53 protein-coding genes and 1 tRNA gene (2 of these 54 only partly in view) are annotated in these 55617 nt (G+C 62.7%); 17 read left to right on the top strand and 37 right to left on the bottom strand.

The window, feature by feature from the left end:
* Positions 1-54, top strand: the 3' end of a protein-coding gene (gene cadR / locus LOY34_RS01055) for a Cd(II)/Pb(II)-responsive transcriptional regulator (RefSeq protein ID WP_038997693.1). The gene continues 390 nt to the left of window position 1, outside the view; the window shows 54 of its 444 coding nt (coding positions 391-444); its start codon lies beyond the left edge, outside the window; it ends in the stop codon at positions 52-54.
* A 99-nt stretch (positions 55-153) separates the two neighbouring features.
* On the opposite strand, the gene LOY34_RS01050 is transcribed toward cadR, so the two are convergent.
* From LOY34_RS01050 to LOY34_RS01040, 3 genes are read right to left on the bottom strand one after another with little or no spacing between them, the layout of a single operon-like run.
* The gene (locus LOY34_RS01050) at positions 154-1125 is read right to left on the bottom strand and encodes a thymidylate synthase (RefSeq protein WP_045201834.1); all 972 of its coding nucleotides are present in this window, start codon (positions 1123-1125) and stop codon (positions 154-156) included.
* 47 nt (positions 1126-1172) lie between these two features.
* Complete coding sequence (lgt, locus tag LOY34_RS01045) at positions 1173-1982, bottom strand: prolipoprotein diacylglyceryl transferase (protein ID WP_045201832.1); 810 nt, start codon at positions 1980-1982, stop codon at positions 1173-1175.
* Between the two features lie 14 nt (positions 1983-1996).
* The gene (locus LOY34_RS01040) at positions 1997-2779 is read right to left on the bottom strand and encodes a sulfite exporter TauE/SafE family protein (protein WP_045201826.1); all 783 of its coding nucleotides are present in this window, start codon (positions 2777-2779) and stop codon (positions 1997-1999) included.
* Between the two features lie 129 nt (positions 2780-2908).
* Between LOY34_RS01040 and LOY34_RS01035 the strand changes: the two genes are divergently transcribed.
* Positions 2909-3655, top strand: a complete 747-nt coding sequence (locus LOY34_RS01035) for an NRDE family protein (RefSeq protein WP_195885436.1) — start codon at positions 2909-2911, stop codon at positions 3653-3655.
* Between the two features lie 48 nt (positions 3656-3703).
* On the opposite strand, the gene ptsP is transcribed toward LOY34_RS01035, so the two are convergent.
* Positions 3704-5983: a phosphoenolpyruvate--protein phosphotransferase gene (gene ptsP / locus LOY34_RS01030; protein WP_045201822.1), complete on the bottom strand. Its 2280-nt coding sequence runs from the start codon at positions 5981-5983 to the stop codon at positions 3704-3706.
* 22 nt (positions 5984-6005) lie between these two features.
* Entirely contained in the window at positions 6006-6485 is a 480-nt protein-coding gene (locus LOY34_RS01025) for an RNA pyrophosphohydrolase (RefSeq protein ID WP_010222140.1), read from the bottom strand.
* A gap of 140 nt (positions 6486-6625) precedes the next feature.
* Here LOY34_RS01025 and LOY34_RS01020 point away from each other — a divergent pair, with 140 nt between their 5' ends.
* Entirely contained in the window at positions 6626-7282 is a 657-nt protein-coding gene (locus LOY34_RS01020) for an HAD family phosphatase (RefSeq protein WP_195885435.1), read from the top strand.
* 46 nt (positions 7283-7328) lie between these two features.
* Here LOY34_RS01020 and LOY34_RS01015 read toward each other — a convergent pair whose 3' ends face one another.
* Both LOY34_RS01015 and ilvA read right to left on the bottom strand, forming a co-directional pair.
* The gene (locus LOY34_RS01015; protein ID WP_195885434.1) at positions 7329-7757 is read right to left on the bottom strand and encodes a DUF2269 family protein; all 429 of its coding nucleotides are present in this window, start codon (positions 7755-7757) and stop codon (positions 7329-7331) included.
* A gap of 41 nt (positions 7758-7798) precedes the next feature.
* The gene (ilvA, locus tag LOY34_RS01010) at positions 7799-9313 is read right to left on the bottom strand and encodes a threonine ammonia-lyase, biosynthetic (RefSeq protein ID WP_195885433.1); all 1515 of its coding nucleotides are present in this window, start codon (positions 9311-9313) and stop codon (positions 7799-7801) included.
* Positions 9314-9449: 136 nt separating this feature from the next.
* Between ilvA and rpiA the strand changes: the two genes are divergently transcribed.
* Positions 9450-10121, top strand: a complete 672-nt coding sequence (rpiA, locus tag LOY34_RS01005; RefSeq protein WP_010222132.1) for a ribose-5-phosphate isomerase RpiA — start codon at positions 9450-9452, stop codon at positions 10119-10121.
* Between the two features lie 60 nt (positions 10122-10181).
* Here the strand turns inward: rpiA and LOY34_RS01000 are convergent, their stop codons facing one another.
* From LOY34_RS01000 to LOY34_RS00985, 4 genes are all read right to left on the bottom strand, one after another.
* The gene (locus tag LOY34_RS01000) at positions 10182-11093 is read right to left on the bottom strand and encodes an SdiA-regulated domain-containing protein (protein WP_195885432.1); all 912 of its coding nucleotides are present in this window, start codon (positions 11091-11093) and stop codon (positions 10182-10184) included.
* Between the two features lie 86 nt (positions 11094-11179).
* Positions 11180-12112, bottom strand: a complete 933-nt coding sequence (locus LOY34_RS00995) for an SdiA-regulated domain-containing protein (RefSeq protein ID WP_093377345.1) — start codon at positions 12110-12112, stop codon at positions 11180-11182.
* Positions 12113-12263: 151 nt separating this feature from the next.
* Positions 12264-12929 carry a fumarylacetoacetate hydrolase family protein gene (locus tag LOY34_RS00990; RefSeq protein ID WP_045201812.1) on the bottom strand — a complete coding sequence of 222 codons (666 nt, stop codon included), beginning with the start codon at positions 12927-12929 and terminating at the stop codon, positions 12264-12266.
* Between the two features lie 41 nt (positions 12930-12970).
* On the bottom strand, positions 12971-14368 hold the full coding sequence (locus LOY34_RS00985) for an FAD-binding oxidoreductase (RefSeq protein WP_258664178.1): 1398 nt from the start codon (positions 14366-14368) through the stop codon (positions 12971-12973).
* Between the two features lie 172 nt (positions 14369-14540).
* On the opposite strand from LOY34_RS00985, the gene serA reads away from it, so the two are divergent.
* On the top strand, positions 14541-15770 hold the full coding sequence (gene serA, locus LOY34_RS00980) for a phosphoglycerate dehydrogenase (RefSeq protein WP_045201808.1): 1230 nt from the start codon (positions 14541-14543) through the stop codon (positions 15768-15770).
* A 56-nt stretch (positions 15771-15826) separates the two neighbouring features.
* Here the strand turns inward: serA and LOY34_RS00975 are convergent, their stop codons facing one another.
* The gene (locus LOY34_RS00975) at positions 15827-16303 is read right to left on the bottom strand and encodes a DUF4399 domain-containing protein (RefSeq protein WP_195885431.1); all 477 of its coding nucleotides are present in this window, start codon (positions 16301-16303) and stop codon (positions 15827-15829) included.
* Between the two features lie 225 nt (positions 16304-16528).
* Between LOY34_RS00975 and LOY34_RS00970 the strand changes: the two genes are divergently transcribed.
* Positions 16529-17299: a transporter substrate-binding domain-containing protein gene (locus LOY34_RS00970; protein ID WP_195885430.1), complete on the top strand. Its 771-nt coding sequence runs from the start codon at positions 16529-16531 to the stop codon at positions 17297-17299.
* A gap of 48 nt (positions 17300-17347) precedes the next feature.
* On the opposite strand, the gene LOY34_RS00965 is transcribed toward LOY34_RS00970, so the two are convergent.
* Entirely contained in the window at positions 17348-17830 is a 483-nt protein-coding gene (locus LOY34_RS00965) for a DUF523 domain-containing protein (protein ID WP_195885429.1), read from the bottom strand.
* Position 17831: 1 nt separating this feature from the next.
* The gene (locus LOY34_RS00960) at positions 17832-18464 is read right to left on the bottom strand and encodes a 2OG-Fe(II) oxygenase (RefSeq protein WP_045201793.1); all 633 of its coding nucleotides are present in this window, start codon (positions 18462-18464) and stop codon (positions 17832-17834) included.
* A 114-nt stretch (positions 18465-18578) separates the two neighbouring features.
* Between LOY34_RS00960 and LOY34_RS00955 the strand changes: the two genes are divergently transcribed.
* A complete protein-coding gene (locus LOY34_RS00955; RefSeq protein ID WP_045201792.1) occupies positions 18579-19328 on the top strand; it encodes a DUF2059 domain-containing protein in 750 nt (249 codons plus the stop codon).
* Here the strand turns inward: LOY34_RS00955 and LOY34_RS00950 are convergent, their stop codons facing one another.
* The gene (locus LOY34_RS00950; RefSeq protein WP_258664177.1) at positions 19329-20270 is read right to left on the bottom strand and encodes an alpha/beta hydrolase; all 942 of its coding nucleotides are present in this window, start codon (positions 20268-20270) and stop codon (positions 19329-19331) included.
* 98 nt (positions 20271-20368) lie between these two features.
* Between LOY34_RS00950 and LOY34_RS00945 the strand changes: the two genes are divergently transcribed.
* Positions 20369-20938, top strand: a complete 570-nt coding sequence (locus LOY34_RS00945; RefSeq protein ID WP_045201789.1) for a DUF6436 domain-containing protein — start codon at positions 20369-20371, stop codon at positions 20936-20938.
* Here the strand turns inward: LOY34_RS00945 and LOY34_RS00940 are convergent.
* Positions 20935-21483 carry a sugar O-acetyltransferase gene (locus LOY34_RS00940; protein ID WP_045201787.1) on the bottom strand — a complete coding sequence of 183 codons (549 nt, stop codon included), beginning with the start codon at positions 21481-21483 and terminating at the stop codon, positions 20935-20937. The two genes, LOY34_RS00945 and LOY34_RS00940, sit on opposite strands and share 4 nt — an antisense overlap.
* A gap of 84 nt (positions 21484-21567) precedes the next feature.
* On the opposite strand from LOY34_RS00940, the gene LOY34_RS00935 reads away from it, so the two are divergent.
* Positions 21568-23937: a penicillin acylase family protein gene (locus LOY34_RS00935; protein ID WP_258664176.1), complete on the top strand. Its 2370-nt coding sequence runs from the start codon at positions 21568-21570 to the stop codon at positions 23935-23937.
* Between the two features lie 113 nt (positions 23938-24050).
* Here LOY34_RS00935 and LOY34_RS00930 read toward each other — a convergent pair whose 3' ends face one another.
* The 11 genes from LOY34_RS00930 to LOY34_RS00880 all read right to left on the bottom strand — a co-directional run bounded on the left by LOY34_RS00930 (position 24051) and on the right by LOY34_RS00880 (position 34731).
* Positions 24051-24929: a transporter substrate-binding domain-containing protein gene (locus tag LOY34_RS00930; RefSeq protein ID WP_123564754.1), complete on the bottom strand. Its 879-nt coding sequence runs from the start codon at positions 24927-24929 to the stop codon at positions 24051-24053.
* A complete protein-coding gene (locus LOY34_RS00925; RefSeq protein WP_195885426.1) occupies positions 24926-25699 on the bottom strand; it encodes an amino acid ABC transporter ATP-binding protein in 774 nt (257 codons plus the stop codon). The genes LOY34_RS00930 and LOY34_RS00925 overlap by 4 nt, the downstream gene beginning before the upstream one ends.
* Positions 25696-26355: an amino acid ABC transporter permease gene (locus tag LOY34_RS00920; protein ID WP_195885425.1), complete on the bottom strand. Its 660-nt coding sequence runs from the start codon at positions 26353-26355 to the stop codon at positions 25696-25698. Before LOY34_RS00920 ends, LOY34_RS00925 begins: the two co-directional genes overlap by 4 nt.
* Positions 26336-27001 (bottom strand): amino acid ABC transporter permease, encoded by a 666-nt coding sequence (locus LOY34_RS00915; protein WP_038997719.1) that lies wholly within the window; start codon positions 26999-27001, stop codon positions 26336-26338. The genes LOY34_RS00920 and LOY34_RS00915 overlap by 20 nt, the downstream gene beginning before the upstream one ends.
* Before the next feature lie 453 nt (positions 27002-27454).
* A complete protein-coding gene (locus LOY34_RS00910) occupies positions 27455-28240 on the bottom strand; it encodes a MetQ/NlpA family ABC transporter substrate-binding protein (RefSeq protein ID WP_045201774.1) in 786 nt (261 codons plus the stop codon).
* 176 nt (positions 28241-28416) lie between these two features.
* Positions 28417-29358, bottom strand: coding sequence for a sigma 54-interacting transcriptional regulator (locus LOY34_RS00905; RefSeq protein ID WP_195885424.1), 942 nt, complete (start codon positions 29356-29358; stop codon positions 28417-28419).
* A gap of 69 nt (positions 29359-29427) precedes the next feature.
* Entirely contained in the window at positions 29428-30009 is a 582-nt protein-coding gene (locus tag LOY34_RS00900; protein WP_045201770.1) for an alpha/beta hydrolase, read from the bottom strand.
* A gap of 171 nt (positions 30010-30180) precedes the next feature.
* Positions 30181-30582: a biopolymer transporter ExbD gene (locus LOY34_RS00895; protein WP_038997725.1), complete on the bottom strand. Its 402-nt coding sequence runs from the start codon at positions 30580-30582 to the stop codon at positions 30181-30183.
* A gap of 1 nt (position 30583) precedes the next feature.
* Positions 30584-31312, bottom strand: coding sequence for a MotA/TolQ/ExbB proton channel family protein (locus tag LOY34_RS00890; RefSeq protein WP_038997727.1), 729 nt, complete (start codon positions 31310-31312; stop codon positions 30584-30586).
* Positions 31313-31340: 28 nt separating this feature from the next.
* Positions 31341-32141: an energy transducer TonB gene (locus LOY34_RS00885; RefSeq protein WP_093377395.1), complete on the bottom strand. Its 801-nt coding sequence runs from the start codon at positions 32139-32141 to the stop codon at positions 31341-31343.
* A gap of 247 nt (positions 32142-32388) precedes the next feature.
* Positions 32389-34731 carry a TonB-dependent receptor gene (locus LOY34_RS00880; RefSeq protein ID WP_258664172.1) on the bottom strand — a complete coding sequence of 781 codons (2343 nt, stop codon included), beginning with the start codon at positions 34729-34731 and terminating at the stop codon, positions 32389-32391.
* A 144-nt stretch (positions 34732-34875) separates the two neighbouring features.
* Between LOY34_RS00880 and LOY34_RS00875 the strand changes: the two genes are divergently transcribed.
* Together LOY34_RS00875 and LOY34_RS00870 are read left to right on the top strand one after the other, a co-directional pair.
* Entirely contained in the window at positions 34876-35826 is a 951-nt protein-coding gene (locus tag LOY34_RS00875) for a LysR family transcriptional regulator (RefSeq protein WP_258664170.1), read from the top strand.
* 100 nt (positions 35827-35926) lie between these two features.
* Positions 35927-37528, top strand: a complete 1602-nt coding sequence (locus tag LOY34_RS00870) for an alkaline phosphatase family protein (protein ID WP_195885421.1) — start codon at positions 35927-35929, stop codon at positions 37526-37528.
* 94 nt (positions 37529-37622) lie between these two features.
* Here the strand turns inward: LOY34_RS00870 and LOY34_RS00865 are convergent, their stop codons facing one another.
* The 6 genes from LOY34_RS00865 to dibA all read right to left on the bottom strand — a co-directional run bounded on the left by LOY34_RS00865 (position 37623) and on the right by dibA (position 43711).
* Positions 37623-38612: a sulfate/molybdate ABC transporter ATP-binding protein gene (locus tag LOY34_RS00865; RefSeq protein WP_195885420.1), complete on the bottom strand. Its 990-nt coding sequence runs from the start codon at positions 38610-38612 to the stop codon at positions 37623-37625.
* Between the two features lie 3 nt (positions 38613-38615).
* Positions 38616-39488 (bottom strand): sulfate ABC transporter permease subunit CysW, encoded by an 873-nt coding sequence (cysW, locus tag LOY34_RS00860; protein ID WP_045201758.1) that lies wholly within the window; start codon positions 39486-39488, stop codon positions 38616-38618.
* 14 nt (positions 39489-39502) lie between these two features.
* Positions 39503-40321: a sulfate ABC transporter permease subunit CysT gene (gene cysT, locus LOY34_RS00855; RefSeq protein WP_010222098.1), complete on the bottom strand. Its 819-nt coding sequence runs from the start codon at positions 40319-40321 to the stop codon at positions 39503-39505.
* Between the two features lie 83 nt (positions 40322-40404).
* Positions 40405-41412, bottom strand: coding sequence for a sulfate ABC transporter substrate-binding protein (locus LOY34_RS00850; RefSeq protein ID WP_093377409.1), 1008 nt, complete (start codon positions 41410-41412; stop codon positions 40405-40407).
* Between the two features lie 47 nt (positions 41413-41459).
* Entirely contained in the window at positions 41460-41642 is a 183-nt protein-coding gene (gene oscA, locus LOY34_RS00845) for a sulfur starvation response protein OscA (RefSeq protein WP_007941032.1), read from the bottom strand.
* Positions 41643-41815: 173 nt separating this feature from the next.
* Entirely contained in the window at positions 41816-43711 is a 1896-nt protein-coding gene (dibA, locus tag LOY34_RS00840) for a phosphodiesterase DibA (RefSeq protein WP_195885419.1), read from the bottom strand.
* A 150-nt stretch (positions 43712-43861) separates the two neighbouring features.
* On the opposite strand from dibA, the gene desA reads away from it, so the two are divergent.
* Both desA and LOY34_RS00830 read left to right on the top strand, forming a co-directional pair.
* A complete protein-coding gene (desA, locus tag LOY34_RS00835) occupies positions 43862-45046 on the top strand; it encodes a delta-9 fatty acid desaturase DesA (protein ID WP_195885418.1) in 1185 nt (394 codons plus the stop codon).
* Between the two features lie 135 nt (positions 45047-45181).
* Positions 45182-46171 (top strand): sensor domain-containing diguanylate cyclase, encoded by a 990-nt coding sequence (locus tag LOY34_RS00830; protein ID WP_195885417.1) that lies wholly within the window; start codon positions 45182-45184, stop codon positions 46169-46171.
* A 51-nt stretch (positions 46172-46222) separates the two neighbouring features.
* Here LOY34_RS00830 and LOY34_RS00825 read toward each other — a convergent pair whose 3' ends face one another.
* The 3 genes from LOY34_RS00825 to gabD form a co-directional block, all read right to left on the bottom strand.
* The gene (locus tag LOY34_RS00825) at positions 46223-47431 is read right to left on the bottom strand and encodes a response regulator (RefSeq protein WP_195885416.1); all 1209 of its coding nucleotides are present in this window, start codon (positions 47429-47431) and stop codon (positions 46223-46225) included.
* 141 nt (positions 47432-47572) lie between these two features.
* Complete coding sequence (gabT, locus tag LOY34_RS00820) at positions 47573-48853, bottom strand: 4-aminobutyrate--2-oxoglutarate transaminase (protein WP_038997739.1); 1281 nt, start codon at positions 48851-48853, stop codon at positions 47573-47575.
* A gap of 184 nt (positions 48854-49037) precedes the next feature.
* Positions 49038-50480, bottom strand: a complete 1443-nt coding sequence (gabD, locus tag LOY34_RS00815; protein ID WP_258664169.1) for an NADP-dependent succinate-semialdehyde dehydrogenase — start codon at positions 50478-50480, stop codon at positions 49038-49040.
* A 261-nt stretch (positions 50481-50741) separates the two neighbouring features.
* Here gabD and LOY34_RS00810 point away from each other — a divergent pair.
* Positions 50742-50818: transfer RNA gene (locus tag LOY34_RS00810), tRNA-Arg, on the top strand.
* Positions 50819-50966: 148 nt separating this feature from the next.
* On the opposite strand, the gene LOY34_RS00805 is transcribed toward LOY34_RS00810, so the two are convergent.
* The gene (locus tag LOY34_RS00805) at positions 50967-52940 is read right to left on the bottom strand and encodes a TonB-dependent receptor (protein ID WP_258664167.1); all 1974 of its coding nucleotides are present in this window, start codon (positions 52938-52940) and stop codon (positions 50967-50969) included.
* Between the two features lie 179 nt (positions 52941-53119).
* Here LOY34_RS00805 and LOY34_RS00800 point away from each other — a divergent pair, with 179 nt between their 5' ends.
* The 3 genes from LOY34_RS00800 to LOY34_RS00790 form a co-directional block, all read left to right on the top strand.
* Complete coding sequence (locus LOY34_RS00800) at positions 53120-54976, top strand: DUF3857 and transglutaminase domain-containing protein (protein WP_195885414.1); 1857 nt, start codon at positions 53120-53122, stop codon at positions 54974-54976.
* Positions 54977-55109: 133 nt separating this feature from the next.
* Positions 55110-55460: a hypothetical protein gene (locus LOY34_RS00795; RefSeq protein ID WP_093377428.1), complete on the top strand. Its 351-nt coding sequence runs from the start codon at positions 55110-55112 to the stop codon at positions 55458-55460.
* A 10-nt stretch (positions 55461-55470) separates the two neighbouring features.
* A protein-coding gene (locus LOY34_RS00790) for a DUF805 domain-containing protein (protein WP_408980899.1) crosses the window boundary here: on the top strand, positions 55471-55617 show its start. It continues 297 nt past the right edge of the window; only the first 147 of its 444 coding nucleotides appear in the window; its start codon is at positions 55471-55473; its stop codon lies beyond the right edge, outside the window.

Raw genomic sequence — 55617 nt, 5'->3', positions numbered from 1 at the left:
GTAACGGCGCCAGAGGCGGAGCATTCACATGTGGGCAGAAGCCACGGGCACTGATTAAGGTACCTGTAGGGGCAGCGGTGCGGCGACCCGACTTGCCCCGCGATGCGATGTGACTGACAGACCGCATCGCGGGTCAAGCCCGCTCCTACAGGATCAGACCGCCATCGGCGCCGTCATCGGTGCGTGGTGCTCGTAGCCTTCGAGGCTGAAGTCGCTCGGTTCGATCTTCTCCAGCCACTCTGGCTCGTACACGCCAGTCTTGGCGAATTCCGGCACGCGATCACTGATCACCAGCTTCGGCGCAGCCAGCGGCTCGCGCTTGAGCTGTTCGCCCAGCATGTCCAGGTGGTTTTCGTAGACATGCGCATCACCGATGAAATAGGTGAACCAGCGCGGCGTGTAGCCGGTCAGGCGGCCCATCAGCGACAGCAGTGCGGCGCCTTCGGTGAGGTTGAACGGCGTGCCCAGGCCCAGGTCGTTGGAGCGGATGTAGAGGGTCAGGGAAATTTCCCTGGTCTCGACATTCGGGTGGAACTGGTACAGCAGGTGGCACGGCGGCAGGGCCATCTCGTCGAGCTGGGCGCAGTTCCAGCCGTGGAACAGGATGCGCCGGCTGCCCGGGTCGTTGTGGATGGTGTCGATGCACTGGCGGATCTGGTCGATGGCCTTGTACAGCACCACGAAGGCTTCGCCGTCTTCCTCGGCCTGGGCGATCTGCTGGAAGCCCTGGCTCTTGGCCAGTTCGATGGCCGCCGGGTTGCTCAGCGGGATGCGCTTGTAGGCCGGCCACTGGCGCCATTGCACGCCGTAGATCTCGCCGAGGTCGTCATGGCCCTGGCGAAACGGGTTGGCCAGCCACTGGGCGTTTTCGTTGGCGTTCTGATCCCAGACCTTGCAGCCCAGCTCACGGAACTCGCCGGCGTTCTTTACGCCACGCAGGAAGCCGACCATCTCGCCGATAGCCGACTTGAACGCCAGCTTGCGGGTGGTGATGGCCGGGAAGCCCTTCTGCAGGTCGAAGCGCAGCATGGCGCCAGGCAGGCTGATGGTGCGGATACCGGTACGGTTACCTTGAAGGGTGCCGTTTTCGATGACGTCGCGGACCAGATCTAGATACTGTTTCATGGCTTACCTGTAGCAAAGACGGCAGGGGATCGCCCTGCCGTGGAAATTCAAACGGCGGCCTTGACCGTGGGTTTGCGGTTGTAGGCCCACCAGATCAGGAAGATGCCACCGACAATCATCGGCACGCAGAGCAACTGACCCATGGTCAACCAGCCGAAGGCGATGTAGCCAAGCTGGGCATCGGGTACCCGCACGAACTCTACGATGAAACGGAAAATACCGTAGAACAGCGCGAACATGCCGGAAACGGCCATGGTCGGGCGCGGTTTGCGCGAGTACAGCCAAAGGATCAGGAATAATGCCACACCTTCCAGGGCGAACTGGTACAGCTGCGACGGGTGACGCGGCAACTGCGCCGGGTCGCTGAACGGCGGGAAGACCATCGCCCACGGCACATCAGTGGCCTTGCCCCACAACTCGGCGTTGATGAAGTTGCCGATACGCCCCGCACCGAGGCCGATCGGTACCAGTGGCGCAACGAAGTCCATCAGCTCGAAGAACGACTTGTTGTTGCGCTTGCCGAACCACAAGGCGGCGAGCATCACGCCGATAAAGCCGCCGTGGAACGACATGCCGCCCTTCCACACTTCGAGGATCAAGGTCGGGTTGGCCAGGTAGGCGTGCAGGTCATAAAACAGCACGTAGCCCAACCGCCCGCCGACAATTACGCCCATGGACAGCCAGAACACCAGGTCCGAGAGTTTTTCGCGGCTCCAGGTCGGGTCGAAGCGGTTCAGGCGACGCGAGGCCAGCAGCCAGGCGCCGCCGATGCCGACCAGGTACATCAGACCGTACCAATGGATTTTGATCCATTTCAGGTCAAGGGCTACTGGATCTATCTGCGGATAAGGCAGCATGGTGACTCCTCTCGTTAAAGCAAAAAGCTAAGGCCGACGCAAAACAGCAGCGCGGCGAACAGCCGCTTGAGCAGGCGTGGCGACAGTTTATGTGCCAGGCGCGCGCCGAAGCGGGCGAAAAACATGCTGGTCAGGGCAATCCCCAGCAGCGCCGGCAGGTACACAAAACCCAGGCTATGGGCGGGCAGGTGCGGGTCGTGCCAGCCGAGCCAGATGAAACTCAGGGCGCTGGCCACCGCAATCGGAAAGCCGCAGGCCGACGAGGTTGCCACCGCCTGCTGCATCGGCAGGCTGCGCCAGGTCAGGAACGGCACGGTCAACGAGCCGCCGCCAATGCCGAAGATCGCCGAGGCCCAGCCGATCACGCTGCCGGCGAGGGTCAGCCCGGGCTTGCCAGGGATGCCGCGGCTGGCCTTGGGCTTGAGGTCGAGGGCCATCTGCGCGGCGATCACCAGAGCGAACACGCCGATGATCTTTTGCAGCATTGGCCCCTGAATGGCCGAGGCAGTCTTGGCACCGATACCCGCACCGACCAGGATCCCCAGGGTCATCCAGACAAAGATCGGCCACTGCACCGCGCCCTTGCGGTGGTGCTCGCGGATGGCATTGACCGAGGTGAAGACAATGGTCGCCAGCGAGGTGCCCACCGCCAGGTGGGTCAGCACCGACGCGTCGAAGCCTTGCAGGGTGAAACTGAACACCAGCACCGGCACGATGATAATGCCGCCACCAACCCCAAACAGCCCGGCCAGCACGCCTGCGCAGGCGCCCAGCGCCAGATAGAGCACGAATTCCATTGTCGCCCCCGTAAATTCAGTCCGGCATGGTAACGGAAGGTAGGCCTGCGGCTCTAGTGAAGACACATTAAGTCGATGGATCGCGTCGGACGCTATCGGTAGAGTGGGCAAAAACACAGAGGTCCACCTATGTGTCTGATCGTCTTTGCCTGGCGGCCTGGGCATGCCCAGCCGCTGATCGTCGCGGCCAACCGTGATGAGTTCTACGCCCGCCCCAGCCGCGTACTGGGGGCCTGGGAAGATGCGCCCGGGGTTTACGCCGGGCGCGACCTGGAAGCCGGCGGCACCTGGCTGGGGGTCGGCCCCAACGGCCGCTTCGCCGCGCTGACCAATATCCGCGACCCGCAGCAACCCCAGGGCGCGCGCTCGCGCGGCGAGCTGGTGGCGGCGTTTTTGCGCGGGGAGCTTGGGGTTGAGGCTTACCTGGATCAGGTGGCCAGCCGCAGCCAGCAATATTCGGGGTTCAACCTGCTGGTCGCCGACAGCACGCAACTGGGTTACCTGAATGCCCGGCAAGCCACGCCGCAGCTGCTGGGCGCCGGGGTTTACGGGTTGTCCAACGCCGGCCTGGATACGCCCTGGCCAAAGCTGGTCAAGGCGCGGGCGGGCTTGCAATTGCAACTGGCCGATCCACAGCCGAAGCGCTTGCTGGAGTTACTTGGGGATAACCTGCCGGCGGCAGACAGCGAGCTGCCAGAGACCGGCGTCGGCCTGGGTACCGAGCGGTTATTGTCGAGCGTGTTCATTGCCAGCCAGAACTACGGGACCCGAGCCAGTACCGTGCTGATTGTCGAGGCCGATGGCCGGCGACATTTAGTGGAGCGCAGTTTTGGACCGCTTGGCGGGCATCTGGGGGAGGTGTGTTTGCAGGTCTGACGCTATCGCTGGCAAGCCAGCGATGGGCTGCAAAGCAGCCCCCAAACCTCACAAAGGCTTGCCCACTCCTGGCCCGATCATCCGCGCCAGGCCCAGGTTCTTCAGGGCCAGCTGCAGCGAGCTGTGGATAACTTGCGGGTTGTCGATGCCCATGGCCTGGGCCAGCAGTTCCTTGGACTTGCTCATGCTGACCTGACGCAACATCCACTTCACCTTGGGCAGGTTGGTAGCGTTCATCGACAGGCTGTCGAAACCCATGGCCATCAGCAGCACCGCCGCCGCCGGGTCACCGGCCATCTCGCCGCAGATGCTCACCGGCTTACCTTCGGCGTGGGCATCGCGCACCACGTTCTGCAGGGCCTGGAGCACCGCCGGGTGCAGGTAGTCATAGAGGTCGGCGACGCGCGGGTTGTTGCGGTCGACCGCTAGCAAATACTGGGTCAGGTCGTTTGAGCCGACCGAGAGGAAGTCCACCTGGCGCGCCAGCTCGCGGGTCTGGTACACCGCCGCAGGGATTTCGATCATCACCCCCACCGGCGGCATCGGCACGTCGGTGCCTTCGTCGCGCACTTCGCCCCAGGCCCGGTGGATCAGGTGCAGGGCTTCTTCGAGTTCGTGAATACCGGAAATCATCGGCAGCAGAATGCGCAGGTTGTTCAGGCCTTCACTGGCCTTGAGCATGGCGCGGGTCTGCACCAGGAAGATTTCCGGGTGGTCGAGGGTGACGCGAATACCGCGCCAGCCGAGGAACGGGTTGTCTTCCTTGATCGGGAAGTACGACAGCGCCTTGTCGCCGCCGATATCCAGGCTGCGCATGGTCACCGGCAGCGGGTGGAAGGCCGCCAGTTGCTCGCGATAGATCGCCAGCTGCTCCTTCTCACTGGGGAAGCGCTGGTTGATCATGAACGGCACTTCGGTGCGGTACAGGCCGACGCCTTCGGCGCCACGCTGCTGGGCGCGAGCGACATCGGCAAGCAGCCCGGTGTTGACCCACAACGGCATGCGGTGGCCATCGAGGGTCACGCAAGGCAGTTCGCGCAGGGCGTCAAGGCCCTGGGCCAGCTGGCGTTCTTCTTCGACGACTTCGGCGTACTGCTTGCGCAGCACTTCGCTGGGGTTGGTGTAGACCTCGCCCTTGTAGCCATCGACGATCATGTCGATGCCGTCGACCTTGGAATACGGCAGGTCGACCAGGCCCATGACGGTCGGAATGCCCATGGCCCGGGCCAGGATGGCAACGTGGGAGTTGCCCGAGCCCAGTACCGAGACCAGGCCGACGAGTTTGCCTTCCGGCACTTCGCCGAGCATCGCCGGGGTGAGTTCTTCGCTGATGAGAATGGTGTTGTCGGGATAGACCAACGACAGCTGACGGGCCTCCTGCAGGTAGGCCAGCAGTCGCCGGCCCAGATCCTTCACGTCCGAAGCCCTCTCGCGCAGGTAGGCGTCGTCCATCAGTTCGAAGCGATTGACGTGCTCGCCGACCACCTGGCGCAGCGCGCCCTGGGCCCACTGGCCGGTCTTGATCACCTGCACCACTTCACCGCCCAGGGCCGCGTCTTCGAGCATCATCAGGTAGACGTCGAACAGCGCGCGCTCTTCCGGGCGCAACTGGGTGGCGAGTTTGGCGGAGAGGTTGCGCATGTCTTCGCGCACCCCTTCCAGGGCGTTGTTGAACAGTTTCAGTTCGGCGTCGATGTCATCAACGGTCTTGTCCGGCACCACATCGAGGTCGGCCGGTGGCAACATGACCACCGCCTTGCCCACCGCAGCGCCGGGTGAACCGGGCACACCGACGAACTTGGCCTCCTGGATACCCTTGCCCTGACGGCCCAGGCCACGGATCGAACCGGTGGCCTCGGCATGGGCGATAACCCCGGCCAGCTGCGCGCTCATGGTCACCAGGAAGGCTTCTTCGCCCTCGTCGAACTGGCGCCGCTCCTTTTGCTGGATGACCAACACCCCGACCACCCGACGGTGGTGGATGATCGGCGCACCGAGAAAGGAAGCAAAGCGCTCCTCGCCGGTTTCAGCAAAGTAGCGATAACGCGGGTGGTCGGCGGCGTTTTCCAGGTTCAGCGGCTCTTCGCGGGTGCCGACCAGGCCCACCAGGCCCTCGTTGGGGGCCATGCTGACCTTGCCGATCGAGCGCTTGTTCAGGCCCTCGGTGGCCATCAGCACGAAGCGGTTGGTCTCGGGGTCGAGCAGGTAGACGGAGCAGACCTGACTGCCCATGGCCTCTTTTACGCGCAACACAATGATCCCCAACGCCGTCTTGAGATCCTTGGCGGAGTTAACTTCCTGGACGATCTTGCGCAGCGTATTGAGCATGGCTCGGGGTCGAACTCCGTCGTCAGTCGCGCGCCAGCAGGCGCGGGGCAAGCTCTTTGAGAGCGCGGCGGTAAACCTCGCGCTTGAATGTCACCACCTGGCCCAGCGGATACCAATAGCTGACCCAGCGCCAGCCGTCGAACTCCGGTTTACCGGTCAAGTCCATTCGCACCCGTTGCTCGTTGGAGACCAGGCGCAGCAGGAACCATTTCTGTTTCTGGCCGATGCACAGCGGTTGGCTGTGGGTACGGACCAGGCGTTGGGGTAAACGATAACGCAACCAGCCGCGGGTGCAGGCAAGAATTTCAACATCATCTCGCTCCAGCCCCACTTCTTCGTTCAGCTCGCGGTACAGGGCATCTTCCGGCGTTTCCTCGGGGTTGATACCTCCCTGGGGAAACTGCCAGGCATCCTGGTTGATCCGTCGAGCCCATAGCACCTGCCCAAGATCATTCGTCAGAATGATCCCGACATTGGGGCGAAAACCATCGGGGTCGATCACGGCAGCAACCTCGCAAACGCATGTCACGGCATTGTTCCACAAAGGTCACAAGGCCAGCAACGCGCCTGTTTACCTTATGTGCACCGATGTGAAAAGTCCGTATTCTGTGGGACTTTTCAGATGTTATGCGAGTGACTTAAATGCGCCTGGCTTTATTCGATCTGGACAACACGCTCCTTTGTGGCGACAGCGACCACGCTTGGGGTGACTACCTGTGCGAACGCGGCATTCTCGACCCGGTCGAGTACCAGAACCGCAACGACGCCTTCTATCAGGACTATCTGGCCGGCAAGCTGGACCTGAACGCCTACCTGAACTTCAGCCTGGAAATCCTCGCGACCACGGAAATGGCGCAACTCGACGAATGGCATCGCGACTTCATGCGCGACTGCGTCGAGCCGATCATCCTGCCCAAGGCCCTGGCCCTGCTGAAAAAGCACCAGGATGCCGGCGACAAACTGGTGATCATCACCGCCACCAACCGTTTCATCACCGGCCCGATCGCCAAGCGCCTGGGCGTACAGACCCTGCTGGCGACCGAATGCGAAATGGTCGACGGCCGTTTCAGCGGGCGCAGTACCGATATACCCTGCTTCCGTGAAGGCAAAGTGACGCGCCTGAACCGCTGGTTGCTGGAAAACGGCTACAGCCTGGACGACAGCTACTTCTACAGCGACTCGATGAACGACCTGCCGCTGCTGGAGCAGGTGGCCAACCCGGTCGCCGTCGATCCGGACCCGAACCTGCGCGCCGAAGCTGAAAAGCGCGGTTGGCCGGTGATCAGCCTGCGCGATTGATCGCCGCTATGGGAGCGACTGCCCGCTCCCACCGAAGCCCGCATGATCAGACCGGCTTGGCACCCATCAGCCCGGCGATGGCGATAAAACAGACACCGCTGAACACCGCCAGCGCCAGGGTGAACTTCGGGTTGCCCACGGCCGGCGCCGTGCGCAGGCGGTTGACCCGCGCCAGCAGCCAGAACCAGCTGAACGCCCCGAAGGTGTAGATCACGCTGGACCCCAGCACCCAGGTCTGGCCCAGCGGCCAGCCAATCAGGTGCACCAGCCACCAGCCGGTGAACGGCATGCTTACCAGGCAGATGCCCATCAACAGCCAGACAAACACCAGTGGCCGGGCCATCAGCCGGGTGTGGGCACTGGCATCGCCCTTGCGGCGCGCAATAAAGGTCCAGATCGCCAGCCCCAGTGCGCTGCCCAGCAGCAATACGGTGGCCAGGATGTGGGCGGTTTTCAGAGTAGTCAGCAGTTCCATTTCTTATTTCTTCCTCAGGCGTTGCCCAACAGCGTAGACGCTCAACCCAGGAACAGCCGGTACGCCGGGTTATCGGTTTCGTCCCAGTACGGGTAGCCAATCTTGGCCAGCGCCGCCGGCACTAGGTGGCGCTCATCATCCGGTACCTGCAGGCCGGCGACCACGCGACCATCGGCCGCGCCATGGTTGCGATAGTGGAACATCGAGATGTTCCAGCGCCCACCCAGCTTGTTGAGGAAGTTGAACAGCGCCCCCGGACGCTCCGGGAACTCGAAACGCAGCACCAGCTCGTCGCTGACCCGCGCCGCATGGCCGCCGACCATGTGGCGGATATGCAGCTTGGCCAGCTCGTTGTCGGTCAGGTCGAGCACCGGGAAGCCTTGCTCGGTCAGGCTCTGGATCAGCGCGCTACGCGGGTCGGTATCCGGATGGGTCTGCACGCCGACAAAGATGTGTGCTTCGCCGTCGGCATGGTAGCGGTAGTTGAATTCGGTGATCTGGCGCTTGCCCACCGCCTCGCAGAAGGCCTTGAAGCTGCCCGGCTGCTCGGGGATGGTCACGGCGATGATGGCTTCGCGGCCCTCGCCCAGCTCGGCGCGCTCGGCAACATGGCGCAAGCGGTCGAAGTTGACGTTGGCGCCGGAGTCGATGGCCACCAGGGTCTGGCCGGCCACGCCATTGAGTTCGACGTACTTCTTGATCCCGGCAACACCCAGGGCCCCGGCAGGTTCGGTGATCGAGCGGGTATCGTCGTAGATATCCTTGATGGCTGCGCAGATCTCGTCGGTACTGACGGTAATCACCGCGTCGACGTAGTCCTTGCAGATGTCAAAGGTGTGCTGGCCGATCTGCGCCACCGCCACGCCATCGGCAAACAGCCCGACCTGCGGCAATACCACGCGTTCACCCGCAGCCATGGCGGCCTGCAGGCAGTTGGAGTCGTCCGGCTCGACGCCGATCACTTTGATTTCCGGGCGCAGGTACTTCACGTAGGCGGCGATGCCGGCAATCAGGCCGCCACCACCAACCGGGACGAAGATCGCGTCCAGTTGCCCCGGGTGCTGACGAAGGATTTCCATGGCCACGGTGCCCTGCCCGGCAATGGTGTGCGGATCGTCATAGGGGTGGATGTAGACATAGCCCTTCTCGTCCACCAGCTTCAGCGAATAAGCCAGCGCTTCCGGGAACGAGTCACCGTGCAGCACCACCTTGGCGCCGCGCGAACGCACGCCTTCGATCTTGATCTCGGGGGTGGTCTTGGGCATCACGATGGTAGCCTTGATCCCCAGCTCACGGGCCGCCAGGGCCACGCCCTGGGCATGGTTGCCAGCCGATGCGGTGACTACGCCACGGGCCAGTTCCTCAGCACTGAGCTGGGCCAGCTTGTTATAGGCACCGCGAATCTTGAACGAGAACACCGGCTGCAAGTCTTCACGCTTGAGCAGGATGTTGTTGCCCAGACGCTTGCTCAGCTGGCCGGCGGTCTGCAACGGAGTTTCGACGGCGACGTCGTAAACGCGCGAGGTGAGGATCTTCTTGACGTACTGTTCGAGCATCGGGAAAGCATCACTGAGCGGTTGGGCGGGGTTTGCGAGTCTACCCCAGCGCCCTGTCGGGCGACCACAGCAAGGCAGGGGTTTTAGCCGCTATACTACGCGCCTTCACGATACTCCTCCCCGCTTCGGAGCCCGCATGACCCAGGACCAACTCAAACAGGCTGTCGCCCAGGCCGCTGTCGATTTCATTCTGCCCAAGCTCGACGACAAGAGCATCGTCGGCGTCGGCACCGGCTCGACCGCCAACTGCTTCATTGATGCCCTGGCCAAGCACAAGACCGCCTTCGACGGCGCGGTCGCCAGCTCCGAAGCGACCGCGGCACGCCTGAAGGGTCATGGCATTCCGGTGTACGAGCTGAACACTGTCAGCGACCTGGAGTTCTACGTCGACGGCGCCGACGAAAGTGACGAGCACCTGAACCTGATCAAAGGTGGTGGCGCGGCCCTGACCCGCGAGAAAATCGTTGCCGCCGTGGCCAAGACCTTCATCTGCATCGCCGACGCCAGCAAGCTGGTACCGGTGCTGGGCGCCTTCCCGCTGCCGGTCGAAGTCATCCCCATGGCCCGCAGCCATGTGGCCCGCCAGCTGGTCAAGCTCGGTGGCGACCCGGTGTACCGCGAGGGTGTGCTGACCGATAACGGCAACATCATTCTCGATGTGCACAACCTGCAGATCACCAACCCGGTCGAGCTGGAAAGCCAGATCAACGCGATTGTCGGCGTGGTCACCAACGGCCTGTTCGCGGCGCGCCCGGCGGATCTGCTGTTGCTGGGGACTTCGGAAGGGGTCAAGAGCCTCAAGGCCTGACAGCATCGCGGGGCAAGCCCGCTCCTACAATGCAGGAGCGGGCTTGCCCCGCGATAATGCCTACTCGGTCGGCTTCTTGAACACGTAAAACAGGTTCGGCTCGCTGACCAGGTAAATGGTCCCCGCATCGTCCATGGCGATGCCTTCGGCCTGCGGCACACTCTTGTTCAAGCCCTGAAAACCCTTGCGCAGCGACAAGGTGCTCAACGGCTTGCCCTGCACATCCAGCTCCAGCACCAGTTGCGACTCATCCGACAGCGCCAGCAAGTGGCCGCTGCGCTCATCGAACTGCAAGCTCGACAGATCCCGCACAAACAACCGCGAATCACGCTTCTGGTCCTGTACCACATGCACCGCATACGGCTGCTCGGGGTTGTCGTGGGGGAAGCCATGCACCTCGTAGATCAGCATCGGGTCGCGCTCCTTGGCGACGAACAGACGCTTGCCGGCCGAGTCGTAGGCCAGGCCTTCAAAGCCTTTGTTGCCATTGAGGCCAATGCCCAGGGTCAGCTGTTCGGCATCCTTGGCGTCGAGAAACGGCGTGTTGTCGGTCAGGCGCACGCGAATCAGGCGCTGCTCGCGCTCATCGGTAATCACATAGCTGTTGGCGCCGACGTACTCCACCGCCTCCGGATCACCAAAGCCGGTCAACGGCACGCGCCGCAGGATACGCCCGTCCAGCGACAGCTCGATCAGCTCGGAACGCTTGTTGGTCACGGTGAACAGGCTGTTGCGGTCAGGGTCGAAGGTCAGCGCCGAGATATCGTCGTCCAGGCCTTCGATGGGTTGCGCCTCAAGCACCACCTGGTATTGATCCAGGCCGATGCTCTGCTCGAACGGCTGCCACCAGGTCTTGAGGTTGAACCAGCCGCGCTCGAACAAACGGTATTGCTGCCCGGCAACGGCGACCAGGAGCAAGGCGAGCAGGCTCGCAACCAGGAAAATCAGCGGCAGGCGGATGTAGCGACGCATTCAGGTGGACTCTTTGGGTGACAGCCTGAATCTTCCCACACTCAACTGAAGCGAAACTTAAATCCTGACGTAGGAAAAGTCTGAAATCACGGCTTTTTGAAACGATAGAACAAGTCCGGCTCACTGACGATGTACAGCGTGCCGTGTTCGTCCATCGCCACGCCTTCGGCGCGCGGAATTCGCTTCTTCAGGCCGTTGAAGCCGCCCAGCAGGGTCATGAAGCTGACCTGCTCGCCCTTCTCGTCCAGCTCCAGGAGCATGTTGGAGTCGGCCGACAGCACCAGCAGATGCCCGGTGCGCGGGTCGACACCCAGCGCCGAGAGGTTGCGCAGGTCCAGTTCGTCGCTTGGCAGCGGCTGCTTGTCGCCGGTCAGCGGGCTGTGGCCGTCGCTTTTCCAGGTGAACAATGCCGGCGGCCGCTCTTCGCCGAGGATGATGCGCTGCTGCAGAGGGTCCCAGGCCACGGCTTCGAAGGCCTTGTTCTGGTTTGCCGAGGGGCCGAGGTCGTATTGGGGGAAATCGGCGATGTTCAGCGACTTGGTGTCGGCAGCAAGGGTGACGATGGTCATCTTGTGATCGCGCTCGTCGACGATCGCCAGGCGCCCGCCTTCAAGCACGGCCACGCCCTCGGGGTTGCTCCAGCCCACCAGGGGCATCTTGCGCAGCACATCGCCTTCAAGGGTCAGTTCGACCAGAAAGGGATTCTTGCCCATGACCGCGAACAGAGTTTTGCTCACCGGGTTGTAGGACAGGTCTGAAGCTTCATCGTCCTCCATGCCCGGCAATACCTTGGCATCGATATCGACCTGGTAGTCCGGCAACCAGATGCTCGCCTGTTGCTCGCTCTGGCTTTCGAAACGCTCCTGCAACCAGAGCAGGCCACGGTCATCCCAATGCATGGCGATCGCCACGCCATAGCCGATGATCGCCGCGGCCACCAGCCAGGTGGACCAGCGCAGGGCCAGGCCACGCTTGCGCGCAGGCGGCAGGGAATTGCTCGAAGGAAGAGGAGTGGCCATGGATTTGTGCTCTTTTTGCCAGTTGATAACACCGTACCGGCACATTTCGCAGAGCCAGGTCCGCAAGCATTATCCGGATCGATTGTGAAAAAAATGGCAAAAGCCGACGGGCAGTATGGCAGCCAGTATTTCTGGCTGCCACGTCGGTGGTTCAGAGCACCTGGCTTTCGAAACGGCTGACGCCTGGCAGTTCGAGCACCAGTTGGTCGCCGGGGTTGAGCGGGCCGACGCCAACCGGGGTACCGGTGAGGATCACGTCGCCGGCCAGCAGCGAGAATTGCGTGGCCATGTGCTGGATCATCGGCACGATCGGGTTGAGCATCAGCGCGCTGTTGCCGTCCTGGCGCACCTCACCGTTGAGGGTCAAGCGGATGCCGATGTCGGTCAGGTCCTCAAAGGCACCGACCGGCACGAACGGCGGCAGCACGCAGGCGCCATCGAAGCACTTGGAGCGCTCCCACGGCAGGCCCTTCTCTTTGAGTTGCGCCTGCAGGTCGCGCAGGGTCAGGTCCAGGGCCGGGGCAAAGCCGGAGATGGCGTCGAGCACTTCTTCTTCGGTGGGGCTGGTGGACAGCGACTTGCCGAGCAATACGGCAATTTCCGTCTCGTAGTGCACCGAGCCACGCTCGGTCGGGATCTTGAAGCCGCTGTCGAGCGGCACCACGCAACTACCCGGCTTGATGAACAGCAGCGGCTCACTCGGGATCGGGTTATCCAGCTCTTTGGCGTGCTCTGCATAGTTGCGCCCGATGCACACCACCTTGCCCAGCGGAAAGTGAATACGCGTGCCGTCTACATACTGGTGCTGATAGCTCATTACCGACTCCTGGCGCTATTGGATGCTCTTGTGCCTGTGGCTTACTCGACCGCGAAGATCTTGCCCGGGTTCATGATCCCGTTAGGATCGAACGCCGCCTTCACTGCTTTCATGTATTCGATTTCGACCGGCGAACGGCTGTAGGTCAAGTAGTCGCGCTTGGTCATGCCGACGCCATGCTCGGCAGAGATCGAGCCGTTGTACTTCTCGACGGTCTCGAACACCCACTTGTTGACCGTCGCGCACTTGGCAAAGAACTCGTCCTTGCTCAGGTTGTCGGGCTTGAGGATGTTCAGGTGCAGGTTGCCGTCGCCGATGTGGCCGTACCAGACCACTTCGAAGTCCGGGTAGTTATCGGCGACGATCGCGTCGATATCCTTGAGAAACGCCGGCACTTTCGACACGGTCACGGAAATGTCGTTCTTATACGGGGTCCAGTGCGAGATGGTCTCGGAGATGTACTCGCGCAACTTCCACAGGTTCTGCAGTTGCTGCTCGCTCTGGCTCATGACGCCGTCGAGCACCCAGCCCTGCTCGACGCAGTGCTCGAAAGTGGCCAGGGCATCATTGGCCACCTCTTCGTTGCTGGCTTCGAACTCCAGCAAGACATAGAACGGGCAGTCGGTTTCGAACGGTGCCGGCACGTCGCCACGGCCCATGATCTTGGCCAGGGCCTTGTCGGAAAAGAACTCGAAGGCTGTCAGGTCGAGCTTGGCGCGAAACGCGTGCAGCACCGGCATGATCGAGTCGAAATCCGGGGTACCGAGGACCATCGCCGTGAGGTTGTTCGGCGCCCGATCCAGGCGCATGGTCGCCTCGACCACAAAGCCCAGGGTGCCCTCGGCGCCGATGAACAGCTGGCGCAGGTCGTAGCCGGTGGCGTTCTTGATCAGGTCCTTGTTCAGCTCGAGCAGATCGCCCTTGCCGGTGACGACCTTGAGGCCGGCCACCCAGTTGCGGGTCATGCCGTAGCGAATAACCTTGATCCCGCCGGCATTGGTGCCGATATTGCCGCCAATCTGGCTGGAACCTGCCGAGGCAAAGTCCACTGGGTAGTAGAGGCCCTGGTCTTCGGCAAAATCCTGTAGCTGCTGGGTAACCACCCCCGGCTGACAGACCACCGAGCGGTCGAACTCGTTGAAATCGAGAATCTGGTTCATGTAGTCGAACGCCACGACCACCTCGCCATTGGCCGCCACCGCTGCAGCTGATAGCCCGGTGCGACCGCCCGACGGCACCAGGGCGACCTTGTGCCGGTTGGCCCAGCGAACGATGGCCTGGACCTGGTCGATGCTCTTGGGGAAGACGATGGCCGAGGGCGCGGGGGCGAAGTGCTTGGTCCAGTCCTTGCCGTAAGCCTCAAGGGAGGCCGCATCGGTCAGCACCTTGCCGGGCTCTACCAGGGTCATCAGCTCATCAATCAGCGCAGAATCGGTCATCGATAGAACTCTCGAACTATTCATAGTCACCCTGAGCACTCTTCACGTCCCAGGGATGGGCGTATCGGGGGGTACTCATGCTAGCATACGCCCCCCGCTGATCGTGCTTCAGGCCGATGCTGCGAGAGCTTCACTTCCCTGCCATTTTTCTCCGGGACACAGGTTTACGCAGATGAGCAAGACTTCTCTCGATAAGAGCAAGATCAAGTTCCTTCTTCTCGAAGGCGTCCACCAATCCGCCGTGGACGTCCTCAAGGCCGCCGGGTATACCAGCATCGAGTACCTCACCGGTTCTCTGCCCGACGCTGAGTTGAAAGAAAAGATCGCTGATGCCCATTTCATCGGCATCCGCTCGCGCACTCAACTGACCGAAGAGGTTTTCGACTGCGCCAAGAAACTGGTCGCTGTCGGCTGTTTCTGCATCGGTACCAACCAGGTTGACCTGAACGCCGCTCGTGAGCGCGGTATCGCCGTGTTCAACGCGCCGTACTCCAACACCCGCTCGGTGGCCGAGCTGGTGCTGGCCGAAGCGATCTTGCTGCTGCGCGGCATCCCCGAGAAAAACGCTTCCTGCCACCGTGGCGGCTGGATCAAGAGCGCGGCCAACTCCTTCGAGATCCGCGGCAAGAAGCTGGGCATCGTCGGCTACGGCTCGATCGGCACGCAACTGTCGGTCCTGGCCGAAAGCCTGGGCATGCAGGTGTTCTTCTTCGACCCGCTGACCAAGCTGCCACTGGGCAACGCGACCCAGGTCACCAGCCTCAACGAACTGCTGGGCCTGGCCGACATCGTCTCGCTGCACGTGCCTGAGCTGCCATCCACCCAGTGGATGATCGGCGAGAAAGAAATCCGCGCGATGAAGAAGGGCTCGATCCTGATCAACGCCGCCCGCGGTACCGTGGTCGAGCTGGATCACCTGGCTGCGGCGATCAAGGACAAGCACCTGATTGGCGCCGCCATCGACGTGTTCCCGGTCGAGCCACGCTCCAACGACGAGCAGTTCGAAAGCCCGCTGCGTGGCCTGGACAACGTGATCCTGACCCCGCACATCGGCGGTTCCACCGCTGAAGCCCAGGCCAACATTGGTCTGGAAGTGGCCGAGAAGCTGGTCAAGTACAGCGACAACGGTACTTCCGTGTCGTCGGTCAACTTCCCTGAAGTGGCCCTGCCGGCGCACCCGGGCAAACACCGTCTGCTGCACATCCACGAAAACATTCCGGGCGTCCTCAGCGAAATCAACAAAGTGTTCGCCGAAAACGGGATCAACATCTCCGGTCAGTTCCTGCAGACCAACGAGAAAGTCGGTTACGTGGTCATCGACGTTGACGCCGAGTACTCGGACCTGGCGCAAGAAAAACTGCAACAGATCAAGGGCACCATCCGTTCCCGCGTTCTGTTCTAAGTTTTCCGTGCGACAAAAAAGGGAGGCCGTGATGGCCTCCCTTTTTTATGCCCGCCTTACTTGACGGTAACGGTGATCTTCTTCGACTCGACGCTTGGCTTGAACGGCACGTGGAACTTGTCGCCCAGCACCAGTTGCAGGGTGTGCTTGCCCGGGGTCAGGGTCAGTTGTACTTCAGTCTGTGCCTTGCCGAAGTGCAGCACTTGCGGGCCAGCCGCCAGCGGCGCGTTGTTTTCCGGCAGCAGGCTGGTTGGCAGTACCTGGTCGGCTGCAGGTTCTTGATCGACGTCCACCAGCAAGTGGTGGTGGCCGCTATGCGGGGTCTGATCACCCGCCGGCTTGAGCTCCATGCCCTCGATGCCGAATTTGACGGTGAAGGTCTTGTCGACCGTGGCGCCATCGGCCGGGGAAACGATGAAGACCTTGGCGGCTTTTGGCGGCTCCTGGCTTTTCAGGCCATCGGCGGCAGCGGCAAAGGCCGAGACCCCCATCAGCAATCCGGCGACGGCTGCACGCGAAAATAGGCTTTTCATTCACTTCTCCTGTGTTTTACTTCAATAACCCTTGCCACTGAACGAACGGCAACGGTGGATTACCATAGTCCAAATGCGTCAAAACATGTTTAACAACGGTGACAGAAAAATTTCGCCGCCCGTTAAACATCCTCCACCTGACGTGGTCTTAAGTTGTGTTCGACCGTGACAACACCAGAAAGTCGCGGCGACTCGATTTCACTGCCAAGCATTCAAGGGGCTTAAATGCGTTTTGCCATTGGGGTACTACTTGCCACCCTGCTCAGCCCATGGGCACAGGCCGAGCTGATCGACGACGTCAACGACCGCGGTGAACTGCGCATTGCCGTAGAAGCCAACATGGCGCCGTTCAATTTCAAGGACGAAAACAAAAAGCTGAGCGGTTTTGAAGTCGAGCTGGGGGAGTTGCTGGCCAAAGAACTCGATCTGCGCGCAGACTTTGTCGTGGTTGAATCCAACGACTTGCTGCAAGGTGTTGAAAGCGGCAAATACGACATCGCCCTCAACCACGTCACCGCGACCCCGGAGCTCAAGGAACGCCTGGACTTCAGCGAGCCCTACGCCTATTCCAGCGCCCAGTTGATCGTACGCAAAGAAGAAAAGCGCCCACTGAGCACCCTTGAGGCATTCAAGGGCCATAGCCTGGGCGTCGTCCAGGGCAGCCAGTTCGCCGAGCAGGCGCGGGTGGTCGAAGGCGTGGACCTGCGCAGCTACGCGGATGCCATGCAGCCGATCAAAGACGTGGCCAGCGACCAGATCGATGCCGCCATCAGCGACCGTTTGCTGGTGCCCTATGCCATCCGCGACAGCCAGCAAGCGGTGAGCAAGGGGGCCACCGTTGGCCCGATCCTGACCCTGGCGATTCCGTTTCAGAAGGGAAACCCGGCGTTCCAGAGCGCTGTGGACAACGCCCTGCAGCGAATCAAGGCCGATGGCCGCTTGAGCGAGCTGTCGCAGAAGTGGTTCGGGATGGATGCGAGCAAGCCGCCGAAGTAACAAAAGCTTCGCGGGGCAAGCCCGCTCCCACCGGGCCCCGCGATGGTGTTAAAGCTGTTTCAAGGCTTGCTCTGCCGCCTCAAGCTCCAGCTCACTGAACACCTGCACCCCTTCCCGGCGCAGTAACGCCACAGTCACCCCTTCGCCGGTGACTTTGGTGCCACTGAAGGTACCGTCATAAGTCAGCAGATTGCCACACGAAGGACTGCCTGACTTGAGTACCGCGATACGGATGCCATGCCGCCGCACCAGCTCCAGCGCCCGCTGCGCACCGGCCAGAAATTGCACACTGACATCCTCGCCCGTGACGGTCAGTACCTGCGTGTCACCTTCGAGCACCGCTGCGCCCTGCCCACCGGGGATCTCCGCCGGTGGCCGTGGCGTTGGCAAGCCGCCGGCCACTTCAGGGCACAAAGGCACGATGCGCCCCTGGTTTTGCCACTGCTGGAGCAATTCCGGATGGCCGCTGGCGCGTCCGTCATAGCGCACCGGCTGGCCGAGCAGGCAGGCACTGACCAGAACCTTGTGCATCTCAGAACGGCTCGTTGCCACGGCGGCGGAACCAGCCGGTCAAGGACAGGCGGTCGCGGTGGGCCGGCAGCACCTCATGGGGGACTTCGCCGGAAAGGAATATCACCAGGCAACCGCCGATCGGTGGCACGTCGTGCTCGACATCACCCTTGAGGGTCATGCGTAGCTGGCCGCCATGTTCGGGCTGCCAGCCTTCATTGAGGTAGATCACCGCCGAAACCATGCGCCGGTCGTCGTCGCGAAAGCGGTCAAGATGTTTGCGATAAAAGGCACCCGGCGGATACAGGGCGAAGTGGCACTCGAAGTCCTCAAGACCGAGGAACAGCCCGCGATTGAGGGCCAGGCGCAGGCTGTCCATCAGCGCCAGGTAGTGGTCGCAAGGCTCGGCCTGGCCGGGCTCCAGCCACTGGATGCGGTCGCCGCGGATGCCCTCGCGGACCTCCTGGGCAACGCCCCGACCCACGGCTGCCGGTTCCAGTTCGCCCTCGGCGGCGCGTTTGCGGCACTCGGCCGCCAGCGCCAGGGTCAGAGGCTCTGGAAGAAAGGTATCTTGCTGCGACCAGCCACGGGTGGCCAGGTCGTCGACGATGCGCAACAGCAGGGGGTCATCAGGGGATATGTGCATGTCGCGCATAGTATCGATCTGCTGCGAAATCCGACAGCGCCACTTGGCCGAGAGTATGCAATGGCTTCTCGACAAAGCCCCGCCATGGCAAGGACAATAGCGCCCTGCCGACAGGAGTCCTGAATGCGCCGTTTGTTTTTACTGCTGATGATGATCTGCACCACGCCTGTCTGGGCAGACAGCCTCGACCAACTCTACAAGGTCGCCGGCTGGCCCGAGCAGCGCGCCCACTTTACCGATGCCCTCGATGCCGCCCAGCAGCGCTATCGCAACAGCCTGCCGCCTGCGGTTTACCAGGCGCTGGTCAATAACAGCAATCAGCGCTTCCAGGCCCAGGCCGTGGATAAACGCGCCGAGGCCCAATTGCGCGCCAATCTCAGCGATCCAGCGCCGGCCCTGGCGTTCTTCCAGTCGCCGCTGGGGCGCAAGATCGTCGCCGCCGAACTGCTCGCCACCCGTCGCGACCAGTTGGCCAAGAATGCCAAGGGCCTGCCCAAGGTCCAGGCCAGCGACAACCGCCTGCTGATCATCGGCCACCTGGCCCAGGCCCTGCCGGCCCGTGAAGCCGGTGCCGAAGTGAGCCTGGCGATTGCCGGGGTCGCCGCCGACAGCCTCAGCCAGATGATCCCCGGCCTGCTCGGTGGCGGCCAGGCCCAGGGCCTGCTCGACGGCCAGCGCCAGCGTTTGATGGAGCAGATCGGCAGCGAGCTGAACAACACCTTGCTGTACGTCTATCGCGACCTGTCCGACGCCGAGCTTGAAGAGTTCGCCACCTTTGCCGAATCCGCTGAAGGCAAGGCTTACTACAAGGCGGCCCTGGCGGCGATCCGCGCCGGCCTTGCGGTGGGCCAGGAAACCTCGCAGCTGAAGTGATCAGCCCAGGCGCTGGTCGATGAACTCGAAATAGCGCGCGCGAATCGCCGGCAGCTCGTTGGCCAGGTGATGCCGCGCTTCGGGGATCATCAGGATCCGCGGCGCGGCGAACTTCTCCCCCAGCACCTTGAGGTTGTACGGCCAGTCGACCGTCATGTCGCATTCGCCCTGGATGATCAGCGGCTGGCGCGGGCTGAGCGGCGCCGCCTCGATACGCTTGACCCAATCGAGCAGCGCCCCGACCCAAGCCGTCGGCAGGCGCCTTGGCTGTAGCGGGTCAGCCAGCAGGAACGGCAAAAAAGTCGGGTCGTTGCTGTTCTCGCTAAAGCGCCGTTCGATGCCGTTGACGAACGGCTTGAGCACCCGGTAGCTGAACTTCGACCAGCGCCAGGCCCGCGGCCGTACCAGCGGCGCCAGCAGGATCACCTCGCCCTGGGCCGGGCTCTGGGCGCCGTGATGCAGCAGATGGTCGACGACGATGGCGCCACCGGTGCTCTGCCCGAACAGGTGCCAGGGCTGCGGCAATTCCAGGCTGCGGGCCTGCTCGAACAACGCATGCAGCACCTGCTGGTAGGCGCTGAAATCATCGATGCTGGCCCGCTCGCCGCTGGACAGCCCGTGCCCAGGCAAGTCGCAGGAGATCACCGCATAGTGCTGGTCCAGCGCCCAGTCGATGACATGCCGGTACAGGCCCATGTGATCGTAAAAGCCATGCAGCAGAATCAGCGTTGCCACTGGCGCTGCCGGCAGCCACACCTGGCCGACCACCTCGAAACCTGCGGCGTCGAAGCGCCCGAGCCAGCTCTGCGGGGCCTCTTCGCGGGCGGGCAGATCCAGCCCGTAGAAGCGCTGATAGGCCTGGCCCTGCGTCGACAGCGGCTGCCGCGCCGCCAGGGAGGTCAGGCTGGCACGTAGGGAGTCGTGCTGAAATGACGCGGGCATAAAAGAATTCCAGACGCAAAAGCGGGTTATTGACCTGTGATATTCATCTGTCGCCGCCGGCATGGCAAGCTAAGCGACTTTTTTCGGACACTGCCGACATGCCCCGCTCGCCCCTGCGTACCCTGCTTGGCCTGTTGCTCGCCGCCCTCTGCGGCGCCGGCCTGTGGTGGGCCTACGACAGTTTTCAGAGCCGCTACCTGCGCACCTTCGACAACCAGACCGCGCTGTTCTCCGGCGACCGCCTGCAACTGCCGGCGAGCATTGCCGGCCCCGGCCCGATCCGCCTGGTGCACTTCTGGGACCCGGCCTGCCCGTGCAACGTCGGCAACCAGCAGCACCTGGGCGAGCTGATCGAGCACTTCGCCCCCCAAGGCGTGGAGTTCTACGTGGTGCAAAAACCCGGCACCCGCGGCCAGCTGCCTGCCACCCTCAGTGCGCTCAAACCGCTGGGCGAGCTGCCCGGCGCCGAACACCTGCCGGCCACCCCCGGCGTGGCGATCTGGGACCGCAACGGCCAACTGGCCTACTTCGGCCCCTACAGCGAAGGCGCCACCTGCAACTCCAGCAACAGCTTCATCGAGCCGATCCTGCTCGCCCTGAGCCAGGGCCGCGCCGTCAGCGCCACGCACACCATGGCGGTGGGCTGCTACTGCCCCTGGCAGCCCTAGCGCACCCGCGCAGGGTTGCCCACCACGGTGGCACCCGCCGGCACATCGCGGGTGACCACGCTGCCGGCGCCGATCACCGCGTTGTCGCCCACCGTCACCCCCGGCAGGATGATCGCGCCGCCGCCGATCCAAACGTTGTTGCCGATCTTCACCGGCCGCCCGCTTTCCAGGCCGCTGCGGCGTAGCGCCGGGTCCAGCGGGTGGTCGGCGGTGTAGATCTGCACCGCCGGGCCGATCTGGCAGTCATCGCCGATACTTACCGGGGTGACGTCGAGGATCACGCAGTTGAAGTTCATGAACACATTGGCGCCGACACTGATGTTGTAGCCGTAGTCGCAATAGAACGGTGGGCGAATCACCGCGCCGTCACCGACCTTGCCGAAATGCTCGACCAGCAAACCATGGCGCTGCTCATTGAGCAGCTCGGCGCTGTTGTTGTAGCGCTGCATCCAGTGCTTGTTGGCGATCTGTTCGGCCTGCAGCTGCGGGCAGCTGGCGTGATAGAGCTGGCCGCTGAGCATCTTCTGCTTTTCACTGAGACTCATCTTCCCTCCTTTGGGGCTATCCTCTGTCCGACTTTACCTCGATGATCGGACCACACGATCCGCTAAAAAGCACAAGGAGTCACGATGAAGCGCAGCCTGACCTTCCTCGCCGTGGTCATCGCCGCGGCCGCCGGCGGCGGCTACTGGTACGTGCACGGCAAGCTGCCGCAACGCCAGGGCGAGGTTACCCTGAGCAGCCTGCAGGCACCGGTCAATGTGCGCTACGACGCCCGCGGCGTGCCACATATCCAGGCGCAGAACGAGGCCGACCTGTACCGTGCCCTGGGCTATGTGCATGCCCAGGATCGCCTGTTCCAGATGGAGATCATCCGCCGCCTGGCCCGTGGCGAGCTGGCCGAGATCCTTGGCAGCAAACTGGTCGCTACCGACACCCTGTTCCGCAGCCTGCGCATTCGCGAGCAGGCCGAGCTTTACGTCGAACGCCAGGACAAAACCTCGCCCGCCTGGCTGGCCCTGCAGGCCTACCTTGAGGGCGTCAACGCCTGGCAGGACAGCCATCCCAAGCCGATGGAGTTCGACGTGCTGGGCATCTCGCCACGGCCCTTTACCGCCCAGGACACCATCAGCATCGCCGGCTACATGGCCTACAGCTTTGCCGCAGCGTTCCGCACCGAGCCTGCGCTGACCTATATCCGTGACCAGCTGGGCGCCGACTACCTGAAAATCTTCGACCTCGACTGGAACCCGCAAGGCGCCCTGGCCAGCACGCCAGCCCTGGCCGCCAGCGACTGGCAAAGCCTGCAGCAGCTTGCGCAGCTCAGCCAGCAAGCCCTGGGCGATGCCGGCATTCCCCAATACGAAGGCAGCAATGCCTGGGCCATTGCCGGCAGCCGCACGCGCAGCGGCAAGCCGCTGCTGGCCGGCGACCCGCATATCAGTTTCGCCGTGCCATCGGTGTGGTACGAGGCGGAACTGAGCGCGCCCGGCTTCAACCTCTACGGCTATCACCAGGCGCTGAACCCCTTCGCATCACTCGGGCACAATCGCGACTTCGGCTGGAGCCTGACCATGTTCCAGAACGATGACGTCGACCTGATCGCCGAACAGGTCAACCCCGACAACCCCGAGCAGGTCAAGATCAACGGCCAGTGGCAAACCCTGAGCCAGACCCATGAACAGATCGCGGTGAAGAACGAGGCGCCGGTGGACATCACCCTGCGCCGCTCGCCCCACGGGCCGATCGTCAACACGGTGCTGGGCGACATGGCGGGCCCGACGCCGATTGCCGTGTGGTGGGCGTTCCTGGAGACCGAGAACCCGATCCTCGATGGCTTCTACCAGGTCAACCGTGCCGACACCCTCGACAAGATGCGCGCCGCGGCGGCGAAGATCCAGGCACCCGGGCTCAACCTGATCTGGGCCAACGCCCGTGGCGATATCGGCTGGTGGGCGGCGGCGCAGTTGCCGATTCGCCCTGCCGGAGTCAACCCGGGCTTCATTCTCGATGGCAGTACGGCGCAGGCCGACAAGCTCGGTTTTTATCCTTTCAGCGCCAACCCGCAGGCGCAGAACCCGGCCAGCGGCTACATCGTCTCGGCCAACTTCCAGCTGCCAGCGAACATACCGGTGCCGGGCTATTACAACCTGGCCGACCGTGGCCAGCGCCTGAACCAGCACCTGGCCGACCCGCAGATCAAGTGGGACCAGCAAAACAGCCAGGCGCTGCAACTGGACACCGCCACCGATTACGGCCCGCGCACCCTGGCGCCGCTACTGGCAGTGCTGCGCGAAGTGGCCGAGGGCGATCAGGAGAAGGAACTGGTCGAGCAACTGGCGGCGTGGAATGGTGACTATCCGGTGGACTCGGTCAGTGCCACGCTGTTCAACCAGTTCCTCTACGAACTGGCCTACACGGCGCTGCACGACGAGCTGGGCGACACCTGGTTCCAGACCCTGATCAGCACCCGCGCCATCGACGCCGCGCTGCCGCGCCTGGCGGCCGACGCCAGTTCACCCTGGTGGGGCAAACAGGGCAGCAGCGAGCAAGGCGATCGCACCGCAGCGGTGAGGCAGGCCTGGGGCAACACCCTGGCGCACCTGCGCGAGACCTTCGGCAACGACCCGGCCGGCTGGCAATGGGGCAAGGCACACACCCTGACCCACAACCACCCATTGGGGCTGCAGAAGCCGCTCAACCTGTTGTTCAACGTCGGCCCGTTCGCCGCGCCGGGCAGCCATGAAGTGCCCAACAACCTGTCGGCGAAAATCGGCCCGGCGCCCTGGCCGGTGACCTATGGGCCATCGACCCGGCGCCTGATCGACTTTGCCGATGCCGGCCAGGCACTGACCATCAACCCGGTCGGGCAAAGCGGGGTGTTGTTTGACCGCCACTATGGCGACCAGGCCAAGGACTATATCGAGGGCCGCTACCACAAGGCGCAGATGGGGGTGATTCCGGCGCAGAGCACCTTGAAGCTGGTGCCCCGGAATTAGCAAGGCTGCGCCTTGCATCGCTGGCAACGCCAGCTCCCACAGGTCCGATGGACACAAGTTCATTGTGGGAGCCGGCCTTGCCGGCGATGGGCTGCGCCAGCAGCCCCAAAGGGTCAGCCCTGCCAGTTACCGCCTTCGACAATTACGCTCTCAGGCTTGGTGTCATCGCTCAGTTCCTTGCGCACATACTGGTCATACAGCTTGAGCAGGTACTTCTGCTCGCCCAGGCGCGCCAGTTCGGCGTTGACCCAGTCGCGCAGCTCGATGTTGCCCTTCTTCACCGCCGGTGCAATCGGCGCTTCCTCACCGAGTTTTTCTTCCAGCACGCGGTAGCCCGGGTTCTGTTTCGACCAGCTGAACAAGATCAGGTTGTCCTGGGCATAGGCATCACCACGACCACTGGCCAGGGCCTGCAGCGACTCGGTGTTCTTCTCGAACTTGAGCAGCTTCCAGTCCGGATGGTTCTTGGTCAGCCAGATATCAGCGGTGGTGCCGGTGGTGACGATGGTGGTCTTGTCGGCCAGGTCAGCGAGCGTTTTCACGCTGCTGCCTTCCGGCACCAGGGCCTGCACGGCCACCCGCAGGTTGGGGTTGGTGAACTCCACCGCTTCCTTGCGCTCCGGGGTCACGGTCATGTTGGCCAGGATCAGGTCGACCTTGTCGCTTTGCAGGAACGGAATACGGCTGGCAGGCTCGACCGCCACGAACTCGACCTTGTTCTCGTCGCCGAGCAGGTCCTTGGCAAACTGGCGGCCGATGTCGGTATCAAAACCGACATAGCGCCCGGCCTCATCGACAAAGCCGAATGGCGGCTTGTCGGTGAAGACGCCGACGATCAGCTTGTCGCGGGCCTTGATGGTTTCCAGGTAGCTGGTGGCTGGGGCGGCGCCAGCGGCGGCCGGCTTGCCCGGTTCTTCAGCCTTGTTGCAGCCGGCCAGCAAGGCCAGGCCGAGTAGGGACAACAGCAGTTTCGACGTCTTGGCAGTTTTCATGACAATTCCTTTGCGGGTGTTTTGGGCAGGCTTTCAACAAAGGAGAATTTCTCCAGGAACTGCTGCGCGCGTGCGCTCTGCGGGTTCGTAAAGAAGCTCTCGGGGTCGCGCTGTTCAAGGATCCTGCCGGCCTCCATGAACACGATGCGGTCGGCCACCGCGCGGGCGAAGGCCATTTCATGGGTGACGATGAGCAGGGTCATGCCGTCGCGCGCCAGGCCCTGGATTACCTGCAGCACTTCCTTGACCATTTCCGGGTCGAGCGCCGCGGTGACTTCATCGAACAGCATCACTTGCGGGTTCATGCACAGCGAGCGGACGATGGCGATGCGTTGCTGCTGGCCCCCGGAAAGCTGGCGCGGGAAGGCGTCGCGCTTGTCCAGCAGGCCAACCCGGGCCAGCAGGGCTTCGGCCTGGGCCTGGGCCTCGCGGCGCTCGCGCTTTTGCACCTTGAGCGGGCCGAGCAGCAGGTTGTCGATCACGCTCATGTGGCCGAACAAGTGATAACTCTGGAACACCATGCCGACCTGCTGGCGCACCTTGCGCCAGTCGGTGCCGGGCGTCAGCAGCTCTTCGCCGGCCAGGCGCAGGCTGCCGCTGTGGGCGCTTTCCAGGCCATTGAGGCAACGCAGCAAGGTGCTCTTGCCGCAGCCGCTGGGGCCGAGGATCACCACCACTTCACCGCTGCGCACCTGCAGGTCGACGTGGTCGAGCACCTGCTGCTCGCCGAAGAATTTATTGAAACCCTTGAACTCGATCAGTGCGCTCATGCGTGTGTCCAGCGACGCTCCAGCGCACGCGAGGCGGCTGACAGCGGGTAGCAAATGAAGAAGAAGAACAGGAACAGCGCGCCGTAGATCAGCACCGACTCGTAGGTGCGTTCGATGATCTGCTGGCCGACCTTGATCACATCGACCACGCCGATCAGCACGGCCAGCGAGCTGGTCTTGATGATCCGCGTGTAGATGTTGATGGTCGGCGGGGTCATGCGCTTGAGCGCCTGGGGCAGCAGCACGTAGCCATACAGCTGCGCGCCGGACAGGCCGATCGACAGCCCCGCTTCACGCTGCCCGCGCGGCAACGACTGCAGCGCCCCGCGCACCACCTCGCCGACTTCGCTGGCGCCCCACAACGACAGCACCAGCACCGCACACCAGAAGCTTGGGATGCTCACGGCAAAGAAAATCGGCAGGCCGAAGAACAGCAGGTACAACCAGACCAGCACCGGAATCGCCCGAAACAGCTCCAGGTAGATGCGCAGCAGCAGGTCCACACTGCGTTTGCCCAAGGTCGCCAGCACGCCGTAGAGCACGCCGCCGAGGGTGGCAAAGAGGATGCTCAGCGCCGAAATCGCCAGTGTTTGCGCAGCGCCCTTGCCCAGTTGCGGCAAAGACACCAGCAACAACTCAAGACCCGAACTGGCCATGTTGCAGCCTCCGTTCCAGGCGGCTGAGCAGCAGCGACAAAGGCAGGAACAGCAGCACGCAAATCAGCGTCAGCACCGCGAGCATCTCGTAGGTCTTGTAATACAGGGCGATGTAGCTCTTGGTGGTGTAGAGGATCTCTGGCACCGCCACCGCCGACACCACGGTGGTTTCCTTGAGCAAAAAGATGAAGTTGGCAAACAGCGCCGGCAGGCTGAGGATCCCCGCCTGCGGCAGGATCACATGGCGCAGCAACTGGCCTTCCGACAGGCCGATCGAGCGGCCGGACTCCAGTTGCGCCACCGGCACCGCCTCGACACCGGCGCGCAGCACCTCGGTAAGGTAGGCGCCGCCGAGGAAGGTCATGGTGATGATCGCCGCGGCGAAGCCGGAAATCTTCAGGCCCAGCTCCGGCAAGGCGAAGTAAACGAAGAACAGCTGGATCAGCAGCGGCGTGTTGCGCGCCAGCTCCACGTAGAGTTTGACCAGGCGCTGCAGGTACGGCGTGCGGTAAACCAGAATCGCGGCGTTGACCAGCGCCACCAGCAGCGAAGTACCGATGGCGATCAGGCCGACTTGCAGTGTGACGCCCACCGCCTTGAGAAAGGCTGGCAATGTGCTAAGGATAAAGGCGAAGTCGAAGCTCATGGAGTGAGCCTCGGCAGACGATGACGATGCGACATGGACAGGATCTCGGACCGGCCCGAGGGTAAACGGGCGGCTCTACACAGGGGTTGTCAGTGCGGGTGAGCACAATAGGTAGACTCTAAAGGTATAAAAATATTTCTTTAAATACCTTTATTGCATATTGATATCACCCAAACAGCTAACCTGCGAAATCCTTGGCGGTGACGGGATCTTTCTGCTGAAAATGCCATCCAAGCGCTGTCGACCCATCACACCAACAAGGAAGACAAAGGATGAATAGCGCCCCCACTCTCGATGCAAAAGAACTGATCAAGTGGCTGACGGCATTGCGCCGGGCGGTCAATGCGGGGAATTGAAAGCACTGTGGGAGCACGGTTGACCCGCGATGCGATTTGACTGGTAGATCGCATCGCGGGGCAAGCCCGCTCCCACAGGATGTGTGTGTGTAGCCTCTTAGAACGCCGGCAGTACCGCGCCGCTGTATTTCTTCTCGATGAAGGTCTTCACTTCAGGGCTGGTCAGGGCCTTGGCCAGCTTCTGGATGGCGTCGCTGTTCTTGTTGTCCGGACGGGCCACCAGGAAGTTCACGTACGGCGAGTCGGCGCCTTCGATCACCAGGGCGTCCTTGGCCGGGTTCAGGCCGGCTTCCAGGGCGTAGTTGGTGTTGATCATGTCCAGGTCGACCTGATCGAGCACACGCGGCAGCATGGCCGATTCAAGCTCGCGGAACTTCAGCTTCTTCGGGTTCTCGGCGATGTCTTTCGGGGTCGCCAGGGCGTTCTTCGGATCCTTCAGGGTGATCAGGCCAGCCTTCTGCAACAGCAGCAGGGCACGACCGCTGTTGCTGCCTTCGTTAGGAATGGCAACGGTAGCGCCTTCCTTCAATTCGCTCAGGCTCTTGACCTTCTTCGAGTAGCCGCCGAAGGGTTCGACGTGCACGCCGATCACGGTTTCCAGGTGGGTGCCTTTGCCTTCGTTGAAGTTCTTCAGGTACGGCAGGGTCTGGAAGTAGTTGGCGTCCAGGCGCTTCTGGTCGACCTGCACGTTAGGCTGCACGTAGTCGGTGAATACCTTGATCTCCAGGTCCACACCTTCCTTGGCCAGGGTCGGCTTGATCAGCTCGAGGATTTCCGCGTGCGGTACCGGGGTAGCGGCAACTACCAGCTTCTCGCCCGCCTGGGCAAAACCTGCAACCGACAGAGCGGCCGCCAGAGCAGTCAACAACAGAGCCTTTTTCATGCGCAGTCCTTATTCGAATACATGGCCATCGGGCGACGGCGAAGATGGGGGTTGCCAGCACTTTGCTAGCTGGCTTGAAGCGGACAATACCTAGATTTTTTATACCAGAACAATATCTTTTATTTTGCTGCTTATGCCATTTTCAACGGACGCCGCCATGCACCCCATACATGGCATCAGGCAGCGGGTTGCGCAAGACGCAACAGAGTCTTCTCCAGCAATTGTTGCAGAGCACTGCGCTCACCCGGCTCACCAAGGCTCAGAAGCTGCTCCAGCTGGCTGGCCAGAGCGCTCAAGGGTGTCGGCAGGTTCAAATGCTCGGGGAGGATTTCTTCACCGCTGCTGACCAGCAGGGCAAAGTGAATGACGTTCTCAAGCTCACGGGTATTGCCCGGCCAGCTGTGCAGCTCCAATACCCGCTGCGCCGCTTCGCTGATCAACGGCACCGGCAGGTTCAGGCGCGGGCTATAGATACCAACGAAATACTCGGCCAACGGCAGGATATCGCCGACCCGTTCACGCAAGGCCGGCAGCTCCAGCTGGCCTTCGCGCAGGTAGTGGTACAGGCGGTCGTGGAACTTGCCGGCGCTCACCGCCTCGGCCAGGTCGATGCTCGAGGCGGCGACCAGGCGCACGTCCACCGGGTTTGGTTGCTGGGCACCGACGCGGGTGACTTCGCGGTTTTCCAGCGCCGAGAGCAGCTTGATCTGGATCGGCAGCGGCAGGTCGGCGATTTCGTCCAGGTACAGGGTGCCGCCGTTGGCCGAGCCGAACCATCCGGCCCGGCTGCTGGCCGCGCCGCTGTGGGCACCGGCGCTGTAGCCAAACAACTCGGCGTCGGCATAGGTCGGGCTGATCGCCCCGCAGTTGACCGAAACAAACAAGCCGCCGCGATCACTGGCGCGATGAATCTGGCGGGCCAGCAATTCCTTGCCAGTCCCGGTTTCGCCGCGGATCAGCACTGGCAGGGCCAGGGGCGCTAGCAGCTCGAGCTCTTCGCGCAATTGCCGCGACCGCGGATCGACGAACACCAGCGCCTTGGCGCGGATGCTCAGCGGGCTCTTGTCCAGCTCGGGAAACGTCAACAAAGGCTGGCCGAAGGTGTCGTGATTACTCATGGCAAACTCCCGCCCTTGGCGCTTTCCGGCCGGGCGTTCGAATCAAGGCAAATGGTCAGCGCCTGAAGCTCAGGCGCGGCGTAGAGCGTGCTGTTCCAGACGGTTCTGCAGGCGGTACAGGTAAGCGAAGCCCTGCTCCCAGCGACGGTGCCCGGACTTGACGTTGATATGCCCGGCACCTGCGAGAAAGCCCGTTTCGGCGCCCCAGGCACGGGCCAGCTGCATGGCCCGCGGGGCACTGACAGCCGGGTCGTTGTCGGAGCTGACCACCTGGCTTGGGAACGGCAGCAGCAGCTGTGGAATCGGTGCAAAGTTGCGCAGTGCCGGCGCACAGGTCGGCCGCTCAACGTCGGCCGGCGCCACCAGCAAGGCACCGCGTACCCGGCGCAACAGGGTAGCGCTGGCTTGCGCGGCCCAATGGGCAACGGTGATGCAACCCAGGCTGTGGGCGATCAGGATCACCGGCGACTCATCGGCGGCCACCGCCTGCTCGAGAGTTGCGACCCAGTCCTGGCGCTGCGGGTTCAACCAGTCGGCCTGCTCGACCCGGGCGCTGTTGGGCAGCACCTGCTGCCAGTGGGTTTGCCAATGCTCGTCTGGCGAACCTTGCCAGCCCGGCACAATCAGGTAACGGATCGACTCGTTGCGCATGGGACGCCTCCTGCTGCGTTTGCGTGCATGAGGCCCAGTATAGGGGGGTGGTTATATCCGTAAAGGAATAAGAAGCTATTTATTAATAACCAAAATATAAATTTTCCATAAAAAAAGGGACCACCCCCTGCCGAAGGACCGGTCCCTGAAGCATTGCCTGAGAGATGTTGCTCAGCGGGCGGTGATCACCGACAACTTGGTGATACCGGCACGTTCGATCGAGGCCATGGCGCGCGCCACCTCCCCATAATTAACGCCATCGTCGGCCTGCAGCTGTACGCGCAGTTCCGGGTCTTTCACCTTGGCCGCCTGCAGGTTGGTTTCCAGCAGATCCGGCTGGATCTCGTCCTTGTTGATAAACAGCTTGCCGCCGCCGTCGATGCTCACCACCAGCGGATCCTTCTGTTCCACCGGAGCCACGGCCTCGGTCTTGGGCAAGTTGATCGGGATGGCGTTGGTCAGCAGTGGCGCGGTGACGATGAACACCACCAGCAGCACCAGCATCACGTCCACCAGCGGCGTCACGTTGATCTCGCTGAGTACTTCGTCACTGTCCTGGGTCGAGAAGGCCATATCAGGATGCCTCCTTCACTTTCTGGGTGTGCTGGCCAGCGGCGGCCTTGTAGGCAGTCGGGTGCACCAGTACCCGGAACGCGCTCTTCTGCGCCAGGCTGTAGAAGTCGTGGGCAAAGTCATCGAGGTCGGCGGCGGTCAGCTTCAGGCGGCGCAGGAAGTAGTTGTAGACCAGCACCGCCGGCACCGCGACGGCAATACCGACACCAGTGGCGACCAGCGCCGCACCGATCGGCCCGGCCACGGTTTCCAGGCTCGCCGAACCTGCGGCACTGATGCCCTTGAGCGCTTCCATGATGCCCCAGACAGTGCCGAACAGGCCGATGAAGGGCGAGGTGCTGCCGATACTGGCGACTACCGCCAGGCCGGTTTCCAGCGACCGACGCTCACGCACGATCTGCTGGCGAAGGGCACGTTCGAGGCGGTCCTGATGGTTGATCGCCTGGCTCAGGTCGCTGGCTTGCTGGCCTGGCTCGCCGACCGCGATAGCGGCGTAACCGGCCTGGGCGACCCGGGCTGCGGCACCGGGTTGCGCATGGCTGAGCTCGGCGGCGGAATCCAGGCTTGAAGCCGCCCAGAATTGTTTGTGAAAGCGTTTGTCCTGGTTCTTCAGGCGCACGAACTGCACGCCCTTGACCAGGGCCAGGCCCCAGGTGACGACGGAGAAGCCCACCAGCAGCCAGATCACCGCGCTTTCGATGGATTCGAGGGGGGATGCCAATACAGTCATGATCAATACTCTCTTCTGTTAGCGCGAATTAGCGGATCTTGAAGTCGATGGGTACGCTGACCCAGCCGTCCTGGGCCACGTCGCCCTGCTTGGCCGGGACGAAGCTCCAACGCTTGACCGCAGCCAGGGCGGCGTCGTCGAGCTGCTGGCGGCCACTGCTTTTCTGAATCTGGATGTCACCCGGCTTGCCGCTGGCCAGTACCCGCACCCGCAACAACACCGTGCCTTCCCAGCCGCGACGCTGGGCCAGCGACGGGTACTCCGGCGCCGGGTTCTTCAGGTACGCGGCGTTGGCCGAAGCCGGGGTCACCGGCGCTGGTGCCGGCGGAGCCGGGGGCGCTGGTGGTGCTGCCGGTTGTGGCGGTACGGGCGGTTGCTCGACCGCCTTGGGCGCAGGCTTGGGTACCGGTTTAGGCACAGGTTTCGGCTTGGGCTTGGGTACCGGCTTGGGCGCAGGCTTGGCGGCCAGTTCATCGACCACCGGTGGTGGCGGCTCGACCACTGCCGGTGGCGGTGGCGGAGGCGGCTCGACGGCCGGCGGCGCTGGCTGGGAAAACTCGATGGTCATCGGCGGGATTTCCGGCGGCACCACCGGCAACACCGGGGTCGGCGCCTGGCTCACCCAGTACGCCAGCGCACCGTGCAAGGCCAGGGCAAACACCCCGAGCAGAATCTTCTCCCGACGGCTCAGCGCGCTTTTCGGCGTGCTTTGCAGACGCAACTGCGCCAGCGGCAACCGCAGCGGGCGACCGAGGTCGACCAGCTCGCCGCTCGGCGACTGGCGCCAAAGCACATCGTGAGCACTGGCGGCGGTCTGGACATTACCCATTGATCAACTCCTGGGACGTGAGTGCGTTTCGTCGAAGGCAGGTCAATTGCCTTCGCTGGGGTGGATCATCAACTTCTGTTACTTATGTCTTAAAGTAATTTTTAAAGTTATGGATAGAACCAAAATACATATACAAATGGGTCGAACCGCTCTAAGCCGCGCCCTTCAAGGGCTGGCGCCAACACCCTGAAACGCCATGCCTGCAGGGCATGAAAAATATTCGCCAAAGGCATCGAAAAACACCGTTTCAGAAGTCGTAGCGGCCGGTCACACCCAAGGTCCGCGGGGTGCCGAGCAGGCCTTCATAACCGCCGTTGGCCGCGCTCCAGAGGGTGGTGTAGTAGGTTTTGTCGAAAGCGTTCTTCAGCCACAGCGAGACATCCCACTGGCCCGGGCCAAGGTCGCCACGCAAGCCGGTGGAGAGGTTGACCACGGCGTAGCTGGGGATCTGCGCGAAGTCCGAGTCCTCGACCGTGCCTACGGCCTTGGAGCGGAAGGCGTAACTGGCGGTGAGGTAAGGTTGCAGGCCGTTGTCCAGATCCCACTGGTACTGGCCGTTGGCGTTGGCGATCCATTTCGACGCGCCGACTACCTGGTGGCCACTGAGGTCGCAGGCCGCCGGTGCCCCTGGTTGCAGGGCGACTTCCGGCGCGCACGGGGCGTCCTTGTAAGACAGATACCGTACGTCGTTGTAGGAGCCGTTGATGTTCAGGGTCAGGCCACGCACCGGGATCAGCGTGCTTTCCAGCTCCACCCCGCGTGAGCGCACGGAGCCGGCATTGGTCAGATACTGCACGCGGTTGGCGTCGTCGTAGGCGTTGGTCTGGTAGCCGTGCACTTCGGTCCAGAACAGGTTGGCGTTGAGCTGCAGGCGACGGTCCCAGAGGGTGCTCTTCAAGCCCAGCTCGGCGTTGTTGGCGCGCTCGGTGCCGATCAGCAGCGAGTCGGCGCCGGCAACCGGTGCGGTACCGACCGCCAGGTTGACGCCACCAGACTTCTCGCCGTGGGACAAGGTGGCGTAGCCGAGCAGGTCATCGGTAAAGCGATAACTCAGGTTGAGCAAGCCCGACGGGCTGGTGCTGTACTGGTTGAGGTCGCCCGAGTCATAAGCACCCACCCGACCCTGGCGCGCAGTTGCCGCAGCGCCTGCAACTGCCGCACCACCGACGGGCGCGGCGCGATCGACCCAGGCGCTTTTCTCCTCATAGGTGCCGCGTACCCCGGCGGTGAAATCCAGGCGCTCGGTCAGGTGCCAGGTGCCCTGGGCGAACAGGGCAAAGCTGTCGGTCTCGATATGGCCCTTGCCGACACTGCTGACATTGGCCAGAGCCCCGGCTGGCGTACCGTTCCAGATATCCGCCTGGGGCCCGTAATGGACGAAGGATTTGTTGTCCAGGTCGGAGCCGAAGTAATAGGCACCCAGTACATAGTCGAAGAAGCCGCCGGTTGGCGAGGCCAGGCGAAATTCCTGCGAGTACTGTTTATCACGCACCGACACCCCGGCGTTATAGGCCGCCGGCACGTTCAGGCCATCATCGTTGCGCGGGGTGAAGTCCCACCAGCGGTAGGCGCTTACCGAGGTCAGGGTGAAGTCGTTGTCCAGGGTCCAGTTGGCTTCCAGGGAAGTCCCGCCCTGGAACACCGTGACCTGCTGATCGTCATCGAGGTTGACCTTGCGCTTGCTGCCATCGACCAGCGTCGCCCCGGCCGCCTGGGCCCGCGCTTCATAGCGGTTGACGCCATTGATGGTCGGCCCGGTGCTGTACAGCAGGCGAGTGCCGGCGCTGGAATCTTCTTCGTTGTAGTCGCCGATCCAGCGCAGGTTGAACTGCTCGTTGGGCTTGTACAGCAGCTGGCCGCGAAAGCCCTGGCGCGAACCGCCGTTGAGGGTATGGCCGTCGAATTCGTTCTTGATGTCGCCATCGTTGCGCGTGCGGTAGGCCGAAATGCGCCCGGCCAGGGTCTCGCTCAACGGTCCGGAGAGCGTGCCCTTGGTCTGGAAGTAGCCGTCTTCGCCCACCGAGGTCTCGATGCTGCGCTCGGGGGTGAAGCTTGGCGCGCGGGTGCTGATGTTGATCACCCCGGCGGTGGTGTTCTTGCCGAACAGCGTGCCCTGCGGGCCGCGCAGCACTTCCAGTTGCTCGATGTCCATGAGGTCGAACACGGCCATGCCCGGGCGGCCGAGGTAGACGTTGTCCAGGTACAGGCCGACGCTGCCTTCCAGGCCGTCGCTGGCCGGGTTGTTGCCCAGGCCGCGGATCGACACGCTGGACTGGCGCGCGTGCATGTAGGCGACGTTGACGCTGGGCACCAGCTGCTGCAGGTCCTGAATGCGATACACCCGCTGGCTTTCCAGGGCCTGGCCGTCAAGCACGCTGATCGGCGTCGGCACGTCCTGGGCGCTCTCTTCGCGGCGCCGGGCGGTGACGGTGACGGTCTTGAGCTGGCTGTCGCTGGCCTTGACCTCAGGCTTTGCCGAGTCGGCGGCCTGAGCCGGCAACCAGTGCGCGCTGCCAGCCAGCAGCAAGGCCAGGGGCAGGCGCTGGAGCCGCCGTGAAGACAAGGGTGCAGCGCGAAGGGTCGGGCTCATGGGCGGCTCCTGGCAAAGGAATTTATATTCCTTTAAGTTATTTATTTATGATTCGACATACATTTACTGCATAAGAGATTGCCTTTATAAGGAGTGCACCAGAGGCAGAGCAAATGCATTTGCCCGATACTTTTTATGTGAAAAATGCATATAGACCTGCGCCAACTCCGCCACCTGATTGCCCTTGCCGAGCACCGCAGCTTCGTCGCCGCGGCGACCGCGGTGAACCTCTCGCAATCGGCCTTCAGCCGCAGCATCCAGGCCCTGGAGCACAGCGCCGGCTGCCAGTTGGTGGACCGCTCACACAAAGAACTGCCACCGACCAAGCAGGGCCTGGTGGTGCTCGAACACGCGCGCCGGCTGATCAGCGGCGCGCGCCAGTTGAGCAACGAGATCAGCCAGTTCAATGGCCTGGAAGCCGGCGAACTGCGCTTCGGCTGCGGCCCGGCGCCCGCCGCGGGCCTGGTGCCACGGGCGATTGGCGGCTTCATCGGCCGCTACCCCAAGGCGCGGGTGCAGTTTCAGGTCGATGACTGGCAGAGCCTGAACAAGCGCCTGCTGGCCGAGGAGTTCGAATTTTTCGTCGCCGACACCCGCAGCTTCGAGGCCGACCCGCAATACCAGACCCTGCGCCTGCGGCCTCGACGCTGGCATTTTTGCTGCCGCGCCGGGCACCCGCTGGCGGCGCTATCGAGCGTCAGCGCCGAGCAACTGTTGCACTACCCCTTGGCCGTCACCCTGCGCCCACCCAACCTGCGCAAGGTGATCGCCGACCTCAGCGGCCGCCCGGATTTCGTCGCCAATGTCGAATGCGAAAACAGCTACAGCCTGCTTGGGGTGGTGCTCAATTCCGATGCCATCGGCATCTGCGGCGCCTACAGCGACGCCCTGCACAACGCCAACGGCAAACTGGTGCGGCTGAGCATCGACGGTCTGAGTAACGACTGCGAAGAGCTCTACACCCGCTACGGCATCGTCAGCCAGGCGCGCCTGCGCCTGTCGCCGCTGGCCGAGGCGATGATCGAACAGATCATCCTCACTGATCAGGCCGACCGCGTCCTCGACGCCTGCAACCTGGAGCAACTGGCGATCTGAGCCATTGCGCAAAACGCATCGACTGCATTCGGCAAATGCGCTTGTGATGCGCGCCCCGGGCGGCGAAAACAGTCAGCTGAAATCTGCCCAGGTGACTGCCATGCCCCACCCCACTGCCGTGCGCAACGTGCTGTACATCATGTGCGACCAACTGCGTCGCGATTACCTCTCGTGCTATGGCCACCGCCATCTGCACACGCCGAACATCGACCGCCTGGCCGCCGCCGGGGTGCGCTTCAGCCGCGCCTACACCCAGGGCACCATCTGCGGCCCGTCGCGGATGTCGGCCTACACCGGGCGTTATGTCAGCAGCCACCAGGTGGCCTGGAACGGCGTGCCGCTGCCGCTGGATGAACTGACCCTCGGTGACTACCTGCGCCCTGCCGGCATCCGCACCGCGCTGGTGGGCAAGACCCACGCCACGCCGAACCAGGACGCCTTGCAACAGCTGGCCATCGACCCGCTGATGGCCGAGCAGCTCAACGAGGTGGGGTTCGAAGCGGTTGCCCGCCACGATGGCATCTTCCCCGACGACCCGCTGTTCGCCGACAAGCGCGAAAGCGCGCCCTACACCCGCTACCTGCGCGACCACGGCTTTACCGGCGACAACCCCTGGCACAGCTGGGCCAATGCCGCCGCAGGCGAAAACGGTGAAATTCTCAGCGGCTGGCACATGCGCAACGCCGACCTGCCCACACGCCTGCCCGAGCAGCACTCCGAGACGGTCTACAGCACCGACCGCGCCATCGACTTCATCCAGGCCCAGGGCGAGCAGCCCTGGTGCCTGCACCTGTCGTACATCAAGCCGCACTGGCCCTACATCGCCCCGGCGCCTTACCACGCGCTGTACAACGCCAGCCAGGTGCAGGCGCCGATAGCTGTTCAGCCAGGCAACGACCATCCGGTGTATGTCGCGTTCCGCCAGCACCAGGAAAGCCTCAACTTCTCTCGCGAAGAAGTGCGCCTGAAAGTGATCCCCACCTACATGGGCCTGATCAAACAGATCGACGACCAGCTCGGGCGCCTGTTCGATGTGCTGCAAAGCAATGGCCGCTGGGACGACACCCTGATCGTGTTCACCAGTGATCACGGTGATTTTCTCGGCGACCATGGCCTGGGCGAAAAGGAGTTTTTGCTAGAGCCTGCGGTGGGCGTACCGCTGATTGTGCGTGATCCACGGGCGGCGGCGGATGTCAGCCGCGGCACGGTGAATGAGCGATTGGTTGAGACCATCGATGCGCTGCCGACCTTCCTCGACGTGCTGGGGTTGCCGAGTGCCGAGCATCGGCTGGAGGGGCGTTCGCTGATTCCGCTGTTGCATGGCACCGCCAGCGCCTGGCGCAGCTACGCCATTGCCGAATACGACTACGCCTTCCAGGCCCCGGCCCGCGAGCGCCTGGGCCAGCCGATCGACCGTTGCCGGATGACCATGGTGCGCAGCGAGCGCTGGAAGTACCTGGCCTATGACGGCTTTCGCGCGCAACTGTTCGACCTGCTCAACGACCCGCAGGAACTGCACGACCTGGGTGCGGACCCGGCCTATGCCAGCGTGCGCGAGGCCCACCAGGGTTACCTGTTCGAATGGCTCAGGAGCTTGAAGCGGCGGACCACCATCAGCCATGCCGAGATCGAGCGGCGTGGGCAGTGGTTTCGCTATGGCGAACCGCGCGAGGACAGCGTGGTGAAGATCGGGGTGTGGTAGGGGCTGCTTTGCAGCCCATCGCTGGCAAGCCAGCTCCCACAGGGTTCAGTGTATGCAGTACCTGTGGGAGCGGGCTTGACCCGCGATGAGGCCCTTAGATATTGGCCACTTTCTGCCAGACCTTGGGCTTGAAGAACAAGGTCTCGCCACGCGCCAGACCGCTCAGGCTGTCATGGTCCTTGACCACCTCGGCCTCGATCAGCTCGCTCTGCCCTTCGACCTTCAAGGTCACCCGGGTCGTCGCCCCCAGCGGACGGATATCGCGCACCTGCGCCGCGTGATGGCCTTCGATCTCGTGACGCGAAAGCGACACTTCATGCGGGCGGAACATCACGTGCTGGCCTTCGCTCAGGTGCAGGTGGTTGGAATCGCCAAGGAAGTGATAAACGAAGTCGCTGGCCGGGTTCTCGTAGACCTCGCCCGGCGAGCCGATCTGCTCGATCACGCCCTTGTTCATCACCACGATACGGTCGGCGACTTCCATGGCCTCTTCCTGGTCGTGGGTAACGAACACCGAGGTCAGGTTGATGTCTTCGTGCAGGCGCGCCAGCCAGCGGCGCAGCTCTTTGCGTACCTTGGCATCCAGGGCACCGAACGGCTCGTCGAGCAGCAGTACCTTGGGCTCCACCGCCAGGGCGCGGGCCAGGGCGATACGCTGGCGCTGGCCGCCCGACAGTTGCTCGGGGTAACGGTCGCTGAGCCAGTCGAGCTGGACCATGTTCAGCAGCTCGTGGACCTTCTCGGCAATCTTGCTTTCGTTCGGGCGCTCGCCCTTGGGCTTCATGCGCAGGCCGAAGGCGACGTTGTCGAACACGCTCATGTGGCGAAACAGCGCGTAGTGCTGGAACACGAAACCGACGTTGCGATCACGCACATCGTGGCCCGAGACATCTTCGCCGTGGAAGACGATGCTGCCCTGGTCGGGGGTTTCCAGCCCGGCGATGATCCGCAGCAGGGTGGTCTTGCCGCAGCCGGACGGGCCGAGCAAAGCCACCAGCTCGCCGCTGTGGATATCCAGGTTGATGCTGTCCAGAGCCTGGAAAGCGTTGAAGCGCTTGCTGACGTTACGAACTTCGATCGACATGAATTATTCCTCCGCCGCGTTATGGCGCAGACGGTTAATACGGGACTCGCTCCACTGCTTGAGCAGCAGGATGAAGAGCGCCAGGATCAGCAACAGGCTGGCGACGCTGAAGGCCGCAACGTGGTTGTATTCGTTGTAGAGAATCTCGACGTGCAGCGGCAAGGTGTTGGTGACCCCGCGAATATGCCCGGACACCACCGACACCGCACCGAACTCGCCCATCGCCCGCGCGGTACACAGCACCACGCCGTAAATCAGGCCCCATTTGATGTTGGGCAGGGTCACGTGCCAGAACATCTGCCAGCCGTTGGCGCCGAGCAGGCGCGCGGCCTCCTCTTCCTGGGTGCCCTGCTCCTGCATCAGCGGGATCAGTTCACGGGCCACAAACGGCACGGTGACGAAGATGGTCGCCAGAACGATACCCGGCAAGGCGAAGACGATCTGGATGTCGTGATCCTGCAACCACGGCCCGAACAGGCCCTGGGCGCCGAACATCAACACATAGACCAGGCCCGCGATCACCGGCGACACCGAGAATGGCAGGTCGATCAGCGTGACCAGGATGCTCTTGCCACGGAAGTTGTATTTGCTCACACACCAGGCAGCGCTGACCCCGAACACCAGGTTCAGCGGCACCGAGATGGCCACGGCGATCAGGGTCAGCTTCAACGCCGACAGGGCGTCGGGCTCGAAGATCGCCTCGAAGAACGTGCCCAGGCCCATTTTCAGGCCCTGGGACACCACGATCACCAGCGGCAGCAGCAGGAACAGGGCGAAGATCAACCAGCCAAGGCTGATCAGGATACGCCGTGAAGTGGCGCTGCCACGGCGGGCGGCATTGGCCGAAGCGGCCGCGCCAATAGAAGTCGCAGACATGGACGTGGCCTCCTTCAAGGGGTTTCGATGCGCCGCTGCAGCAAGTTGATCAGCAGCAACAGGATGAAGGAAACCACCAGCATCAACACGCCGATGGCGGTGGCGCCGGTGTAGTCGTACTGGTCGAGCTTGACCATGATCAGCAGCGGCAGGATTTCGGTCTTCATCGGCATGTTGCCGGCAATGAAGATCACCGAACCGTACTCGCCAACGCCACGGGCAAAGGCCAGGGCAAAACCGGTCAGCCAGGCCGGCAACAACGCCGGCGCCAGCACGTAGCGGAACACCTGCAGCGGCTTGGCGCCCAGGCAGGCGGCGGCCTCTTCGACTTCACGGGGAATGTCGGCCAGCACCGGCTGCACCGTGCGCACCACGAACGGCAGGGTCACGAAAGTCAGCGCCAGGGTGATGCCCAAGGGGGTGTAGGCGATCTTGAAACCAAGGTCGGTGGCGAACTGGCCGACCAGGCCGGCTGGTGCGTACAGCGCGGTCAGGGCAATGCCGGCAACCGCAGTAGGCAGGGCGAACGGCAGGTCGATCATCGCATCGATGATCTTGCGCCCGGGAAATGTGTAGCGCACCAGCACCCAGGCCAGCAGGGTGCCGATGATGCCGTTGATGATGGCAGCGTAGAGGGCAGTGCCGAAGCTCAGCTTCAGCGCCGCAAGCACCCGCGGGGCACTGACGATGGCCCAGAACTGCTCCCAGGTGAGCTGGGCGGCATGTATGAACATGGCGGCCAGCGGTATCAGCACAATCAGGCTGAGGTACACCAAGGTGTAGCCCAGCGTCAGCCCGAAGCCGGGTATGACGGGGGAAATACGACGTGACATAAAGGTCCCTGGTTGAACGCACGAAGCCCGGGACGAATCCCGGGCCCATGCTGGCTACTGAACGGCGATTATCCTGCCGGGCATCACTGCGCCGTGTAGATCTGGTCGAACACGCCACCATCGTTGAAGAACTTGGGTTGGGCAGTTTTCCAGCCACCGAAGTCTTTGTCGATAGTCACCAGGTCCAGTTTAGGGAACTGCTTGGCGTATTCGGCGGCGACTTTCGGATCACGTGGGCGGTAGAAGTTCTCGGCCGCGATCTTCTGCCCGGCCGGGCTGTACAGGTGCTTGAGGTACGCCTCGGCGATCTGCTCGTTGCCCTTTTTCTGCGCGTTCTTGTCGACCACCGCCACTGGCGGCTCGGCAAGGATCGACAGCGACGGCACGACGATGTCGAACTTGTCGGCGCCACCGTCTTCCTTGAGGGCCAGGAAGGCTTCGTTTTCCCAGGCCAGCAACACGTCACCCTGACCGTTGTTGACGAAGGTGATGGTCGAGCCACGGGCGCCGGTGTCCAGTACCGGTACGTGCTTGAACAGCTCTTTCACGTATTCCTGGGCCTTGGCTTCGCTGCCGCCGGCTTTCAGGCCGTAGGCCCAGGCGGCGAGGAAGTTCCAGCGGGCGCCGCCGGAGGTTTTCGGGTTCGGGGTAATGACCGAGACGTCCTTCTTGATCAGGTCGCCCCAGTCCTTGATGCCTTTCGGGTTGCCCTTGCGCACCAGGAAGACAATGGTCGAGGTGTACGGGGTGCTGGCGTCCGGCAGGCGGGTCTGCCAGTTGTCCGGCAGGGTCTTGCCGAGCTTGGCCACTTCGTCGATGTCGCCGGCCAGGGCCAGGGTCACCACGTCGGCACGCAGGCCGTCGATCACCGCACGGGCCTGCTTGCCCGAACCCCCGTGGGACTGCTGGATCTTCACCTTGTCGTCCGGGTGAGCCTGCTGCCAGTGCTTGATGAACTCGGCGTTGTACTGCTGATACAACTCGCGGGTCGGATCATAGGACACGTTCAGCAGTTCGTAGTCCTTGGCGATTGCGGAACCGGCAAAAACGGCGCTGGCGAGTGCAGCCAGGGCATAACGGCGGATGGACATGGTGAAGCTCCCGATTGGCGTATTTTTCTAATTAGGTGGCGCGTTAATCAGCTGGGCTTGTTGCCGGGGTTCTGCAGGCGGAACTTTTCCTTGCGTTCGATCTGGACGACCTGGGCGTTGTGCACGGTGATTTCCACCGCGCCAAACCGCAGGTCGCGCAGGGCGCTCTGGATTTCGCGCAGAATGGTGGCTTCGTCCTGACCGTCAACGCTACGCAGAGATGCGCTCATGCTCGTGCTCCTGTGATATGGGTGCCGTGCAGTGCGTGAAGGGGAGCGACTGCGCCTGGCTTGAGGGCAATCTTAGGGGGGCGCGAATATTCTTAAAAATACTATTTAAGAATTTTTATATAACTAAAAAAGCAAAGCTTGGGGGGGAGCCGGCATTGCCGGCGATAGCGTCCTCAGGCCCAGCGCAATTGCTGCGCCGGCACCGGCCGGCCAAACCAGTAGCCCTGGCCCAGCTGGCATTGCTGCTCCAGCAGAAAACGCGCCTGCTCGGCCTGCTCGATACCCTCGGCATGCACCAGCATGCCCATGCTCCGGGCCAGGGCGATGATCACCCGGACAATCGCCACATCGTCTTCATCACAAGGCAAGCCGGCGACAAAGCCCTGGTCGATCTTGAGCTTTTGCACCGGCAGGCGCTTGAGCCGCAGCAGCGACGAATAACCGGTGCCAAAGTCATCGATGGCCAGGCGCAAGCCCAGTTCACGCAAGCGGTGCAGTTGCTCGAGCGCCACCTCGGGGTCTTCCATTACCGCGCTTTCGGTCACTTCCAGCTCCAGCAGGGCCGGGTCCAGCGCGGTGTCGTGCAGCACCTGCGCGACTTGCTGGTAAAGGTCACGATGGCCAAACAGACGGCTGGATATATTCACCGCGACAAACTCCAGCGCCCGCCCCTCGGCCTGCCACTTAACCATCTGCAGGCAGGCCTGGCGCAGCACCCAGGTGTCGATATCGGCAATCAGCCCGGTGCGTTCGGCAATCGGGATGAACTCCCCGGGCGGCACCAGCCCACGCTGTGGATGCTGCCAGCGCACCAGGGCCTCGACGCCAATCATCTTGCTGCTGAACAGGTCGTGCACCGGCTGGTAATAGACCCGCAGCTCTTCCTGCTCCAGGGCGCGGCGCAGCTCGCCAGCGGTTTCGACCCGCTGCTGGGCATGGGCGGTCAGCTCCTCGGTGTACAGCGCATAACCGGCGCGCCCGCAGGTTTTGGCCTTGAACAGCGCCGAGTCGGCATTGCGCAGCAATTGCTCGGCGCTCAGAGCGTCGCTGGGGAACAGGCTGATGCCGATGCTGACGCTGATGAACAGGCGCTGGTGGTCGACTTCGAACGGCGCCTTCATGCCGTCGATGATGCTCTGGGCCAAGGCCGCGGCCTGGCCGACCTGCGGGCAGTTCTCGGCCAGCACGGCGAACTCGTCACCGCCCAGGCGCGCCAGGGTCACGCCGTTGCCCAGCAGCGCCTTCAAGCGCTCGCCGACCACCTTGAGCAACTGGTCGCCGATGTTGTGACCGAGGCTGTCGTTGATGCTCTGGAAATGATCGAGGTCGAGCAGCAGCAAGGCGCAACCGCGCTTGTTGCTCTGCGCTGCGGCCAGGGCCTGCTCGGTGCGGTCGTTGAACAGCAGGCGGTTGGGGAGGTCGGTGAGCGGATCGTGATGGGCAAGATAGGCCAGCTCGCGCTCGGAATGCTTGATCGCGCTGATGTCGCTGAATACCGCAACGTAATGGCTCAACTCGCCGCTGTCATCGCTGATGGCGCAGATGGTCTGCCATTGCGGATACACCTCGCCGCTTTTGCGCCGGTTCCAGATCTCGCCGCTCCACTCACCCTTTTCGGCCAGGGTGGCGTAGATCTGCTGGTAGAACGCTGCACCGTGGCGGCCGGACTTGAACTTGCTCGGGCGCTGGCCGAGCACTTCGTCCTTGTCGTAGCCGGTGATCTGCATGAACGCCCGGTTGACGTGCACGATCAGGCCATCGCGGTCGGTGACCAATACCCCTTCAAGGGTGCTGTCGAACACCGCCGCCGCCATGCGCAGGCGCTCGCGGTCCTCGCGGCGCAAGCGCACGCCGACGCCAATGAAGTTGAGCAAACGGGCGCGCGAGACAAAAATCAGCAAGGCGCTGCACAGCACCCAGAAGTGCGCGCTGATCAGTTGCCAGCGGGCGATTTGCTCGGGAGCATCGAAAAGACTGTTCAATAATTGATCAGACAGAGCCAGCCACAGTACCGACAGCACGAGGTAGAGCGCCGCCATGCGCATGGCGTCTCGAATGGAAGCAGACATAAGGTCCCGGGCAAACCCACAAAAATTTGTGGGGGATTATAGGGTAGAAACATCCGGTGACCTCCTATCTAAAAGGCCGACTGGTTTTATTTGCTGGCGCAGGGATAATGTTTCCCGCTGTTCCCTATGTTTTTGAGGGCCATTTAGCCTATGTGGTACGAAGGTTTGCTCAACTTGTCAGTGTGGCAATTGCTGGCAGTTACCCTGGTAATGACGCATGTGACCATCGTCAGTGTCACCGTTTACCTGCACCGTTACTCTGCCCACCGCTCGCTGGAACTCAACGCCGGGCTCAAGCACTTTTTCCGTTTCTGGCTGTGGCTGACCACGGCGCAGAACACCCGCGAGTGGACTGCCATCCACCGCAAGCACCACGCCAAATGCGAAACCGTCGATGACCCGCACAGCCCGGTGATCAAAGGCCTGTCCACGGTGCTGCGCAAGGGCGCCGAGCTGTACCGCGAAGAGGCACAGAATCCGGAAACCTTGCGTATCTACGGCAAGAACTGCCCGGAGGACTGGATCGAACGCAACCTCTATAGCCGCTACAAGCTTGGCGGCATCGCCCTCATGGCGGTCATCGACCTGCTGCTGTTCGGCACCGCCGGCATCACCATCTGGGCGGTGCAGATGATGTGGATTCCGTTCTGGGCCGCCGGCGTGGTCAACGGCCTGGGCCATGCGGTCGGCTATCGCAACTTCGAATGCCGCGACGCCGCCACCAACCTGGTGCCCTGGGGCATCATCATTGGTGGTGAAGAACTGCACAACAACCACCACACCTACCCCAACTCGGCCAAGCTCTCGGTCAAGCGTTGGGAGTTCGACATGGGCTGGGCCTGGATCAAGCTGTTCTGCTGGCTGCGCCTGGCCAAGGTGCAGCGCGTCGCGCCCATCGCCCACCGGGTCGAAGGCAAGGGCCAGCTGGACATGGACACCGCCATGGCGATCCTCAACAACCGCTTCCAGATCATGGCCCAGTACCGCAAGCTGGTGATCGCGCCGCTGGTCAAGCAGGAGCTGGCCCGCGTCGATGACTCGGTGCGCCACCAGTTCCGCCGCGCCAAGCGCTTGCTGTCGCGGGAGACCAGCCTGCTGGAAGACCGTCACCACCTGCGCATCCAGACCATGCTCGAGCACAGCCAGGCACTCAAGACCATTTACGAAAAACGCCTGGCCCTGCAGCAAATCTGGGTGCGAACCAGTGCCAACGGCCACGACATGCTCGCGGCCATGAAAGACTGGGTACATGAAGCCGAAGCTAGCGGTATCCAGTCGCTGCGCGACTTCGCTGCACAGCTCAAGACTTACTCGCTGCGCCCTGCCCTGGCCTGATGCCGTTGATCGGCGCGCCCGTCCCGCGGCGCGCCGACCGGAACTTAGCCGCCTAATCTCACTCTGACAGGCATATCGCCCGCGTGGCGGGCCGGGTCGTGGCCGCACGCCCCCGTCGTGAGAATTTCCGCGCAAATGGTCAAGAACAAACCAACAACCCTGGCCTGCAATCCGCCACCTGAAGCCGCCCAGACCCTGCTGGCCCTGATGCACGCCCAAGGCGAAGTCGCGCGCCTGAGCGAGCGTGAACAGCTGTTCAGCTCGTTGCTCGACAGCGTTAACGCCGTGCTCTGGGCCTTCGACTGGGAAAGCCGCCAGGTGCTTTACGTCAGCCCCGCCTACGAGCGCATTTTTGGCCGCCCGGCCGGCCTGCTGCTGGCTGACTTCAATGAGTGGCGCGACAGCATCTACCCCGACGACCTCGACTACGCCGAACGCAGCCTGGCCGAAGTGCTGGTCAAAGGCGCAGTGGAAGACCGCGAATACCGCATCATCGCCGCCGACGGCCAGGTGCGCTGGATCAGCGACAAATGCTTCATCAACCAGCAAGCCGACCCCAGCCAGCGGGTGATCATCGTTGGCATGGCCGAGGACATCACCGAAAAGAAGCAGCTCGAAGGCGAGCTGCAGCGCCTGGCCACCACCGACGTCCTGACCCAGAGCAGCAACCGCCGGCACTTTTTCGAGTGCGCCCAGCACGCTTTCGAAACCGCGCGACTGGAGCAGACGCCGTTATCCTTCCTGCTGCTCGACATCGATGACTTCAAGCAGATCAACGACACCTACGGCCATCAGGAAGGCGACTATGTGCTGCAGCGCATCGCCGACACCGGCAAGGCGGTGTTGCGCCGTGGTGATCAGTTCGGGCGCATTGGCGGTGAAGAGTTCGCCGCGGTGTTTCCGGGCTGCACCCCAGAGATCGCCCAGCAGATTGCCGAACGCCTGCAACGCGAGATCCAGCGCTTGAGCTTCAGCCATGACGACAAGGTATTTGGAGTGACGGTGAGCCAGGGGCTGACCGGGATTACTGAAGAAGATGAGTCGCTGGACAGCCTGTTCGCCCGGGCGGATGCGGCCATGTACCAGGCCAAGCGCCAGGGCAAGAATCAGATTGTAAGAGGCTGAAAAGCATCGCTGGCCTTGCCAGCGATTGGGCCGCACAGCGGCCCCAGAATCTCAAACCTTGCGCAACCTGCCCAGCTCCGCCATCCCCACCTTGAGCAAGCGCGCCGTCTTGCTTTCAGCCAGGCCTTCGAGCGCCTGATCCGCCGGCAGGCGCGCCAGTTGCCCGGCCAGGTTCATCACCAGCGCATCGCGTGAATACACGCCGCCGCCCAACTGGTAGATCGCTGCAATCAGCTCACGCAGCTCCAGCGGCAAGCGCCAGCGGGTGCGCAGCGCCGAGCCGAACGCCGCGCCAAACTCGTTGAGCGACAGCTCCACCGAGTCTTCATCCAGCTCACCGCCGGCCTGCTGCCATTCCTGCAAACAACGCAACAGCGCCAGATCGCCCAGGCAATGCAGCAAGCCGGCGCAATAGCAGCGCTCCTGATCAAGCTCGAGCATGCGGGCCAGGGTTCGCGCGTATTCGGCAGTGTGCAGTGACAACTCCCAGAAATGCTCGGCATGACGCGACAGGATCGGATCACTGAGTTTGGCGCTGCGCTTGAGCGCAAGCCCCAGTATCAAGTTCATGCTCTGGGTGGTGCCCAGCTTGTTCAGCGCCTGCATCAGGCTCTGCACCGCGCCATCGCGATGCAATGCGGCGCTGTTGGCGGCGGCAATGAGCACGGCGGTAACCTGCGGGTCATTGCGGATCTCGGCCTCCAGCACCTTGAGGTCCAGGCCCTGGGGTTGCAGGCTGCGCTTGATCGCCAGTTTCACGTCGGCAAACAGCGGTCCGCCATCGGAATTGGCGCGACGCCCTTCGAGAAAACGCGGCAAGGTCGAGCCCGGCTGCAACGGCGGCACCGGACAGGCAACCTCCTCGCCGGCGCTAAGCAGCAGGTCTTCCAGGCGCTGACGCAGCGAATCCATGTTCAACGGCTTGCTCAGGTAAGCGGTGGGTGCGAACGGCAGCACCTCGCGGACACTGGCGGCATCGCTGCGGTTGCTCATGAGAATGAACGGCAGTGCCGGCTGGCGACCTTTGGCCCGTACGTTGCGCAGCAAGTCGAGGCCGTCGCCGCCGGGCAGCTCGCGCGCGGCGATGATCAGGTCCGGCTTGCTGGCCAGCGCTGCCAGCGCCTGCGAGCCATCGGCACACACCTGCAAACGCGCATCGCAGCGCACGCTCAGCAGCATCTGGCTCAGCATGTCCCGGACCCAGGGGTCGCCTTCGGCAATCAGCACGCAAGGTGCCTGGGCGGGCTCTACAACGCTCATACACAACTCTCCCGATATTCCGCTACACGCAATCCTGTGCACCTTCCAAGGTGTCTCCTTACAGGCAACCTTAGCCGCCTGGCCTTCCTTTGGGCGAAAAAAAACCCGCCGAAGCGGGTTTTTCTTCTAATGCGTCACAGTTTACGCAAGTTCTGCGAAGCACTCTTCGATGATTGCCAGACCTTGGTCCAGTTGCTCATCAGGCGAGGTTAGCGGAACCAGGATACGCAGGACGTTGCCGTAAGTGCCGCACGACAGCAGGATCAGGCCCTTGTCACGCGCCTTGGCCACAACCGAGGCTACAGCGGCAGCGTTAGGGGTGTGGGAACCGGCTTTGTCGAACACTTCAATAGCGATCATCGAACCCAGGGCACGCACGTCACCGATGATCGGGTGCTTGTCCTGGATCTTGCGCAGGCCGGCGACCAGGCGCTCGCCAACGGCCTTGCTGCGGTCCAGCAGTTTTTCTTCTTCGAACACTTCCATCACGGCCAGGGCCGCGGCGCAAGCGATCGGGCTACCAGCGTAGGTGCCGCCCAGGCCGCCTGGAGCGATGGCGTCCATGTACTCGGCCTTGCCGCACACACCGGCCAGCGGGAAGCCGCCAGCGATGGACTTGGCGAAGGTGGTCAGGTCTGGAGCAACGCCCATCTGTTCCATGGCGAAGAAGGTACCGGTACGGCCAGCGCCGGTCTGAACTTCGTCGGCGATCAGGAGGATGCCGTGCTGGTCGCACAGGGCACGCAGGCGCTTCATGAACTCTTTCGGCGCAACGTAGAAACCACCTTCGCCCTGAACTGGCTCGAGGATGATTGCGGCGATGTCACGGGCTTCGGCGTCGTTCTTGAAGATGCGTTCGATGGATGCGATCGAGTCGTCGATGCTCACGCCGTGCAGTTCGTTCGGGTAGATGGCGCGGAAGATGCCGCCTGGCATCAGGCCCATGCCGGCCGAGTAAGGCACGACTTTACCGGTCAGGCCCAGGGTCATCATGGTGCGACCGTGGTAGGCGCCGGTGAAGGCGATCACGCCGGCACGGCCAGTGGCGGCACGGGCGATCTTGATGGCGTTCTCAACGGCTTCGGAACCGGTGGTAACCAGCAGGGTTTTCTTGGCGAAGTCGCCTGGCACCTTGGCGTTGATCTTTTCGCACAGCTCGACGTAAGGCTCGTAGGCCAGTACCTGGAAGCAGGTGTGGGTCAGCTTGTGCAGTTGGGCTTCAACGGCAGCGATGATCTTCGGGTGCACGTGACCGGTGTTCAGTACCGCGATACCGCCGGCGAAGTCGATGAACTCGCGGCCTTCGACGTCAGTGACGGTGGCGTTTTTTGCCGACTCGGCGAAGATCGGGTGGATCTGGCCAACACCGCGTGGAACAGCGGCGACACGACGTTGCATCAAAGATTCGTTGGTCTTGCTCATAATGTCCTCAATTCGCCACACACAAGGTGGCGCGATTCAAGTCGGAGTGGCCGGTATTCAACTGCAGGCAGCATGCGTTGATCGACTGCTGCAGGGGCCCAGGCCACTGGATGTACGGTGTAAAAAAGGCCAGCGAGACGTCGCTCTCGCGCCCCGCTGGCAGAGGTAAAGCTTTACGCTGCGATCAGACGCTGATGCACAGGTATTTGATTTCCAGGTAGTCCTCGATGCCGTACTTGGAGCCTTCGCGGCCCAGGCCCGAAGCCTTGATACCACCGAACGGCGCGACTTCGTTGGAGATCAGACCGGTGTTGATACCGACCATGCCGTATTCCAGGGCTTCGGCGACACGGAACACGCGGCTCATGTCACGGGCATAGAAGTACGAGGCCAGGCCGAACTCGGTGTCGTTGGACATGGCGATGACTTCGGCCTCGTCCTTGAAACGGAACAGTGGCGCCAGCGGGCCGAAGGTTTCTTCCTTGGCCACGGCGGCGTTCTTCGGTACGTCGACCAGAATGGTCGGCTCGAAGAAGTTGCCTTCGATCAGCTTGCCGCCGCTGAGCACCTTGGCGCCCTTGGCGACTGCGTCTTCGATGTGTTCCTGGACCTTGGCCACGGCCTTGCCGTCGATCAGCGGGCCGGTAGTGGTGCCGTCTTCCAGGCCGTTGCCGATTTTCAGCTTGGCCACTGCGGCCTTGAGCTTCTCGGCGAAGGCATCGTAGACGCCGTCCTGAACGTAGATACGGTTGGCGCAGACGCAGGTCTGGCCGTTGTTGCGGTACTTGGAGATGATCGCGCCGTCGACGGCCTTGTCCAGGTCAGCGTCGTCGAACACGATGAACGGCGCGTTGCCGCCCAGCTCCAGGGAAACCTTCTTGATGTCTTTGGCGCATTCGGCCATCAGTTGGCGACCGATCTCGGTGGAGCCGGTGAACGACAGCTTGCGCACGATCGGGTTGCCGGTCAGCTCGCTGCCGATGTCGCCGGCGCTGCCGGTGACCACGCTGAGCACGCCAGCCGGGATACCGGCACGGGTGGCCAGCTCAACCAGGGCCAGGGCCGAGTACGGGGTTTGCGAAGCAGGCTTGAGCACCATGGTGCAGCCAGCGGCCAGGGCCGGGCCGGCTTTACGGGTGATCATCGCCGCCGGGAAGTTCCACGGGGTGATGGCTGCGGTCACGCCGATCGGCTGCTTGATCACGATCAGGCGCTTGTCTGGCTGGTGACCCGGGATGGTGTCGCCGTATACGCGCTTGGCTTCTTCGGCGAACCACTCGATAAAGGAAGCGGCATAGGCGATTTCGCCCTTGGCTTCGGCCAGTGGCTTGCCCTGCTCGGTGGTCATCAGGCGGGCCAGGTCATCCTGGTGCTCGATCATCAGCTCGAACCAGCGACGCAGCTTGCCAGCACGTTCTTTGGCGGTCAGCGCACGCCAGGCCGGCAGCGCCTTGTCGGCGGCCTCGATGGCACGGCGGGTTTCAGCGGCGCCCATCTTCGGCACAGTGCCGATGATCTCGTCCGTTGCCGGGTTGTTGACCTTGATCGTCTGGCCGTTGTCCGCGTCCAGCCACTCTCCATTAATGAAGGCTTGCTGGCGGAACAACTGGGCGTCTTTAAGCTGCATGTCGGGCTTCCTTAACTGCACCGTGCAGGCACGGAGCGAATTATTGATTGTAGAAAAAGGAGAGCGTTTGAAATCTCAAACGAATCCTAGGATCAACGACGAGAAAGGACAATAGGGTGTTCGAAAAAAAGAACAAAAAGCGCTGTGCGGCGGATTTTTTCGGATCAACGTCACTTATAGCCCCTGGAGTGTGCGAAATCGACCACAGCCATTTCGACGATGGACGCCGCCAGCCTAGATGGGTATTATGGCGCCCGCGTTGCACTCGTAGCTCAGCTGGATAGAGTACTGCCCTCCGAAGGCAGGGGTCGTGGGTTCGAATCCCGCCGAGTGCGCCATATCGATCAAGGCTCAGGTGAATACCTGGGCCTTTTTTGTTTTTCGGCTGGCTGATTGGTGGCCTGGCTATTTTTGGGGCTGCTGCGCAGCCCATCGTCGGCAAAGCCAACTCCCACAGTGGGGTTGTGCAAGGCAGCCCCAGCAGACTCAGAAACTCACGCGCGCGCCGGCATACAGGGTGCGCCCCGGGCCCGGCTCGTAGTAACGCCCGGCGCCATCGTTGATGCGCAGGTTGTCGTAGTACTGGCGGTCACTGAGGTTATCCACACCCAGATACGGCTCCAGGGTCTGGCCGCCAAGATCAAACTGCTTGCCGAGGCGCAAGTTGAGCAAAGCGACCCCGGCCACCCGCGCGCTGTTGGCGTTGTCGGCGTACTGCGGGCCGTAGGCATTCATGTTCACGCGCGCATAAAAGCCATCACGCTCGTAAGTCACTTCGCTAAACAACGTCTGACGCGGAATGCCCGGCAGGCGGTTGTCGTCAAAGCCGTTGAAGTCGGTGTAGCGGTAGTTGTTGAAGCTGTAGGCCATGGACAGACGCCAGTGCTCCAGCACCTGGTAGTCGGCGCTCAGCTCAACGCCGTCGCGGCGCGACTTGCCGGCGTTGCGGTAGAAGGTCTGGCCGCCGTCGACGTAAGGCACCAGCTCATCCTCAAGCGCGATGCTGTAAAGCACCGCCTCGGCGCGCACGTCGCTCCATTCGCCTTTGATTCCCAGCTCACGGTTGAGCGCCCTGGCCGGTTGCAGGCCCGGGTTGAAGCCGCCGCCCGCCGGGTTGGCCAGTTCGTTGACCGTGGGCGTTTCGAACGAGGTGGCGACGCGGGCATAGACCAGGTAATGCTCGCTCAGGCGATAGCTGAGGCCGGCGCTGTAGTTCCAGTCATCCAGCGTGCGCGAGCCGGAGTCGTCGCCGTCACGCTCGAAGCGGTCGTCCACCGCCAAGCGCATGCTGTCGTAGCGCCCGCCCAGGGTCAGTTGCCAGCGCTCGCTGAGGTCGATGCTGTCTTGCAGGTACAGGCCAACGCTGCCGGCCTTCTCTTGCTGACGCAGGGTCAGCGCCCCGGTGCCGCCGCCGATCTGGTTGTTGTGGCGTTCACGCTCATCGCGCTGCTGTTCAAGATCGACACCGGCGGTGACGTGTTGATCCAGGCCGAACCAGTTGGCCTTATGGGTGTACTGCCCGCCTACCCCGGCGAAAAGCCGGGTGTAGGAGGTTTGCCCGCCATTGGCGTAAGGCAGGCGATTGCCAAACTCGCGGCGCCCCAGCCAGCTGCGCACTTGATAACTGTCGGCCTCGCCAAGATCGCCGGTCCAGTTCAGCGCCAGACGCTGCTGGGTAATGTCTTCGTCGGAGTTGTACAACAGGCTCTGGGCGCGGGCCTGGTCACGTTTGGCGTGCACTTCGGCGAGGGTCAGGGCGCCAGGGTCTTCGGAACGGTTGTCGAGCGCCTGGAACGTTACCCCCAGTTGCCCTGCATCGCCCTGCCAGCGCAGCTTGCCGGTGAGGTTGCGCGCCTCGGAGCTGGAGTGCTGGCGATAGCCGTCGAGGTTGGTGACATTGAGCGCCAGCAGGCCGCCAAGGTTGCCGGAGGTGCCGCTGGTTTCCGCACGCAGGCGTTGGTAGCCATACTCGCCACCACTGACATCGATGGACGATTGCGGTGTCAGCGACGGCTCGCGGGTCTGGATTGCCAATACCCCGCCCGCACCGTTGCCATAAAGCGTCGAGGCCGAGCCGCGGATCACTTCGATGCGCTCCACCAGGCCCAGGTCAACGCCGTCCATTTCGGTCTGGCCATCGGGCATGGTCAGCGGTACGCCGTCGACCATCACGCGAATGCCGCGCATGCCGAAGCTCGAACGCGCACCAAAGCCACGAATCGACAGGCGCATGCCCTGGGCCATGTTGTAGCGGCTCTGCGACACGGTGCCGGGCACGGCCGAAAGCAGGCCATCGAGGGTCAGCAGTTGCTCGCCGGGCTTCTCGGCGATGTCCACGGCGCTTACCGAAGCCGGGGTCTGCAACCAGGCGGAATTGACCCGGGTCGAGGTCACTTCCAGCGGCGCCAGTTCGACGCTGTCGGCACAGGCGCTACCGGCGCCGAGCAACAGGAGGGTCATGACGGAGTGCCGCCTGGTAAACATGCTGAATCCTTGAATCGATAGGGACAGAAAACGCAGGAAAACCTGCGCTGAAAAAATTGGCGCAGCAGCAACAGCCAGTTATAAGGCAAAATGCTACTAACTGATTCGCATTTAACGAGTCAGCCCCCTGGAATACACCAGCAAGAAGGATCTTTATGAAGCGGTTCGCTGTGACCCCGGCCCGGTGGGTCGGGATGTTGTGCTGCCTGTTCGCCTTGAACATCGCACAGGCCAAGGACGACGGTACCGACCCCTCCGTCACCATCGAAAAGGACATTCTACGCACCGTGGTGGCCGAAGACGGCAGCTACGCCGCCACCCAGGACCTGGTCCTGCTGATCAATGAAGAACGCGCGATCCAGGCCAAGGCCCAGCAGTCGTTGTACTACAACCGCACCCTGGAAACCCTCGAGGTGACCCAGGCCTACACCCAGAAGCCCGATGGCCGCAAAGTGCAGGTCAGCCCCGAGCAGATCAAGGAGCAACAGGAGCAGCAATCGTCCCAGGCGCCGATGTTCCATGACAGCCTGGTCAAGGTAGTGATCTTCCCCGAAGTCGCCGTCGGCGATCGCCTGGTGCTGAGCTTCAAGAAACAGCGCAAGACCCCGCTGTTCCCTGGCCAGTTCGAAGACCTGGCGATGCCGCAGTTCCACCCGACCCAGCAGTTCACCCTGATCTACGACCTGCCGAAGAACCTCAAGCTCAATGCCGAGGCCAAGGGCTTCAAGGCGTCCAGCCCGAAGGCCGAGCCTGGGCGCAAAGTCTACCAGTGGGATTATGTGCAGGGTGACAACGCCCGTACAGAACTGGGCGCAGTAGCCTACTCGGACTACGGCAAGTACCTGGCGGTTTCCACCTTCGCTGACTACAGCGAGTTCGCCAAAGCCTACGCGGCGCGCGCCAACAGCGAAGTGACGCCCGCCATCCGCGAACTGGCGGAAAAGCTCACGGCCAAGATCGACGACCCGCGCGACAAGGCCCTGGCCCTGGGTGACTGGGTGCGCCGCAACATTCGCTACGTGGCGGTTTACATCGGTGCTGGCGGCGTGGTGCCGCATGCCGCCGATACCGTGCTGAGCAACCGTTATGGCGACTGCAAGGACCACGTGGCCCTGCTCGAAGCGCTGCTGGCCGCAGTCAATATCGACAGCACCCCGGCGCTGATCAACCTCGGCAATGCCTACGCCCTGCCCAAGGTGCCGACCCTGGGCGTGATCAACCACGTGATCACCTACATCCCGAGCCTGGACCTGTACCTGGACTCCACCGCCGAGGCCATTGCCAGCGGCTACCTGCCCGCTCCGGTGCTGGACAAACCCACCGTGCTGAGCCGCTCCGGCAAGCGCGGCCACACCCCGGCTACCCAGCAGGGCCTGGTGCAAAACAGCACCACCTACACCGTAGCCAGCAGCGGCGCCGCCGACTTCAGCCATGCCTCGAAGATCGATGGCTGGGCCGCCGAAATGAACCGCTGGATGATGCGCAACATGCAGCCGGCCGAGCGCGACCTGCTGACCCAGCGCATCCTCGCCGCCTACGGCCAGCGCGGCAGCGGCAAGATCAGCAGCGACGACCTGGAAACCAGCGGCGCCTTCGAGATGCACATCAACGGCCGCAGCGAAAACCTGGTCAACCTGCCCGGCCCGATCGGCGTGCCGACCCTGACCAGCCTGGCTGGCGGCATCGCCCAGAATATCTTCGGCTTTATCGCTGAAAAGCAGCGCACCCAGGACTTCACCTGCATCTCCGGCATCACCGAAGAACAAGCGCGCTTCGAGTTCCCGGCCGACGTCAAGATCATCGCCGCGCCCAAGCCTGTGAGCCTCAAGGACAAACACTTCGACTACAGCGCCGACTATGCTCTGCAAGGCAACAGCCTGGTGATCAAACGCCGCCTGGACTTCCACAACCCGAAAGCGGTGTGCAGCGTGAAAGACTTCGAGAAGATGAAGCCAACCCTGGACGCCATGCTCAACGACCTGAACAGTCAGGTGATCGTGCAGAAGAGCTGAGGTACTGCGCCCTGCCAAATCCCTCGGGAGGTCAGCAGGGCGCTGTCACTGTTACGCCAACGTCGAAGTCTTTGATAAACTCCGCCGCGCCCTGCGCTGCGCCACGCAAGCGGAACTATCAAAAGGAATTGTCATGGCAATGGTTTTTTGCCGCGGTTGTGCCATGGAAATCCATGAAACGGCACCCAGCTGCCCACAGTGCGGCGCCCCTCAGACTCCCTCTGCCACCACGCAACCTGCCGGCAAGCGCTTGTCCTGGATGGCAGCCAGCTCGCTGATCCTGTGCATCGCCTGTGTATTGACGCTGTTCGAACCAGCCAGCTGGGATCGTAACACCCTGTGGGGGATGGGCTTGTTTGCACTCACCGGGCTGGTCCTGAGCTCGCTCAGCCTGGTCAAAAAAGAACCGCGAACCTACATGGCAATTACTGGCGCGGTGTTGTCAGGCATTTTGCTCATTTTGCTGATCTGGCTAGTCATGTAAGGGACACCACATGAATATGGTTTTTTGCCGTGGCTGCGCCAAGGAAATCCACAACAGCGCCGTGGCTTGCCCAGCCTGCGGTGCACCGCAACCTGCTGCAACCTTCACTGCAGCACCTGCGCCAGCCGGCATCTGGTACGTTGAACTACTGAAGAAA

Origin of the sequence: Pseudomonas sp. B21-009, assembly GCF_024749345.1 — a bacterium.
Taxonomy (GTDB): Bacteria; Pseudomonadota; Gammaproteobacteria; order Pseudomonadales; family Pseudomonadaceae; genus Aquipseudomonas.
This window is presented reverse-complemented; position numbering and strand designations above follow the sequence as displayed.

What these genes read in the sequence shown, in the direction of transcription:
- LOY34_RS01050 (WP_045201834.1), bottom strand. Translation starts at nt 1,125, where the DNA reads ATGAAACAGTATCTAGATCTGGTCCGCGACGTCATCGAAAACGGCACC.
- lgt (WP_045201832.1), bottom strand. Translation starts at nt 1,982, where the DNA reads ATGCTGCCTTATCCGCAGATAGATCCAGTAGCCCTTGACCTGAAATGG.
- LOY34_RS01040 (WP_045201826.1), bottom strand. Translation starts at nt 2,779, where the DNA reads ATGGAATTCGTGCTCTATCTGGCGCTGGGCGCCTGCGCAGGCGTGCTG.
- LOY34_RS01035 (WP_195885436.1), top strand. Translation starts at nt 2,909, where the DNA reads ATGTGTCTGATCGTCTTTGCCTGGCGGCCTGGGCATGCCCAGCCGCTG.
- ptsP (WP_045201822.1), bottom strand. Translation starts at nt 5,983, where the DNA reads ATGCTCAATACGCTGCGCAAGATCGTCCAGGAAGTTAACTCCGCCAAG.
- LOY34_RS01020 (WP_195885435.1), top strand. Translation starts at nt 6,626, where the DNA reads ATGCGCCTGGCTTTATTCGATCTGGACAACACGCTCCTTTGTGGCGAC.
- LOY34_RS01015 (WP_195885434.1), bottom strand. Translation starts at nt 7,757, where the DNA reads ATGGAACTGCTGACTACTCTGAAAACCGCCCACATCCTGGCCACCGTA.
- ilvA (WP_195885433.1), bottom strand. Translation starts at nt 9,313, where the DNA reads ATGCTCGAACAGTACGTCAAGAAGATCCTCACCTCGCGCGTTTACGAC.
- rpiA (WP_010222132.1), top strand. Translation starts at nt 9,450, where the DNA reads ATGACCCAGGACCAACTCAAACAGGCTGTCGCCCAGGCCGCTGTCGAT.
- LOY34_RS01000 (WP_195885432.1), bottom strand. Translation starts at nt 11,093, where the DNA reads ATGCGTCGCTACATCCGCCTGCCGCTGATTTTCCTGGTTGCGAGCCTG.
- LOY34_RS00995 (WP_093377345.1), bottom strand. Translation starts at nt 12,112, where the DNA reads ATGGCCACTCCTCTTCCTTCGAGCAATTCCCTGCCGCCTGCGCGCAAG.
- LOY34_RS00990 (WP_045201812.1), bottom strand. Translation starts at nt 12,929, where the DNA reads ATGAGCTATCAGCACCAGTATGTAGACGGCACGCGTATTCACTTTCCG.
- LOY34_RS00985 (WP_258664178.1), bottom strand. Translation starts at nt 14,368, where the DNA reads ATGACCGATTCTGCGCTGATTGATGAGCTGATGACCCTGGTAGAGCCC.
- serA (WP_045201808.1), top strand. Translation starts at nt 14,541, where the DNA reads ATGAGCAAGACTTCTCTCGATAAGAGCAAGATCAAGTTCCTTCTTCTC.
- LOY34_RS00975 (WP_195885431.1), bottom strand. Translation starts at nt 16,303, where the DNA reads ATGAAAAGCCTATTTTCGCGTGCAGCCGTCGCCGGATTGCTGATGGGG.
- LOY34_RS00970 (WP_195885430.1), top strand. Translation starts at nt 16,529, where the DNA reads ATGCGTTTTGCCATTGGGGTACTACTTGCCACCCTGCTCAGCCCATGG.
- LOY34_RS00965 (WP_195885429.1), bottom strand. Translation starts at nt 17,830, where the DNA reads ATGCACAAGGTTCTGGTCAGTGCCTGCCTGCTCGGCCAGCCGGTGCGC.
- LOY34_RS00960 (WP_045201793.1), bottom strand. Translation starts at nt 18,464, where the DNA reads ATGCGCGACATGCACATATCCCCTGATGACCCCCTGCTGTTGCGCATC.
- LOY34_RS00955 (WP_045201792.1), top strand. Translation starts at nt 18,579, where the DNA reads ATGCGCCGTTTGTTTTTACTGCTGATGATGATCTGCACCACGCCTGTC.
- LOY34_RS00950 (WP_258664177.1), bottom strand. Translation starts at nt 20,270, where the DNA reads ATGCCCGCGTCATTTCAGCACGACTCCCTACGTGCCAGCCTGACCTCC.
- LOY34_RS00945 (WP_045201789.1), top strand. Translation starts at nt 20,369, where the DNA reads ATGCCCCGCTCGCCCCTGCGTACCCTGCTTGGCCTGTTGCTCGCCGCC.
- LOY34_RS00940 (WP_045201787.1), bottom strand. Translation starts at nt 21,483, where the DNA reads ATGAGTCTCAGTGAAAAGCAGAAGATGCTCAGCGGCCAGCTCTATCAC.
- LOY34_RS00935 (WP_258664176.1), top strand. Translation starts at nt 21,568, where the DNA reads ATGAAGCGCAGCCTGACCTTCCTCGCCGTGGTCATCGCCGCGGCCGCC.
- LOY34_RS00930 (WP_123564754.1), bottom strand. Translation starts at nt 24,929, where the DNA reads ATGAAAACTGCCAAGACGTCGAAACTGCTGTTGTCCCTACTCGGCCTG.
- LOY34_RS00925 (WP_195885426.1), bottom strand. Translation starts at nt 25,699, where the DNA reads ATGAGCGCACTGATCGAGTTCAAGGGTTTCAATAAATTCTTCGGCGAG.
- LOY34_RS00920 (WP_195885425.1), bottom strand. Translation starts at nt 26,355, where the DNA reads ATGGCCAGTTCGGGTCTTGAGTTGTTGCTGGTGTCTTTGCCGCAACTG.
- LOY34_RS00915 (WP_038997719.1), bottom strand. Translation starts at nt 27,001, where the DNA reads ATGAGCTTCGACTTCGCCTTTATCCTTAGCACATTGCCAGCCTTTCTC.
- LOY34_RS00910 (WP_045201774.1), bottom strand. Translation starts at nt 28,240, where the DNA reads ATGAAAAAGGCTCTGTTGTTGACTGCTCTGGCGGCCGCTCTGTCGGTT.
- LOY34_RS00905 (WP_195885424.1), bottom strand. Translation starts at nt 29,358, where the DNA reads ATGAGTAATCACGACACCTTCGGCCAGCCTTTGTTGACGTTTCCCGAG.
- LOY34_RS00900 (WP_045201770.1), bottom strand. Translation starts at nt 30,009, where the DNA reads ATGCGCAACGAGTCGATCCGTTACCTGATTGTGCCGGGCTGGCAAGGT.
- LOY34_RS00895 (WP_038997725.1), bottom strand. Translation starts at nt 30,582, where the DNA reads ATGGCCTTCTCGACCCAGGACAGTGACGAAGTACTCAGCGAGATCAAC.
- LOY34_RS00890 (WP_038997727.1), bottom strand. Translation starts at nt 31,312, where the DNA reads ATGACTGTATTGGCATCCCCCCTCGAATCCATCGAAAGCGCGGTGATC.
- LOY34_RS00885 (WP_093377395.1), bottom strand. Translation starts at nt 32,141, where the DNA reads ATGGGTAATGTCCAGACCGCCGCCAGTGCTCACGATGTGCTTTGGCGC.
- LOY34_RS00880 (WP_258664172.1), bottom strand. Translation starts at nt 34,731, where the DNA reads ATGAGCCCGACCCTTCGCGCTGCACCCTTGTCTTCACGGCGGCTCCAG.
- LOY34_RS00875 (WP_258664170.1), top strand. Translation starts at nt 34,876, where the DNA reads ATGCATATAGACCTGCGCCAACTCCGCCACCTGATTGCCCTTGCCGAG.
- LOY34_RS00870 (WP_195885421.1), top strand. Translation starts at nt 35,927, where the DNA reads ATGCCCCACCCCACTGCCGTGCGCAACGTGCTGTACATCATGTGCGAC.
- LOY34_RS00865 (WP_195885420.1), bottom strand. Translation starts at nt 38,612, where the DNA reads ATGTCGATCGAAGTTCGTAACGTCAGCAAGCGCTTCAACGCTTTCCAG.
- cysW (WP_045201758.1), bottom strand. Translation starts at nt 39,488, where the DNA reads ATGTCTGCGACTTCTATTGGCGCGGCCGCTTCGGCCAATGCCGCCCGC.
- cysT (WP_010222098.1), bottom strand. Translation starts at nt 40,321, where the DNA reads ATGTCACGTCGTATTTCCCCCGTCATACCCGGCTTCGGGCTGACGCTG.
- LOY34_RS00850 (WP_093377409.1), bottom strand. Translation starts at nt 41,412, where the DNA reads ATGTCCATCCGCCGTTATGCCCTGGCTGCACTCGCCAGCGCCGTTTTT.
- oscA (WP_007941032.1), bottom strand. Translation starts at nt 41,642, where the DNA reads ATGAGCGCATCTCTGCGTAGCGTTGACGGTCAGGACGAAGCCACCATT.
- dibA (WP_195885419.1), bottom strand. Translation starts at nt 43,711, where the DNA reads ATGTCTGCTTCCATTCGAGACGCCATGCGCATGGCGGCGCTCTACCTC.
- desA (WP_195885418.1), top strand. Translation starts at nt 43,862, where the DNA reads ATGTGGTACGAAGGTTTGCTCAACTTGTCAGTGTGGCAATTGCTGGCA.
- LOY34_RS00830 (WP_195885417.1), top strand. Translation starts at nt 45,182, where the DNA reads ATGGTCAAGAACAAACCAACAACCCTGGCCTGCAATCCGCCACCTGAA.
- LOY34_RS00825 (WP_195885416.1), bottom strand. Translation starts at nt 47,431, where the DNA reads ATGAGCGTTGTAGAGCCCGCCCAGGCACCTTGCGTGCTGATTGCCGAA.
- gabT (WP_038997739.1), bottom strand. Translation starts at nt 48,853, where the DNA reads ATGAGCAAGACCAACGAATCTTTGATGCAACGTCGTGTCGCCGCTGTT.
- gabD (WP_258664169.1), bottom strand. Translation starts at nt 50,480, where the DNA reads ATGCAGCTTAAAGACGCCCAGTTGTTCCGCCAGCAAGCCTTCATTAAT.
- LOY34_RS00805 (WP_258664167.1), bottom strand. Translation starts at nt 52,940, where the DNA reads ATGACCCTCCTGTTGCTCGGCGCCGGTAGCGCCTGTGCCGACAGCGTC.
- LOY34_RS00800 (WP_195885414.1), top strand. Translation starts at nt 53,120, where the DNA reads ATGAAGCGGTTCGCTGTGACCCCGGCCCGGTGGGTCGGGATGTTGTGC.
- LOY34_RS00795 (WP_093377428.1), top strand. Translation starts at nt 55,110, where the DNA reads ATGGCAATGGTTTTTTGCCGCGGTTGTGCCATGGAAATCCATGAAACG.